The sequence below is a fragment of the Roseovarius tolerans genome (assembly GCF_900109855.1).
GTDB lineage: Bacteria > Pseudomonadota > Alphaproteobacteria > Rhodobacterales > Rhodobacteraceae > Roseovarius > Roseovarius tolerans.
Genome location: NZ_FOBO01000009.1, coordinates 1 through 54,099 on the forward strand (window position 1 = coordinate 1; position 54,099 = coordinate 54,099).

At 63.7% G+C, this 54,099-nt stretch carries 62 protein-coding genes and 1 pseudogene (1 of these 63 only partly in view); 27 read left to right on the forward strand and 36 right to left on the reverse strand.

From position 1 onward, the window contains the following. Nucleotides 1-91 precede the first annotated feature (91 nt). Nucleotides 92-955: pseudogene (locus tag BMX04_RS10130) on the forward strand (Mu transposase domain-containing protein); the annotation flags it as partial. Beyond that, nucleotides 945-1,736, forward strand: coding sequence for an IS21-like element helper ATPase IstB (gene istB, locus BMX04_RS10135; protein WP_074786129.1), 792 nt, complete (start codon nt 945-947; stop codon nt 1,734-1,736). The pseudogene BMX04_RS10130 and the gene istB, both read left to right, overlap by 11 nt. 389 nt (nt 1,737-2,125) lie before the next feature. On the opposite strand, the gene BMX04_RS10140 is transcribed toward istB, so the two are convergent. The 8 genes from BMX04_RS10140 to acs all read right to left on the reverse strand — a co-directional run bounded on the left by BMX04_RS10140 (nt 2,126) and on the right by acs (nt 11,845). After that, nucleotides 2,126-4,192 (reverse strand): 3'-5' exonuclease, encoded by a 2,067-nt coding sequence (locus tag BMX04_RS10140; protein ID WP_074786130.1) that lies wholly within the window; start codon nt 4,190-4,192, stop codon nt 2,126-2,128. Then, nucleotides 4,189-4,569 (reverse strand): response regulator transcription factor, encoded by a 381-nt coding sequence (locus BMX04_RS10145; protein ID WP_074786131.1) that lies wholly within the window; start codon nt 4,567-4,569, stop codon nt 4,189-4,191. Before BMX04_RS10145 ends, BMX04_RS10140 begins: the two co-directional genes overlap by 4 nt. 34 nt (nt 4,570-4,603) lie before the next feature. Further along, nucleotides 4,604-5,110 carry a hypothetical protein gene (locus BMX04_RS10150; RefSeq protein WP_050662580.1) on the reverse strand — a complete coding sequence of 169 codons (507 nt, stop codon included), beginning with the start codon at nt 5,108-5,110 and terminating at the stop codon, nt 4,604-4,606. A gap of 3 nt (nt 5,111-5,113) precedes the next feature. Continuing rightward, complete coding sequence (locus tag BMX04_RS10155; protein WP_074786132.1) at nt 5,114-6,955, reverse strand: DUF294 nucleotidyltransferase-like domain-containing protein; 1,842 nt, start codon at nt 6,953-6,955, stop codon at nt 5,114-5,116. A gap of 119 nt (nt 6,956-7,074) precedes the next feature. Continuing rightward, nucleotides 7,075-8,859, reverse strand: coding sequence for a sodium:solute symporter family protein (locus tag BMX04_RS10160; RefSeq protein WP_074786133.1), 1,785 nt, complete (start codon nt 8,857-8,859; stop codon nt 7,075-7,077). Between the two features lie 14 nt (nt 8,860-8,873). After that, the gene (locus BMX04_RS10165) at nt 8,874-9,134 is read right to left on the reverse strand and encodes a DUF4212 domain-containing protein (protein WP_050662583.1); all 261 of its coding nucleotides are present in this window, start codon (nt 9,132-9,134) and stop codon (nt 8,874-8,876) included. 69 nt (nt 9,135-9,203) lie between these two features. Further along, entirely contained in the window at nt 9,204-9,890 is a 687-nt protein-coding gene (locus BMX04_RS10170; protein WP_083398158.1) for an adenylate kinase, read from the reverse strand. Between the two features lie 14 nt (nt 9,891-9,904). Beyond that, nucleotides 9,905-11,845: an acetate--CoA ligase gene (gene acs / locus BMX04_RS10175; protein ID WP_074786135.1), complete on the reverse strand. Its 1,941-nt coding sequence runs from the start codon at nt 11,843-11,845 to the stop codon at nt 9,905-9,907. 414 nt (nt 11,846-12,259) lie between these two features. Between acs and uvrB the strand changes: the two genes are divergently transcribed. Then, nucleotides 12,260-14,458, forward strand: coding sequence for an excinuclease ABC subunit UvrB (uvrB, locus tag BMX04_RS10180; protein ID WP_074786136.1), 2,199 nt, complete (start codon nt 12,260-12,262; stop codon nt 14,456-14,458). A gap of 1 nt (nt 14,459) precedes the next feature. On the opposite strand, the gene BMX04_RS10185 is transcribed toward uvrB, so the two are convergent. Next, nucleotides 14,460-15,428, reverse strand: a complete 969-nt coding sequence (locus BMX04_RS10185) for a DUF2971 domain-containing protein (protein WP_074786137.1) — start codon at nt 15,426-15,428, stop codon at nt 14,460-14,462. A 233-nt stretch (nt 15,429-15,661) separates the two neighbouring features. Between BMX04_RS10185 and BMX04_RS10190 the strand changes: the two genes are divergently transcribed. Further along, nucleotides 15,662-15,961: an aspartate aminotransferase gene (locus BMX04_RS10190; RefSeq protein ID WP_074786138.1), complete on the forward strand. Its 300-nt coding sequence runs from the start codon at nt 15,662-15,664 to the stop codon at nt 15,959-15,961. A gap of 3 nt (nt 15,962-15,964) precedes the next feature. Here BMX04_RS10190 and BMX04_RS10195 read toward each other — a convergent pair whose 3' ends face one another. From BMX04_RS10195 to BMX04_RS10205, 3 genes are all read right to left on the reverse strand, one after another. Continuing rightward, nucleotides 15,965-16,303 (reverse strand): VanZ family protein, encoded by a 339-nt coding sequence (locus BMX04_RS10195; RefSeq protein ID WP_244888521.1) that lies wholly within the window; start codon nt 16,301-16,303, stop codon nt 15,965-15,967. A gap of 42 nt (nt 16,304-16,345) precedes the next feature. Beyond that, nucleotides 16,346-16,579 carry a TFIIB-type zinc ribbon-containing protein gene (locus BMX04_RS10200; protein WP_074786140.1) on the reverse strand — a complete coding sequence of 78 codons (234 nt, stop codon included), beginning with the start codon at nt 16,577-16,579 and terminating at the stop codon, nt 16,346-16,348. A gap of 87 nt (nt 16,580-16,666) precedes the next feature. Continuing rightward, nucleotides 16,667-17,074: a universal stress protein gene (locus BMX04_RS10205; protein ID WP_050662590.1), complete on the reverse strand. Its 408-nt coding sequence runs from the start codon at nt 17,072-17,074 to the stop codon at nt 16,667-16,669. 230 nt (nt 17,075-17,304) lie between these two features. Between BMX04_RS10205 and BMX04_RS10210 the strand changes: the two genes are divergently transcribed. Next, nucleotides 17,305-17,901 (forward strand): cytochrome P460 family protein, encoded by a 597-nt coding sequence (locus tag BMX04_RS10210; RefSeq protein WP_244888522.1) that lies wholly within the window; start codon nt 17,305-17,307, stop codon nt 17,899-17,901. A gap of 88 nt (nt 17,902-17,989) precedes the next feature. After that, nucleotides 17,990-18,694, forward strand: a complete 705-nt coding sequence (locus tag BMX04_RS10215) for a CDP-alcohol phosphatidyltransferase family protein (protein WP_074786142.1) — start codon at nt 17,990-17,992, stop codon at nt 18,692-18,694. Between the two features lie 48 nt (nt 18,695-18,742). On the opposite strand, the gene bfr is transcribed toward BMX04_RS10215, so the two are convergent. From bfr to hemP, 4 genes are read right to left on the reverse strand one after another with little or no spacing between them, the layout of a single operon-like run. Next, nucleotides 18,743-19,228 (reverse strand): bacterioferritin, encoded by a 486-nt coding sequence (gene bfr / locus BMX04_RS10220; RefSeq protein ID WP_074786143.1) that lies wholly within the window; start codon nt 19,226-19,228, stop codon nt 18,743-18,745. After that, the gene (locus BMX04_RS10225; RefSeq protein ID WP_074786144.1) at nt 19,176-19,469 is read right to left on the reverse strand and encodes a (2Fe-2S)-binding protein; all 294 of its coding nucleotides are present in this window, start codon (nt 19,467-19,469) and stop codon (nt 19,176-19,178) included. Before BMX04_RS10225 ends, bfr begins: the two co-directional genes overlap by 53 nt. A gap of 19 nt (nt 19,470-19,488) precedes the next feature. Continuing rightward, nucleotides 19,489-19,959, reverse strand: coding sequence for a hypothetical protein (locus BMX04_RS10230; RefSeq protein WP_074786146.1), 471 nt, complete (start codon nt 19,957-19,959; stop codon nt 19,489-19,491). Further along, nucleotides 19,956-20,120 (reverse strand): hemin uptake protein HemP, encoded by a 165-nt coding sequence (gene hemP, locus BMX04_RS10235; RefSeq protein ID WP_074786148.1) that lies wholly within the window; start codon nt 20,118-20,120, stop codon nt 19,956-19,958. Before hemP ends, BMX04_RS10230 begins: the two co-directional genes overlap by 4 nt. Nucleotides 20,121-20,375: 255 nt before the next feature. On the opposite strand from hemP, the gene BMX04_RS10240 reads away from it, so the two are divergent. From BMX04_RS10240 to BMX04_RS10250, 3 genes are all read left to right on the forward strand, one after another. Beyond that, nucleotides 20,376-20,852: an NUDIX hydrolase gene (locus BMX04_RS10240; protein ID WP_074786150.1), complete on the forward strand. Its 477-nt coding sequence runs from the start codon at nt 20,376-20,378 to the stop codon at nt 20,850-20,852. A gap of 71 nt (nt 20,853-20,923) precedes the next feature. Further along, nucleotides 20,924-21,346, forward strand: coding sequence for a DUF1178 family protein (locus BMX04_RS10245; protein WP_074786152.1), 423 nt, complete (start codon nt 20,924-20,926; stop codon nt 21,344-21,346). Nucleotides 21,347-21,365: 19 nt separating this feature from the next. After that, complete coding sequence (locus tag BMX04_RS10250) at nt 21,366-22,013, forward strand: SDR family NAD(P)-dependent oxidoreductase (RefSeq protein ID WP_074786154.1); 648 nt, start codon at nt 21,366-21,368, stop codon at nt 22,011-22,013. A gap of 29 nt (nt 22,014-22,042) precedes the next feature. On the opposite strand, the gene BMX04_RS10255 is transcribed toward BMX04_RS10250, so the two are convergent. From BMX04_RS10255 to BMX04_RS10275, 5 genes are read right to left on the reverse strand one after another with little or no spacing between them, the layout of a single operon-like run. Further along, on the reverse strand, nt 22,043-22,417 hold the full coding sequence (locus BMX04_RS10255; protein ID WP_074786156.1) for a hypothetical protein: 375 nt from the start codon (nt 22,415-22,417) through the stop codon (nt 22,043-22,045). Between the two features lie 28 nt (nt 22,418-22,445). Then, nucleotides 22,446-23,453, reverse strand: coding sequence for an endonuclease/exonuclease/phosphatase family protein (locus BMX04_RS10260; RefSeq protein ID WP_074786158.1), 1,008 nt, complete (start codon nt 23,451-23,453; stop codon nt 22,446-22,448). Continuing rightward, nucleotides 23,434-24,132: a molecular chaperone DjiA gene (locus BMX04_RS10265; protein WP_074786160.1), complete on the reverse strand. Its 699-nt coding sequence runs from the start codon at nt 24,130-24,132 to the stop codon at nt 23,434-23,436. Before BMX04_RS10265 ends, BMX04_RS10260 begins: the two co-directional genes overlap by 20 nt. Before the next feature lie 45 nt (nt 24,133-24,177). Continuing rightward, nucleotides 24,178-24,657, reverse strand: a complete 480-nt coding sequence (locus BMX04_RS10270) for a GNAT family N-acetyltransferase (RefSeq protein WP_074786162.1) — start codon at nt 24,655-24,657, stop codon at nt 24,178-24,180. Continuing rightward, a complete protein-coding gene (locus tag BMX04_RS10275) occupies nt 24,654-25,259 on the reverse strand; it encodes a VOC family protein (protein WP_074786164.1) in 606 nt (201 codons plus the stop codon). The genes BMX04_RS10270 and BMX04_RS10275 overlap by 4 nt, the downstream gene beginning before the upstream one ends. Nucleotides 25,260-25,845: 586 nt before the next feature. Between BMX04_RS10275 and urtA the strand changes: the two genes are divergently transcribed. From urtA to BMX04_RS10350, 15 genes are all read left to right on the forward strand, one after another. Beyond that, nucleotides 25,846-27,126: an urea ABC transporter substrate-binding protein gene (urtA, locus tag BMX04_RS10280; RefSeq protein WP_074786166.1), complete on the forward strand. Its 1,281-nt coding sequence runs from the start codon at nt 25,846-25,848 to the stop codon at nt 27,124-27,126. 72 nt (nt 27,127-27,198) lie between these two features. Next, a complete protein-coding gene (urtB, locus tag BMX04_RS10285) occupies nt 27,199-29,172 on the forward strand; it encodes an urea ABC transporter permease subunit UrtB (protein ID WP_074786168.1) in 1,974 nt (657 codons plus the stop codon). A gap of 3 nt (nt 29,173-29,175) precedes the next feature. Next, nucleotides 29,176-30,360, forward strand: coding sequence for an urea ABC transporter permease subunit UrtC (gene urtC / locus BMX04_RS10290; protein ID WP_074786170.1), 1,185 nt, complete (start codon nt 29,176-29,178; stop codon nt 30,358-30,360). Further along, on the forward strand, nt 30,357-31,097 hold the full coding sequence (urtD, locus tag BMX04_RS10295; protein ID WP_074786172.1) for an urea ABC transporter ATP-binding protein UrtD: 741 nt from the start codon (nt 30,357-30,359) through the stop codon (nt 31,095-31,097). Before urtC ends, urtD begins: the two co-directional genes overlap by 4 nt. 3 nt (nt 31,098-31,100) lie before the next feature. Continuing rightward, nucleotides 31,101-31,796: an urea ABC transporter ATP-binding subunit UrtE gene (urtE, locus tag BMX04_RS10300; protein WP_074786174.1), complete on the forward strand. Its 696-nt coding sequence runs from the start codon at nt 31,101-31,103 to the stop codon at nt 31,794-31,796. Nucleotides 31,797-31,926: 130 nt separating this feature from the next. After that, on the forward strand, nt 31,927-32,745 hold the full coding sequence (locus BMX04_RS10305) for an urease accessory protein UreD (protein WP_074786176.1): 819 nt from the start codon (nt 31,927-31,929) through the stop codon (nt 32,743-32,745). A 10-nt stretch (nt 32,746-32,755) separates the two neighbouring features. Next, nucleotides 32,756-33,058, forward strand: a complete 303-nt coding sequence (locus BMX04_RS10310; protein ID WP_074786178.1) for an urease subunit gamma — start codon at nt 32,756-32,758, stop codon at nt 33,056-33,058. Nucleotides 33,059-33,071: 13 nt separating this feature from the next. Continuing rightward, complete coding sequence (locus tag BMX04_RS10315) at nt 33,072-33,638, forward strand: HupE/UreJ family protein (RefSeq protein ID WP_074786180.1); 567 nt, start codon at nt 33,072-33,074, stop codon at nt 33,636-33,638. A 10-nt stretch (nt 33,639-33,648) separates the two neighbouring features. Then, complete coding sequence (locus tag BMX04_RS10320; protein WP_074786182.1) at nt 33,649-33,954, forward strand: urease subunit beta; 306 nt, start codon at nt 33,649-33,651, stop codon at nt 33,952-33,954. A 1-nt stretch (nt 33,955) separates the two neighbouring features. Next, nucleotides 33,956-35,665, forward strand: a complete 1,710-nt coding sequence (ureC, locus tag BMX04_RS10325) for an urease subunit alpha (protein ID WP_074786184.1) — start codon at nt 33,956-33,958, stop codon at nt 35,663-35,665. Nucleotides 35,666-35,674: 9 nt separating this feature from the next. Then, the gene (locus BMX04_RS10330) at nt 35,675-36,157 is read left to right on the forward strand and encodes an urease accessory protein UreE (protein ID WP_074786185.1); all 483 of its coding nucleotides are present in this window, start codon (nt 35,675-35,677) and stop codon (nt 36,155-36,157) included. After that, nucleotides 36,157-36,789: an urease accessory protein UreF gene (locus BMX04_RS10335; protein ID WP_074786187.1), complete on the forward strand. Its 633-nt coding sequence runs from the start codon at nt 36,157-36,159 to the stop codon at nt 36,787-36,789. Before BMX04_RS10330 ends, BMX04_RS10335 begins: the two co-directional genes overlap by 1 nt. Beyond that, nucleotides 36,786-37,415: an urease accessory protein UreG gene (gene ureG, locus BMX04_RS10340; RefSeq protein WP_082237554.1), complete on the forward strand. Its 630-nt coding sequence runs from the start codon at nt 36,786-36,788 to the stop codon at nt 37,413-37,415. Before BMX04_RS10335 ends, ureG begins: the two co-directional genes overlap by 4 nt. Before the next feature lie 84 nt (nt 37,416-37,499). Continuing rightward, nucleotides 37,500-38,414, forward strand: a complete 915-nt coding sequence (locus tag BMX04_RS10345; protein WP_074786189.1) for an MBL fold metallo-hydrolase — start codon at nt 37,500-37,502, stop codon at nt 38,412-38,414. A 4-nt stretch (nt 38,415-38,418) separates the two neighbouring features. Continuing rightward, entirely contained in the window at nt 38,419-39,363 is a 945-nt protein-coding gene (locus BMX04_RS10350) for an MBL fold metallo-hydrolase (protein ID WP_074786191.1), read from the forward strand. Between the two features lie 31 nt (nt 39,364-39,394). Here the strand turns inward: BMX04_RS10350 and serS are convergent, their stop codons facing one another. The 15 genes from serS to BMX04_RS10425 form a co-directional block, all read right to left on the reverse strand. Then, nucleotides 39,395-40,687, reverse strand: a complete 1,293-nt coding sequence (gene serS / locus BMX04_RS10355; RefSeq protein WP_074786193.1) for a serine--tRNA ligase — start codon at nt 40,685-40,687, stop codon at nt 39,395-39,397. Nucleotides 40,688-40,803: 116 nt separating this feature from the next. Next, complete coding sequence (locus BMX04_RS10360) at nt 40,804-41,421, reverse strand: MliC family protein (protein ID WP_074786195.1); 618 nt, start codon at nt 41,419-41,421, stop codon at nt 40,804-40,806. 12 nt (nt 41,422-41,433) lie between these two features. Continuing rightward, nucleotides 41,434-42,498, reverse strand: coding sequence for a YeeE/YedE family protein (locus tag BMX04_RS10365; protein ID WP_074786197.1), 1,065 nt, complete (start codon nt 42,496-42,498; stop codon nt 41,434-41,436). A 120-nt stretch (nt 42,499-42,618) separates the two neighbouring features. Next, entirely contained in the window at nt 42,619-43,047 is a 429-nt protein-coding gene (locus tag BMX04_RS10370) for a DUF302 domain-containing protein (RefSeq protein ID WP_074786199.1), read from the reverse strand. Nucleotides 43,048-43,086: 39 nt separating this feature from the next. Beyond that, nucleotides 43,087-44,355 carry an NAD(P)/FAD-dependent oxidoreductase gene (locus tag BMX04_RS10375; RefSeq protein WP_074786201.1) on the reverse strand — a complete coding sequence of 423 codons (1,269 nt, stop codon included), beginning with the start codon at nt 44,353-44,355 and terminating at the stop codon, nt 43,087-43,089. A gap of 28 nt (nt 44,356-44,383) precedes the next feature. Next, nucleotides 44,384-45,085 (reverse strand): c-type cytochrome, encoded by a 702-nt coding sequence (locus BMX04_RS10380; protein ID WP_074786203.1) that lies wholly within the window; start codon nt 45,083-45,085, stop codon nt 44,384-44,386. 4 nt (nt 45,086-45,089) lie between these two features. After that, nucleotides 45,090-46,142, reverse strand: coding sequence for a c-type cytochrome (locus tag BMX04_RS10385; protein WP_074786205.1), 1,053 nt, complete (start codon nt 46,140-46,142; stop codon nt 45,090-45,092). Then, on the reverse strand, nt 46,126-47,409 hold the full coding sequence (gene soxC / locus BMX04_RS10390; protein WP_074786206.1) for a sulfite dehydrogenase: 1,284 nt from the start codon (nt 47,407-47,409) through the stop codon (nt 46,126-46,128). The genes BMX04_RS10385 and soxC overlap by 17 nt, the downstream gene beginning before the upstream one ends. A gap of 26 nt (nt 47,410-47,435) precedes the next feature. After that, entirely contained in the window at nt 47,436-49,133 is a 1,698-nt protein-coding gene (gene soxB / locus BMX04_RS10395) for a thiosulfohydrolase SoxB (RefSeq protein WP_074786208.1), read from the reverse strand. Between the two features lie 99 nt (nt 49,134-49,232). After that, the gene (gene soxA / locus BMX04_RS10400; RefSeq protein ID WP_074786210.1) at nt 49,233-50,090 is read right to left on the reverse strand and encodes a sulfur oxidation c-type cytochrome SoxA; all 858 of its coding nucleotides are present in this window, start codon (nt 50,088-50,090) and stop codon (nt 49,233-49,235) included. 30 nt (nt 50,091-50,120) lie between these two features. Beyond that, entirely contained in the window at nt 50,121-50,450 is a 330-nt protein-coding gene (gene soxZ, locus BMX04_RS10405) for a thiosulfate oxidation carrier complex protein SoxZ (protein WP_074786212.1), read from the reverse strand. Between the two features lie 25 nt (nt 50,451-50,475). Further along, nucleotides 50,476-50,892 carry a thiosulfate oxidation carrier protein SoxY gene (soxY, locus tag BMX04_RS10410; RefSeq protein ID WP_074786214.1) on the reverse strand — a complete coding sequence of 139 codons (417 nt, stop codon included), beginning with the start codon at nt 50,890-50,892 and terminating at the stop codon, nt 50,476-50,478. 45 nt (nt 50,893-50,937) lie between these two features. Further along, nucleotides 50,938-51,408 carry a sulfur oxidation c-type cytochrome SoxX gene (gene soxX / locus BMX04_RS10415; RefSeq protein ID WP_050662629.1) on the reverse strand — a complete coding sequence of 157 codons (471 nt, stop codon included), beginning with the start codon at nt 51,406-51,408 and terminating at the stop codon, nt 50,938-50,940. 116 nt (nt 51,409-51,524) lie between these two features. Beyond that, the gene (locus tag BMX04_RS10420) at nt 51,525-52,094 is read right to left on the reverse strand and encodes a thioredoxin family protein (protein ID WP_074786216.1); all 570 of its coding nucleotides are present in this window, start codon (nt 52,092-52,094) and stop codon (nt 51,525-51,527) included. A 14-nt stretch (nt 52,095-52,108) separates the two neighbouring features. Then, the gene (locus tag BMX04_RS10425) at nt 52,109-52,846 is read right to left on the reverse strand and encodes a cytochrome c biogenesis CcdA family protein (protein ID WP_074786218.1); all 738 of its coding nucleotides are present in this window, start codon (nt 52,844-52,846) and stop codon (nt 52,109-52,111) included. Nucleotides 52,847-52,927: 81 nt separating this feature from the next. Here BMX04_RS10425 and BMX04_RS10430 point away from each other — a divergent pair, with 81 nt between their 5' ends. The 3 genes in view from BMX04_RS10430 to BMX04_RS10440 are tightly spaced (at most 42 nt apart) and all read left to right on the forward strand, a layout consistent with a single transcriptional unit that may run on beyond the window. Then, the gene (locus BMX04_RS10430) at nt 52,928-53,296 is read left to right on the forward strand and encodes a thioredoxin domain-containing protein (protein WP_074786220.1); all 369 of its coding nucleotides are present in this window, start codon (nt 52,928-52,930) and stop codon (nt 53,294-53,296) included. A gap of 33 nt (nt 53,297-53,329) precedes the next feature. Beyond that, complete coding sequence (locus tag BMX04_RS10435; protein WP_083398160.1) at nt 53,330-53,644, forward strand: ArsR/SmtB family transcription factor; 315 nt, start codon at nt 53,330-53,332, stop codon at nt 53,642-53,644. 42 nt (nt 53,645-53,686) lie between these two features. Beyond that, nucleotides 53,687-54,099: the beginning of a YeeE/YedE family protein gene (locus BMX04_RS10440; protein ID WP_074786224.1), read on the forward strand. 634 nt of this gene lie beyond the right edge of the window; the window shows 413 of its 1,047 coding nt (coding positions 1-413); it begins with the start codon at nt 53,687-53,689; its stop codon lies beyond the right edge, outside the window.

Below are 54,099 nucleotides of genomic sequence, written 5' to 3' on the forward strand. Positions count from 1 at the left end.
TGGCGCGCGCAAGCTGACCTAACAGGCGATCCAGGCGGAACTGGCTGCGCTCATGAACGCCTTTTTCTGGCAAAGGCTCGGCGACGGACGGGCACACTACGTCTTCGATCCCGAGTTCTGCAATCCGGCGGCGGGTTGGGAGAAGGGTCAGGTTGAGAAGAGCGTGCGTGATGCCCGACATCGCCTATGGCAGGTCGCTCCTGTCTTCCCAGACCTTGCTGCGCTGAATGAATGGCTGGAAGAGCGTTGCAAGCTGCTGTGGGCTGAGACGACACATGGCACACTGCCTGGCAGCATTGCTGATGTTTGGGAGGCCGAGAAGTCTGCCCTGATGCCCCTGCCCACAATGTTTGATGGCTTTGTCGAAGAGAGAAAGCGCGTATCACCTACCTGCCTGATCACCTTCGACCGCACCCGTTATTCCGTGCCCGCCAGCTTTGCGAACCGGCCGGTAAGCCTGCGCATCTACCCCGAACGGTTGGTGGTTGTCGCCGAAGGCCATGTCATCTGCACACATCAGCGGATCATCGATCGATCCCACCGCGAGCCAGGGCGCGTCATCTATGACTGGCGCCATTATCTGGCGGTCGTTCAGCGCAAGCCCGGGGCATTGCGCAATGGCGCGCCCTTCTTTGAGATGCCCGAACCCTTCCGCTTGCTGCAGGCCAAGATGCTGCGGCAGCCCGGCGGAGACCGTGAAATGGTCGATATCTTGTCACTGGTCTTGCATCACGATGAACAGGCGGTGCTCTGCGCAGTGGAATTGGCGTTGGAGGCCGGAGTGCCTACCAAAACCCATGTGCTGAATCTGCTCCACAGGCTGCTGGATGGTAAGCTGACTGACCAGCCAGACGTGAACCCTCCAGCGGCCTTGTCGCTGAGCAAGGAGCCCGAGGCCAATGTCGCGCGTTATGATGGGTTACGCGTCCAGAAAGGAGCGCGCGATGCGTCATGATCCCGCCGGCGCGGCCATCGTCATCATGTTGCGTAGCCTGAAAATGCCAGGCATGGCGCAGGCTGTGCAGGACCTGCATGAGCAAGGATCTCCCGCATTTGAAGCCGCCATGCCGATCCTGTCGCAACTGCTCAAGGCCGAAATTGCCGAACGCGAGGTGCGCTCGACAGCCTATCACATGAAAGCCGCCCGCTTTCCGGCCTACAAGGACCTCTCCGGCTTCGATTTTGCCACCAGCGAAATCCGTGAAGCCCTGGTCCGTCAACTCCATCGCTGTGAGTTCATGGATGGGGCCGAGAATGTGGTGCTGATCGGCGGTCCCGGCACGGGGAAAAGCCATGTTGCCACCGCCCTCGGCATCCAGGCCATCGAGCATCACCGCAAGCGTGTTCGCTTCTTCTCGACGGTTGAACTGGTCAATGCGCTGGAGCAGGAAAAGGCACTGGGCAAGGCGGGAAAGATCGCCGAGGCGCTGGTCAAGACCGATTTGGTGATCTTGGATGAACTAGGATATCTGCCGTTCAGCGCCTCTGGCGGCGCATTGCTCTTTCATCTTCTGAGCAAGCTGTATGAACGCACCAGCGTCATCATCACCACCAACCTGAGCTTCAGTGAATGGGCCAGCGTCTTTGGCGATGCCAAAATGACCACAGCACTGCTCGACCGTCTCACCCATCGCTGCCACATCCTCGAAACCGGCAATGACAGCTACCGCTTCAAGGCCAGCTCCGAAACAGCCAAGAAAAAGCGAAAGGAGGCAACAGCATTGACGCCATCATAGTGCATAGAACATAACAACTGCGTGGGTCAGATCTCGATGAAAATGCCGGGTCAGTTCTCAGTGACAATCAACACACCAATCCCTTGATCTCGGCATCCCAGTACTTGTCGGTGCCGGATCGCGCCTGAGGCAATTTCTTGGCAAAGGTCTCTGAGAGCTTGGGCATATTTTGTCGGCTTTTTGTCGGATCTGAACTGAATCGTGGTACACGTCAGTGCATCAGCATCCACAATAAAAGTCAACAAATAGAATAACTAAGAATGATCAGGAAGCTTCAGGAATAATATAGATTTTGTTTGGAAGGCTGAGGTCTTACCATTACACAACGCCCACTCAACGGCACCGTTGTTAGTGGAGCATGAGGCGAGGGTCAAGACGCCAAGCGGCGCTCAATAATTCTGCGCCTTGCGGATGCGGTTCATGCGCCCCTCTTCGGTGATCGCACCGCCAAGCGTGGTCACGCCCTTGGCCTGCAAGAGATCGAGCATGCGCACAAAGACCTCGGCCGTGGCCACCGTGTCGCCCATGGCGGTATGGCGCGCCTCGGGCGGGATGGTGATACCGAAGCGGTCGCAGAGCGCGTCGAGCGTGTGCTGACCGGTGTGATCGAAGAGCCCTGCCGACATCAACACGGTACAGAGCACCGGATTGTCGAAGCGCCGCCCGATCACCTGCTCCTTGAGCCGCAGAAAGGCCAGATCGAACGGCGCGTTATGAGCCACCAGCACCGCGCCCCGACAGAACTCGTGAAACCGCTGCCCGGCCTCGGAAATGTCCGGCGCGCCATCAACCATCGCGTCGGTGATGTGATGCACCCGGGTCGAGGCGGGCGGGATGGCGCGACCCGGATTGACCAATGTGTCAAAGGTCTCGCCGCGCAGGATGCGGCCATTGACGATGCGCAGACCGGCGATCTGCACGATCTCATCCCCGCCGCGGGGCGACAGGCCCGTGGTTTCGGTGTCAAAGACCACGAAACTCAGATCCGACAGCGGCGTTTCGGCCAGATCGGTGCCGGGGGCCTCGGGCAGGTTGAAATCATAGAATTCAGGCCGCGCATCGCCGGGGGCCAGCGGGGCTGCCGCAGACGCCAGAGGAAGCACGATGCGGTGGCCATCCGCACCCGTTTCGGCCCAGAGATCGGTCTGATGCGCGGCCAGCGCGTCGCGCCCGGAATAGTCGCCATAGGCCTCGGTGAGCGGCGCGCGCAGCCAGCCGGTCAATTGCCCGTCGGTCACCGCCTCGCCCTGCCAGCCGAGGATCAGCCGGGTCTCGCCTGCCTCAACCTCCGCCGAGAGGGTCAGCGCGTCACGCGTGCCGTCCTCGGTCAGGTGCCGCGACAGCCGCGCCAAAAGCGTGGTCACCGCAAAGCCGTCGCAGGCCAGCATCGCCTCGCTGCGGGTGATCCTGACATCCGTATTGGAATGCGCCCGCACCCCGTCGAACACATGGCTGACCGCGACCGGCGACATCGGCCAGCGGCGCGACTTGATCGCGGCATGACGGGTGCTGAAATCATCGAGACAGGAGAACAGCCGCGCCACCTCGTCCTCAATCCCCTGCCGCATCTTGGCGCGATCCTCGGGGGCGAGATCATCGACCGATTGCAGCACCTCCAGCAGCGCGCCGATGGTACCGGCGGGGCGGCGCACCCCCTCCATCAGGGCGGTGAAGAGGTGATCATGGGCGGCATGGGCGCTCAGATCCTCGGTGGCGTCGCGGAAGATCAGGACATGGCCCGACAGTTCCTCATCCGACAGGATCGGGCTGACGCGGCCCAACAGGAACCGCTGGCCATCGGCAGAGGCCGCGAGGAAGGTCTCGGCAGTAACCTCACCGCGCACGCGGGCCTTTTGCATCCGCGACAGCGCATCCATCACCGGCTCTGGCCGCAGGAAGGCCGAGAGCGGGCGATCGAGGCCGATTTCGCCCAAGAGGTCCTGCGCCATGCGGTTATACAGCATCACCCGGTTGTCGGGCGTGGCCACCACTGCGCCCTCACCCAGATCACGAAACAGCGCCTCGAAGAGCGCCTTTTCCCGGGCGATGCGAGCGGTCTCACGCTCGACCGCGCGTTGCCGCGCGGCGCGCGCCTCTGACAGCGCGGCGTTGATCGCGTTGGCGGCGGGGGCCAGCGTGCTGAGATGTTTGGCCTGCCCCTCGTCGATCTGCAAATCCACATCGGCGCGGGCGCGGGTGGTGAGTTCCGAGGCGAGCGCAAGGATCGGCTTGGCGACGTTTTCATCGAACAGCAGCCCGATCCAGGCCGCCAGCCCTAGCAGCCCGAGCGTCCCGATCAGCCCAGCGATCACGTAGCCATCGGGTGGCCCGCCCGCGCGGGAATAGCCAAAGATCAGCGCCCCCGCGATCAGCACAGCCCCGCCCAGCCCGAGGGCGGCAAAGAAGAGCGCAAAGCGCACACGCAGGCCAAGGCGCTTGGTCAGACGTTCGATCATGCTCCCTCCTCCGCCAGAAGCGCGTTGATCTGCGCAGTCAGATCCGCCGCCGCGAAAGGCTTGGTCATGAAGGCATCGGCCCCCACCGCCATGCCCTTGCGCCGCTCCACCTCGCCGCCGCCTGCGGTGATCATCAGCACCTTGATGCCCCTGAGGGCGGCGTCCCGGCGAATGAGCTGGCAAATCTCGTAGCCCGAACGCTCCGGCAGCATCACGTCGAGCACCACCAGATCGGGGCGCTCTTCGGCCAGCGCCTCAAGGGCTGCATTTCCGCTCGCCACCCGGCGCAGGGCATAGCCCGCCCGCCCGATCAGATGGGTGAGCGCCAGCGCGATATTATCCTCGTCCTCGACGAGCAGAACGGTTTTTTGCGACATTGCGGGCCTCCTCTCCCGGTCATGTCCGACGCACTCACGTCTGGCAGAGCGCCTCGCTCAGCGGATCGTCCTCGGCCATGCTCCTCCACGTGGCCTCGGACGGGTCGGCCAGCGCCGCGCCACTGACATCGGCGCGCGTAGCTTGCGCACAGTTCACAAGTTGCGGACGTTTTGCGGGCGGTGTCCAGCGTGCGAAAAAATAAAGGTCGGCCAACAAGATACCGGGGGCATCGGGATTGGTCTGCACGCTCTCACGATCGAGCGCCATGATCCGCGTGGTCTGCGGGACGACATAGGTCCACGGCTTCCAGAACCGGGTTTCCTCGACCGTGACCAGCACCTCCACCCCTTCGGGCAGCCCGTCGGTGGTGCGGCCGGCCCAGCTATATTCCGACCAGATCGCATAGCCCAGCATGGCGATCCCGGCCATGACCGGCGTGATCCATTTGGGCAGACGCCCGCCGCTCAGATGCCCCGCGATGAGGGCGAGACCGGCCGCGACCGCGCCTGCGGCGAATGTGGCGATGAGTTCAAAGAACATGGGTTATCCTCTTGCCCCGCGCGACTGCCCGAGGGCCGATTGCATTGTCTTGACCACCATGAAGGCATCGCGCAGGTGATTGCGCTCCAAATCCGACAGATCGGACGGGTTCATGAAATTATCCGGCACCTTGCCGCCCGCGATCTGCGCCGCCTGATGGCGCAGCCGTGTCTCGGCGATGAGGTCATAGGCATCAAGCAGATCATGCGCGCCGCTTTCCGAGATCACGCCACACGCACGCGCGCCCTCGATCCGGTCGCGGGTGCCCGCCTCTTCCAGTGATCCCAAGAGCGCGTAGATCCGCCCCAGATCGACCACCGGCACGACGCCGGAATGCTTGAGGTCGATGGTGTTCTTGTGCTCACCCGAGCGAATGAGCGCAAAGCCCCGCAAAAGGCCCAGCGGCACGGTGTGCGTGAGCGCATTGGAGATCATGTGCGCCACGAAAATCGAGTTCTTCTTGGCCTGCGCCAGCACCTCGGCCTGCAGGTTCTCGAAGAGCGCCGTCTCGCCCGCGATGGCGCGCAGGTCGAACATGACCGAGGCCAGCATCTGCGCCTCGTTGTCGGGCTGCGCGATCCAGCGCGAGAAATAATCCCGCCACACCCGGCGCGGTTGGCGCCAGCGCGGATTAGTCGCCATCATGTCGCCGGGGCAGTAGAAGAACCCGCAGGTATCCAGCCCGTCGCTGACGAACTTGGCGAGATCGGCGAAATAGGCGTCGTGGCGCGCGGGATCGAAGGCATCATCCAGGATCAGGCAATTGTCCTGATCGCTGACGCCGGTCTGCTCGCGCCGCCCCTGAGAACCGCAGGCGGCCCAGAGGTAAGGAACTGGGGCAGGCCCCAGCCGTGTCTCGGCCAGCCGCAAGAGCCGCCTTGTGATCGCATCGGTGATATCGGTGATCCGCCGAGTGATCGAGGCGGGCTTGACCCCAGCCTGCACCAGTTGCGCCAGAAGGCCCGGTACACGCTCCATCACATGGGCCATGTCATCGGGCGTATCGGCATGGGTGATATCGGCGACCATATGGCTCGCCGTGGCGGCCTGTTGGCGGAAAAGGTCGGTCTTGCCGATCATGCCCACCACACGGCCACCCTGCGCCACCGGCAGGTGATTGACCTTCAACTCCGACAGCAGCATCAGCGCGTCGAGGCCCAGACGGTTCGGCGCAATGGTCACCGGGTCGGGCGTCATCACCTGCGCCACCTTGATCTGCCCGTCCAGCCCCTCGGCCAAGACCTTGTTGGTCAGGTCATGGGCGGTGATGATGCCGGTCAACTGCCCCGCCTCCATCACCACGACCGAGGAAATCACATGATCGCGCATCAGCCGCGCGACATCAGTGATCGTCGCCTCGGGGCCACAAGTGACGGGATGTTTCGCCATCAGGTCCGAGACTTGAAGCGCGGTGAGGCCGGTCGCATAGGGGCCGGCATCCGAGGGGTCGGTGGGCCGCGCGCGGGCGAACCAGCGGGCGATCCCGTCGCATTCCTCCATCAGCGCCAGGAACTCTGACCCGGGAATGAGGATGAGGCGCGCAGGCTCGGACGCGCGGGCGGTCAGTTGCGCGGTGCCGTCCCGCAGCAAGCCGCGCTCGCCCATGATATCGCCGGGGCCGCGATGCGACACGAGGTCATTGGCCCCGGTCTGAATATCGAACGCGCCCGAAACGATCACGTAAAGCCCCTTGAGCGGCGCGCCCTTGGCAAAGAGCGTCTCGTCCTGCGCCACCTCGACCGCCGTCAGACCGGTGGCAAGCCGCGCGCGCATTGCATCGGTCAGCGCGTCAAAGGGGGCCTGCGCACACAGCGTGTCGATCAGGGCGGGGTCGGTCTCGGGCATCGCCGGGCCTTTCGTGGGGTGTTCGGGATCAATAACCTAAAAGCGCCCAGTCATGGCCGAAAATATCGGCGGGCGGAAAACACAGGGGCGGCGTTGTGCGCCGCCCCTGCCCGGTTTGCTTAGTGATCGGCCGCAGCCGCCGCAGCGCCCTTGGGCACGCGGACGCTTTCGACCAGGTCCTCGATCTCTTGCGGGATCGGGGCCGTCATCTTCGACACGGTGAACGCCACCGCGAAGTTGATCATCGCACCCACAGCCCCGAAGGAGGTCGACTTGATCGTGCCAAGCAGCGGATCAGCGTCGGTAAAGCTGTTGGTGTCAGGAATGAACAGCCAGCCCTTGTGCAGGAAGATGTAGATCAGCGTGACCGCAAGACCCGAGATCATGCCCGCCACGGCGCCCTTGTTGTTCACCTTGGTAAAGATGCCCATCATCAGCGCCGGGAAGATCGAGGCCGCCGCCAAACCAAAGGCCAGCGCCACGGTTTGCGCCGCAAAGCCCGGTGGGTTGAGGCCCAGATAGGTGGCCACCACGATCGCCGCCGCCATCGCGACACGCGCCGACAAAAGCTCGCCCTTTTCCGAGATCCCCGGATTGAGCTGACCCTTGATCAGGTCGTGGCTGACCGCCGAGGAGATCGCGAGCAGAAGACCGGCAGCCGTCGACAGAGCAGCCGCAAGGCCACCCGCCGCGACAAGACCGATCACCCAGCCCGGAAGGTTGGCGATTTCGGGGTTGGCAAGCACGAGGATGTCGCGGTTGAAGTTGGTCAGCTCATTGCCTTCCCAGCCTTCTTGCGCGGCCTTCTCCTGCATCTCGGCATTGGCGTCGTTGTAGTATTGGATACGCCCGTCGCCGTTCTTGTCTTCCCAGCCCAGAAGACCGGTTTTCTGCCAGGTGGCCATCCAGTCATACTTGGGATCGGTTTCGATCTGCTCGACGGAGACCGCCTGCGCATCGGTGCCGTTGGGCCACATCAGCTCGGTGATGTTGAGCCGTGCCATCGCACCCACAGCCGGGGCCGTGAGGTAAAGCAGCGCGATGAAGACCAGCGCCCAGCCCGCCGACCAGCGGGCATCGGCCACGCGGGGAACGGTGAAGAAGCGCATGATCACGTGCGGCAGACCGGCGGTGCCGATCATCAGCGACAGCGTGAACAGAACCATGTTGAACGTATCGCCATGATGGGCGGTGTATTCATTGAAGCCCAGTTCGCGCACGATCTGATCAAGCTTCGCCAGAAGCGGCTCGCCGCTCGCGACGTGATCGCCGAAAAGACCCAGTGCGGGGATCGGGTTGCCCGTCAGTTGCAGCGAGATGAAGATCGCCGGAATGGTGTAGGCCATGATCAACACGACATATTGCGCCACCTGCGTGTAGGTCACGCCCTTCATGCCGCCAAAGACCGCGTAGGCGAAAACCACACAGGCCCCGATCAGCAGACCGGCGGTGTTGGAGATCTCCAGGAAGCGGCCAAAGGCCACGCCGACGCCGGTCATCTGGCCGATCACATAAGTGAGCGATGCGACGATCAGACAGACCACCGCCACCATGCGCGCGGTCGGGCTATAGAACCGGTCACCGATGAACTCGGAGACGGTGAACTTGCCGAACTTGCGCAGGTAAGGTGCCAGCAGCAGCGCCAACAGCACATAGCCACCGGTCCAGCCCATCAGGAAGGTCGAGTTGTCATAGCCGGTAAAGGCGATGAGGCCCGCCATCGAGATGAACGAGGCAGCCGACATCCAGTCGGCGGCGGTCGCCATGCCGTTGGTCACGGGGTGAACCCCACGGCCCGCCGCATAGAATTCAGAGGTCGATCCGGCGCGTGCCCAGATCGCGATGCCGATATAGAGCGCGAAACTTGCGCCCACGAACAGCAGGTTGAGTGTAAACTGATCCATTGTCCCCGGCTCCCTTATTCTTCACCGACGCCGTGTTCGGCATCGAGTTTGTTCATCCGCCAGGCGTAGAAGAAGATCAGCGCCAGAAAGACCAGGATCGAGCCTTGCTGTGCGAACCAGAACCCAAGGTCGGTGCCGCCCACGGCGATCCCCGACAACATGGGGCGCAACAGAATGCCGAACCCGAACGAGACCAGAGCCCAGATCACCAGGCTCCAGAGAATGATGCGCACATTGGTTTTCCAATATGCCTTTGCGGCTTCCTTATCGGACAAAGCGTGTCCTCCCTTTTGTCAAAGGTTTCCTCCTGCCCGGGCCGGGACCATCCCGGCGCGGGCCTTCCCTTACGCGGTCGCCTGCTTGACGATCGTGTTCAGCTCTTGCGCCACGGTGCCGATCTCGGCCATGGCATCGACGCGGACGAGCACGCCCTTGCCGTCGTAATAGTCGATCAGCGGCGCGGTCTGCGCGTGATAGGCGCGCAGGCGGCTCTCCACCGTTTCGGCATTGTCATCGGCGCGGCGGGTCATTTGGGTGCCGCCGCATTTGTCGCAGGTGCCCTCTACAGCGGGGGTCTTGAACGTGTCGTGATACCCCTCGCCGCAGCCCGCGCAGGTGTAGCGCCCGGAAATCCGCGTCACCATCGCGGCGTCATCCACTTCGAGGCTGATCGCCGCGCGGATGCCCGCGCCAAGATCGGCCATCAGCCCATCCAGCGCCTCGGCCTGCACCGTGGTGCGCGGAAATCCGTCGAGAATGACACCCTGCGCACAGTCCGGCTCGGCGAGACGGTCGCGCAGGATCGCGATGACGATCTCGTCTGAGACCAGATCGCCAGCTTCCATCACCGCCTTGGCCTGTTGGCCCGCCTCGGTGCCCGCCGAGACGGCGGCGCGCAGCAGATCCCCGGTCGAGAGCTGTACCAGCCCGAATGCGTCTTCCAGCATCCGCGCCTGCGTGCCCTTGCCCGCACCCGGCGGCCCGAGCAGGACCAGATTGGCGGCGGTTTGCGCTGTCTTGGTTCCGTCCATTGTCATGCCCCCCCTCACGCGCCGGTGCGGTTGGTGATGAGATCATCCACCACCGAGGGATCGGCCAGCGTCGAGGTGTCGCCAAGGCTGTCAAAGTCGTTCTCGGCGATCTTGCGCAGGATGCGGCGCATGATCTTGCCCGAGCGTGTCTTGGGCAGGCCCGGCGCCCATTGAATGACATCCGGCTTGGCGATCGGGCCGATTTCCTGACGCACCCAGTTGGCCAGCTGCGTGCGCAACTCGTCCGTGGCCTCGACCCCGTCCATCAGCGTGACATAGCAATAGATGCCCTGCCCCTTGATATCATGCGGATAGCCCACGACCGCCGCCTCGCTGACGGTCGAATGCGCAACCAGCGCGCTCTCGACCTCGGCGGTGCCCATGCGGTGGCCCGAGACGTTGATGACGTCATCGACGCGCCCGGTGATCCAGTAATCGCCATCCGCGTCGCGGCGGCAGCCGTCACCCGAGAAATAGTAGCCTTTGAACATCTCGAAATAGGTCGAGACAAAGCGCTTGTGATCGCCCCAGACGGTGCGCATCTGACCGGGCCAGCTGTCCTTGATCGCCAGCACGCCCTCGACAGCACCCTCCAATTCATTGCCCTGATCGTCGAGCACCACAGGGGCCACGCCAAAGAACGGCTTGGTCGCCGAACCGGGCTTGGGGTTGGGCGTCACGCCGGGCAGCGGGGTGATCAGGATGCCGCCGGTTTCCGTCTGCCACCACGTATCCACGATGGGGCAGCGGCCCTTGCCGACATTCTCGTTATACCAGTTCCAGGCCTCGGGGTTGATCGGCTCACCGACCGAACCCAGCAAACGCAGGCTGCTGAGATCACTGCCCTCAACCGGCGCGGTGCCCTTGCCCATCAGCGCGCGGATGGCGGTGGGGGCGGTGTAGAACTGTGTCACCTTGTGGCGCTCGCAGACCTGCCAGAAGCGGCCCGCATCCGGGTAGGTCGGCACGCCCTCGAACATCACGGTCGTGGCCCCATTGGCCAGCGGCCCGTAGACGATATAGCTGTGCCCGGTGACCCAGCCCACATCGGCGGTGCACCAGTAGATATCGCCCTCGTGATAGTCGAAGATATATTCATGCGTCATCGACGCGTAGGTGAGATAGCCGCCGGTGGTATGCACCACACCCTTGGGCATGCCGGTGGAGCCAGAGGTGTAGAGAATGAACAGCGGATCTTCGGCGTTCATTTCCTCAGGGGCGCAGTCGGCACTGACCTTCTCGGCCTCTTCATGCCACCAGAAATCGAGACCATTGCGCCACGCCACCTGATCCCCGGTGCGCTGCACCACGAGGCATTTGACGTCATCGGTGTCATGCAACAGCGCCTGATTGACGTTGTCCTTGAGCTTGGTCTTGCGCCCGCCGCGCGGGGCGTGATCGGCGGTGATCACAACCTTGGCGTCACACCCGTTGATCCGCGCGCCCAAGGCATCGGGCGAAAAGCCTGCGAACACGATGGAATGGATGGCACCGATGCGGGCACAGGCCAGCATCGCATAAGCAGCCTCGGGGATCATCGGCAGGTAGATCACCACCCGGTCGCCCTTTTCGACACCGAGCGATTTCAGCACATTGGCCATCTTGCCGACCTGCGCGTGCAATTCGCGGTAGGTGATATGCAGCGCCTCGTCGGTGGGCTCATCCGGCTCCCAGATGATCGCGGTCTGATCGCCGCGTGTCGCCAGATGGCGGTCGACGCAGTTCGCGGCGACATTCAGAGTGCCATCCTCGAACCACTTTATCGACACGTCGTCATAGGCGAACGAAGTGTTCTTGACCTTGGTGTAGGGCTTGATCCAATCGAGCCGCTTGCCGTGCTCACCCCAGAACCCCTCGGGGTCCTGAATGGACTGCGCGTACATGCGGGCATACTCATCCGCGTTGATGTGATACCCGCGCGCCGTTGCGCCTGCAGCATTAATGACATCATCCATGGCTTTAATTCCTCCATCCCTGACACCATATGACAGCCGGTCATGCAGTGTTGTGCTCCATGGAATACTATACCCAGAAATGCGTAAAAAATTAACAGTTCAGCCATAAACATGACAAATTGTGTGAAAATCTCTAACTTTCTCTCGGGATTTTTTGTAAATTCTTTTACTATTTGACTTTTCCTGAGGTTTTTCGCACCCGGCGTCGCAATTTATACGCGTGAGCCATGTTGCGCTGCCGCATTCCGGCAACAAAAGCCCGGCATCAGCGCGACTGCGGCACTCTGCCGCAAGGCATTGAAATGACGTGGCGTCACATCCGCAGCCAACGATTCGCGGCGCAGGGCACCGACCGCAGGATTGGGCTTGCACCCGCCGCGAGACACGCCATCTTTGGCACAAAGGAGACCCGCGATGCCCTATGCCCATTCCGACAGCTCCGAAGCGGTCCTCGCCCACCCCGCGCCGGATGTGAAAACCCGGCAAAAGCTGGAAGGTGGCAAACGCTTCACAATGGCGACCACGTTCGAGCCTGCGGGCGACCAGCCCACCGCCATTGCCGAGCTGAGCGAGGGCTTGCGCGAGGGCGAGCGCGATCAGGTGCTCTTGGGCGCGACCGGCACCGGCAAGACCTTCACCATGGCCAAGATCATCGAGGAAACACAGCGCCCCGCGATCATCCTCGCGCCGAACAAAACGCTCGCCGCGCAACTCTACGGGGAATTCAAGGGGTTTTTCCCCGACAACGCCGTGGAATACTTCGTCAGCTATTACGACTATTACCAGCCCGAAGCCTATGTCGCCCGTTCCGACACCTATATCGAGAAGGAATCCCAGATCAACGAACAGATCGACCGGATGCGCCACTCGGCCACCCGCGCCCTTCTGGAACGCGACGACGTGATCATCGTGGCCTCGGTGTCGTGCATTTACGGCATCGGGAGCGTCGAGACCTACGGCGCGATGACCCAGGATCTGAAGACCGGCGAGAGCTATGATCAGCGCAAGATCATGGCCGATCTGGTGGCGCAGCAATACAAGCGCAACGATCAGGTCTTCCAGCGCGGCAGCTTCCGGGTGCGCGGCGACAGCCTGGAAATCTTTCCCGCCCACCTCGAAGACCGCGCCTGGCGGCTCAGCTTCTTCGGCGAGGAGTTGGAGAGCATCACCGAATTCGACCCGCTCACCGGCGAAAAGACCGACAACTTCGACCAGATCCGGGTCTATGCCAACAGCCACTACGTGACCCCCAAGCCGACGATGCAGCAGGCCATAATCGGCATCAAGAAAGAGCTGCGCCAACGCCTCGATCAACTGGTCGGCGACGGCAAGCTCTTGGAGGCGCAGCGGCTGGAGCAACGCACGCAGTTCGATCTGGAGATGCTGGAGGCGACCGGCGTCTGCAACGGCATCGAGAACTATTCGCGCTACCTGACGGGCCGCGCCCCCGGCGAGCCGCCCCCCACCCTTTTCGAGTTCATCCCCGACAGCGCCATCGTCTTCGCCGACGAATCCCACGTCTCGGTCCCGCAGATCGGCGGCATGTACAAGGGCGACTACCGGCGCAAGTTCACGCTGGCCGAACACGGCTTTCGCCTGCCGTCCTGCATGGACAACCGGCCCCTCAAGTTCGAGGAATGGGATGCGATGCGGCCGCAATCCGTGTTTGTCTCGGCCACCCCCGCCAAATGGGAGATCGAGCAGACCGGCGGCGTCTTTACCGAGCAGGTGATCCGGCCCACCGGGCTCTTGGATCCGCAAGTCGAAATCCGCCCCGTCGACACCCAGGTCGATGATCTGCTGGACGAGGTGCGCCGGGTGGCCGAGGCGGGCTATCGCACGCTCTGCACCACGCTGACCAAGCGCATGGCAGAGGACCTGACCGAGTACATGCACGAGCAAGGCATCCGCGTGCGCTACATGCATTCCGACATCGACACGATCGAGCGCATCGAGATCCTGCGCGACCTGCGCCTTGGCGCCTTCGACGTGCTCATTGGCATCAACCTGCTGCGCGAGGGGCTGGATATCCCCGAATGCGGGCTGGTGGCCATTCTCGATGCGGACAAGGAGGGCTTTCTGCGCTCGGAAACCTCTCTCATTCAGACCATTGGCCGCGCCGCACGCAACGCCGATGGCCGGGTGATCATGTATGCCGACCGCATCACCGGCTCGATGCAGCGCGCGTTGGACGAAACCGACCGCCGCCGCGCCAAGCAGATCGCCTATAACGAGGAACATGGCATCACCCCGGCCACGATCCGCAAGAATGTCGATGACATCCTGCAGGGGCTCTACAAGGGTGATGTGGACATGAACCGCGTCACCGCCAAGGTCGATAAGCCGATGGCCGGGGCGAATTTGCAGGCGGTGCTGGAAGGGCTGCGCACCGACATGCGCAAGGCCGCCGAAAACCTCGAATTCGAAGAGGCCGCGCGGCTGCGGGATGAGGTCAAACGGCTGGAGGCAGTAGACCTGGCCGTGGCGGATGATCCTTTGGCGCGGCAGCAGGCGGTGGAAAAGGCCAGCGACGCCGCTGTCGGGTCACGCGGGCGGTCAACGGCGGGGAGGCCGGGGCAACGTGGGGGGAATGTGAAGCGGCGGGGGAGGTAGGCTATGTGGCACGGAAAGGAATACTCGACATCCGCAACCTTTCGATCAGTTCGGGTTTGTTTCTTGCTGTCAACATGCGTTTGATTGATGCTTGAGTTAAAGGAGAAGAAGCGCTTGGACCGATAATAATAGAATGCACTACATCGGATAAGCGAAACTCATCGCTTATAACGCCCGGTATCGCACCCATTGGAAGCTTTAACTTGGGTTGAATACCGTCAGACCCGTTTAAGTAGCTAAAGTATGGATGCAAAGCGTTGCCAAGATCACGGTCCTTCAAATACACTAACCGCCATTCATTTTCCTCTTTAAATCCAATGTGCTTAGAAAACACCGCATACAAACAAATCCGCTGGAAGAGCGCTTGAGCCGTCGCATGTACATATTCCAACGGCACTCTGTTATTTTCCAGAAAGTGCGCAACTTCTTGAATTTTAACATCAAAACGTGCAATTCGATCTTCAACACTGGCATAGTGAACGGGTGCAAGAGCAAGCGGGCTATTCTCCATTGCTTTAACCTTCGATGTGTCGAAGACAACTGCTGCTCCCTTACCGTTCTGCCCATATCCCCGCCACATTGATAGTCGACCATCTTGATCATCATCTTCATGTATCGAGAAGCACATTACGTATAGGTCTAGGACATGCTCCCGAGCGTATTCATCATAACTTTCAGCGAAAGTGTTGAAAAATCGCTCTGCTCGTTCGTCTGAACCTAGCGCTGAACGGATTCCGTCATCTTTCATCACTAAGTCAAACCCAGTGTTGACACCGAACCTTACCTCTTCAAGGTCATTCATATACAAAGGATTTGATAGCCAAACTTCTTCGCCCGCTAGTATGTTTTCGAGATTCTGCATCGAAGTGTAGTGGCACAGAAGCGGAGATACTTCAGGGAATTCGTTTTCTTGCTCCAAATCCGAATAGAGCATTTTCCAGTAATCTTGCCAAATCGCTTCAAAATTCATTTGGGTCCTCTGAGCGTTATTCGGTGCAAGCAGATGACCTAAGCACGCCCGAAATTTCAATGAAACCCTGCCCAACTCGTTCATCAGCCGACCGCCTAGTCGGAAATCCAATCCTACAAAGCGTAGGGTGGATTTCCAACCCACCAATACTGGCCGTTTCATGAAATGGCGAGGCATCACCCACCCCACGTCCCTTAACCTCCCCTTAACCAACCGTCCCGCATGGTCACATCATGCAAAACCGCAACTCTCCGCTCTCGCCCGAGGTCTGGCTGCATGACCTGTTCACCTCCCGCGCGGTGCAACAGGGCACCGTGATCCGCCGAAAGAAACGCGATGTGGAGCGCTTCGCGGGGATGGACCGTTTCCTGCGTGAAATCCACCGGCGCGGGTTTCAGGTGGCGGAAAACTCGGGCCAGATCATCATCTTCTGCAACCGCGCGCCGGTCCGCTGGCTCACACCGACCCCGATTTCTTCAAAAGAAATCGGACCGAAATCTTTTCAAGATTTCGGCGCACACCATCAGCCGTGACCGTCACACCGCACGCCGCCCGCGCCCGATCCGTACCGCGCCCCACGCCCCAAGGAAGGCGCCAATCCCATCGGCCAGCAGATCCGCCCATTCGGCGCTGCGCCCCATATAGGGCTGCACGATCTCGATCAACCCGCCATAGGCCAGCACCGCCAGCGCCACTGCCCGCCAGTGCCGGGGATAGGCAAAGGCCAACGGCGCGGCGAGCGCGCCAAAGGCCAGAAAATGCGCCAGCTTGTCCAGCCCGGGAATACCCTGCGGCCCCGGGGAAGGGAGCAGGGTGAGCGTGGCGATGATCAGGGCAAGCGCCAGGGTCACGCAATGGATCATGAAACGGGTCATGCCCGCGCCATACGCCCGCGATCCGCTTCGATCAAGCGATGATCAGAAGTCGAACAGATCTTCGAGGAAGCCGCCCCGCTTCTTGCGCGGTTTGCCGCCGGAATAACCGCGATCATCCGAGCGCGGCGGTGCGACCGCCTCCGAGGCCGACCGGTCGATGATCTTGTCAAGCTCCCCCCGGTCCAGCCAGACGCCCCGGCATTGCGGGCAATAGTCAATCTCCACCCCGGCACGTTCGGCGATCACAAGCGCGGTTCCATCGATCGGGCATTGCATGGGCGGTCTCCTGTCAGCTGTTGAACACGACGTGACAGGTGGGGTCGCGCGCGTAGCCCCGCAAGGGCGCGCGCGTTCTGCCGCAGGTCAGCGGATCACATGCACCGCGCAGGTCGCGTGCCGCACCACCTTGGCCGCGGTCGAGCCCAGCAGCAGATCCTGCATCCCCGGACGATGGCTCGCGATCACGATGCAATCGGGACCCTGCGCCTCGGCCCAGTCCAGAATGGTGCGCCCCGAATGCCCCTCGACCACGAAGGAATCGGCATTGGGCAGGGCGGCGGCCATGCTCGACAGCTCGGCCTCGATCGCCTTGCGCGCCTCGGACTGGTAGCCCGATGGCAGGTAGGAAATGGCATAGCTCGGCACCTGCTCGATCACGTGCAGCAGGCTGATCTTGCCGCTGTCGCCCGCGAGCAGCTTTGCCGCCGCGAGGGCCCCTGCCCCGTCGCGCTCGTTGTCGAATGAAACCGGAACCAGAACGTGCTTATACATCGGATTTCCTTTCGCGTTGTCGATGGGCAATAGTCGCGCAGATCGGGCCCGCGCGCCTTGATCCAGATCACCAACGGATCATGACGGGCGCGCCGTACTGACGATCGCAACACACCCCCGCCCCGCGCGCAAGGGCACGGTTTCCTCACGCAATAGTTAGGTTCAATTACAATCGAATTATGCAACGCTCCGCCTCGGGTGACCTTTGCGTCCAATGACCGACATGGAGAATGAACATTATGAAACGCCAGCTTTTCGCCGCCGCCGCGACCTTTGCCGCCAGCCTGACGATGGCCCCGCTCGCACATGCGGCCTGTGCCGTCGACGTGACCGACCCGTTCGAGCTTGACGCCGCCGCGATCGACGAAATCTACACCTGCCTCAAGGACGAGATGGCCGAGAAATACGCCAAGGAAGGCGACGAGGTGGCCGCCGCCTATCGCGATTGGACCGTATCCTCGACCCGCCCCGCCGTTGCGGGCGCGCATGGCAATCGCCTGCTTCAGACCTTCGCCAATGACGTCGCCGCCGAGCAATACCTGAATTTCGCCGAAGAGGGCGTGGATATGCCCGCAGGCTCGGTGCTGGCCAAGGAAAGCATCTCGATCAGTTCCAAGAAGAAAGAGGCCCGCACCGGCCCGCTCTTCATCATGACCAAGGGCGAAGAGGGCAGCGCGCCCGACACGGCCGACTGGGTCTATGCGGGCGTGCAGCCCAACGGCAAGCCGATGAAGTTCAAGCAGAGCTTCTGCCATGATTGCCACGTCGCCTGGGAGGCGCAGGACATGCTCGCCTATCCGCTCGAAGAAGTCCGCGTCTCGAACTGAGGCATTCCACTCACGGCAACCGCCCGGTCCCTGCAAGGGGGCCGGGTTTTTCTTTGCAAATCCCGAATGGCTGCGCCATTAAACCCGCATGACACCACAGATCCGCGCCCTCCTCGTTCACCTTCTGACAGCCACCGGCGCGGTTTTCGCGATGCTTGCCATGCTCGCCGCGATCGACCGCGAGTGGGAGCTGATGTTCCTCTGGCTGGTGGTGGCCTTTGCCGTTGACGGAATCGACGGGCCGATGGCGCGCAAATATGACGTGCAGCAATACGCCCCCGAATTCGATGGGGTGCTGCTCGACCTGATCATCGATTACCTGACCTATGTGTTCATTCCCGCCTTCGCGCTCTTCAGCTCCGACCTCTTGCCGGGCTGGACGGGGTGGGTGGCGATCATCGTGATCACCTATGCCAGTGCTATGTATTTTGCCGACACACGGATGAAGACCACGGACAATTCCTTTTCCGGCTTTCCCGGCTGCTGGAACATGATGGTGATCGTGATGTTCGCGATCAAGCCGTCGTTCTGGATTATCCTCGCGCTGGTGGTGATCCTCTCGGTGGCGATGTTCCTGCCGCTCAAGTTCGTACATCCGGTGCGCACGCAGCGCTGGCGCTGGCTGACCCTGCCGATGGCGCTGGCCTGGACGTTCTTCGCGGGCTGGGCGGCCTGGGTGCATTTCGACCCGCAAAGCTGGGCGCATTGGGGGCTGGTGGTGACCAGCGTCTACCTCGTCTTTGCAGGCATCGCGCAGCAACTCATCCCCGAAAGGGCAGCCAGAAACGACTAAGGCCGCCGCGGATCATCGCGACGGCCCCGGTTTGGTGCTTGCCGAGGTTTATTCGCCCGAATCCGCCGGGCTCGCGTTGAGCAGCCCGTAGCGTTCGGCCCCGAGATCGTCGAACAGGTCGATCTGCGTCTCCAGAAAGTCGATATGACCTTCCTCGTCGGCGATCAGCGTCTCGAAAAGGTTCTTCGAGACGTAATCGGCCACGCTCTCGCAATGGTCGCGCGCCTCGATATAGAGCGTGCGCGCGTCATGCTCTGCCGCGAGGTCTGATTCGAGCGTTTCGCGCAGGGTCTGCCCGATGCGCAGCGGGTCGAGTTTCTGCAGGTTCGGATGCCCGCCCAGAAAGATGATCCGCTCGATCAGCTTGTCGGCATGATGCATCTCCTCGATGCTTTCCTCGCGCGACTTGGCGGCGATGCGGCCATAGCCCCAGTCTTCCTGCAGGCGGTGATGCAGCCAGTACTGGCTGACGGCGGTCAACTCACTCCTGAGCGCCTGATTGAGATAGTCGATTACCTTGGCGTCGCCCTTCATGTGCGTCTCCCTGTGTGGTGGCGCGGCGAAGTCCGCGCAATTGCATAGGTATCCCAAGGCTATCTGCCTTGCGCATGGTGTCAACGAAGAGCGGCAGACACCCGCCGCAATCGGCGCGCTTGCCCAGCGCGCGGTAAATCTTGCCGGGGGTGATCAGCGTGTCGGGATCCGACGCACGCATCCAGTCCATGGCGCGATGAATATCACCATCGGTGATGGCCATGCAGTGACAGATCATCATCGGGGGGTGCTCCTGTGCCTTAATGTCGTGTCTGGTTTGCCGGGTCAGGAAACCCCTGCGTGCGCTGCTGCAATACAGCACGATGCAGGGTCAGGCCAAGCCGATGGGCCGCATCGGCCAGCGGCATGATGCCGCGCGGCGCGACCAGAAGGCTCGCCAGCATCAGCGCCTCTTCGCGCTCGCCTAGCGCCGCCTCTTCGACGAACCGGGCAAAGGCCGCCTCGTCCAGCCCCACGCATTGGCACTGTGGCGCATGACAGCGCAGCGGGCGGCGGATATGCGGGCCCAGCACATCGGTCAGGTCCTGCAACGCCTCGAAACTGGCGCAAGCCGTCGCCTCGGACATATGCGCGCGCAGCAGACCAAGGGCGGCCGCGGCACCGCCGCGGTTCCAGTGGCGCAGACAGGCGATGACGATGCCGGGCAGGCCGGTCATGTCGTCCATCTGCGCCACCGGCGCGTCGGGAGTGATGGTGCGCGCGTGCTTCATTTCGTGAGGATCAGCTTGCCCGCGCGGGTGATGCGCAGGGTATAGACCTGCCCATCCAGCACGATGAGCGCGGTATTGGCACCCTCGGTCAGGGTGCGGGCGTCGTGACAGGCGGCCTCGGCCACCAGATCGGGTTCGGTTCTGGTTTGCGCGCGGATCATGCCCCTGCCCTCGCACGTTCGGTCAACGGATTTGCCATGCCGGTGATTCCCTTTGGTTGCTGTTACGCCGGGCTGGCCTCGGGTCTGGACTGGCTTGGCTTTTCAATTCTGATCATTCTTGTAGGGAATGTCAATTCTGATATTTTCAGTCAGAATTAAAAAGATAAATTCCCGCTGGCCTGACGCAGGGTTCACGCGTTATCGTTTTCGTGTACCCCTTGGGGTTCGAGCAGCGATAACGGGCCGGATGTGCCGATGACCCTTCAGACGATCAAGCAGATGCCGCTCAGCCTTCCGGCGGCCCCCAAGACCGAAGTGCGCACGCAGTTCGGCGGGCTATGCTATCGGATGCGCGACGGCGAGCCGGATATCCTGCTGGTGACCAGTCGCGGATCGGGGCGCTGGATCATACCCAAGGGCTGGCCGATGCCGGGGCTCACCCCGACAGAGATGGTTCTGAAAGAAGCCTGGGAAGAGGCGGGCGTGCGCGGCATCGCGCACAGCATGGCCCTCGGGCTCTATTCCTATACCAAGGAGGTCGAGCCGGATCGTGGCCTGCCCTGTCTGGTGATGATTTACCCAGTTCTGGTCAAATCGCTGGCCGAGGACTTTCCCGAAGCCGGACAGCGCCGCAGCAAGTGGATGCGCCGCAAGAAGGCCGCCAAACGGGTGGACGAGTCCGAACTGGCGCATATCATCCGCAGTTTCGACCCCCGCAAGCTGGGTCTCTGAGCCGCGCCGAACACGCTTGATCTTGTCCCGGCGCGGCGTAATTATGCGTGGATGATCAAACGGATCGCAACATGATTCACTTCAGCCTCAGATGCGAGGCCGACCATCGCTTTGACAGTTGGTTTCAATCGGCCGCCGCCTTCGACAAGCTGCTCGGCGCAGGCATGGTCAGCTGCGCCGTCTGCGGCTCGACCCACGTGGAAAAGGCGCTGATGGCCCCGCGCCTCCAATCCGGCGGCCCCGCTCCGAGCACGGCCCCCGAAACAGAGGTCACCCCGCGCGAGAAGGCCCTGGCCGCACTGCGCCAAAAGGTCGAGGGCACCGCCGATTACGTCGGCGTTAACTTCGCCCGCGAGGCCCGCGACATGCATGACGGCCTCACCCCCGAGCGCAGCATCTATGGCGAGGCCAAACCCGAAGAGGCGCGCAAGCTGATCGAAGACGGCGTGCCGGTGGCCCCCCTGCCCTTCGTGCCGCGCCGCAAGTCGAACTGATCCAGAGGAGCCCGCCGCCATGCATATCGTCATCACAGGTGCCAATCGCGGCATCGGCCACGCCATGGCAGACCGCTACCGCGCCGCAGGCCATCAGGTCACCGGCACTGCGCGGGTGCCCGTCGATGATCTGCTGGCCCTCGACGTGACCGACCCGGTGTCCTGCGCCAACCTCGCAGAACATCTGGCCGATCGCCCCGTCGATCTGCTGATCTGCAATGCGGGCATCTATCCCGACAAGGGCCAGCCGCTCGATACCGGCTATCCGGCGGCGATGTGGGCCGAAACCTTCGCCACCAACGTCACCGGCGTGTTCCTCAGCATCCAGAGCCTGCTGCCCAACCTGCGCGCCGCGCAGGGTGCCAAGATCGCCATCATCTCCAGCCAGATGGCCAGCCATACCCGCGCGCCCGGCGGCAGCTATATCTACCGTGCCTCCAAGGCTGCGGCCCTCAACCTGGGGCGCAACCTTGCTGCGGATCTGGCCCCCGAGGGGATCGCCGTGGGCATCTATCACCCCGGTTGGGTCCGCACCGACATGGGCGGCGACGCGGCAGAGATTTCGGTGGATCAGGCGGCCGACGGCCTGCTCGATCGCTTCGCCGCGCTCGACATGACCGCCACGGGCTGTTTCCAGACATGGGATGGGCACGACCACGCCTACTGAGCGCAAGCCTTGCCCGTCTGCCGCCTCGTTTACAGTTCTATTTCGCCATCCGGCGCGGGCGCGTCCTGCAATTCCTGCGGGGTCTTGCGCCGGATGATGATATCGCCATTGGGTAGAACCTCGGGCGCGTGATAGGCGCTCAGATCGCCGACCTCATCCATCAGGCCACGCAGCGCCGGGCCCATCTCCTCGACAAACTCGCGCAACGCCGGCTCCATCTCCTGCGCGCGGTCCTGAAACTCCTCAAGCGCCGGGCCCATCTCGCGGCGGATGCCTTCCCAGAACAGACGCGCGCCCTCTTCCATGAGCGAACGGCCCTCGTCTTCGGTCTCCTGCGCGAAGGCGGGAGCGGAGAGGGCAAGAGCGAGGGCAAGGATCAGTGGCCGGTATGTCATGCGTTCCATATAACACCCCCCGATGACGATTTTAAGATCACAACTCGATATCCAGCGTCAGCGGGAAATGATCCGACGCCGTCAGCAGCGCATCGCGCATCAGCGGCTTGACCCAGCATTCGGGGTCGTCGAACGGATGCCAGATACGCCAGACCGGACGCCGCGCCATCAGATCGGGTGAAATCAGGATGTAATCCAGCAGCGCCTGCATATAGCGTTTCTGATCGCGCAGGTAGAACCGCGAGGTGCTGTGCCCCGCCCCGATCCGCTGCGTCAGCGCCGCACGCGCATGCGGATCATAGAGGGATTGCGCCGCGTCGTTGCCCTCGCCCGCGATGATCTCGACCGAGGAGCGGCCGAAGAGATGTTCGTATTCATCGAGCCCCGGACCGTCATTGAGATCGCCCATCACCATCAGCGCATCGCCCGCCGCCAGGTGCGCCTCGATCCGCTGCCGCAACCAGACCGCCTGCGCCAGTTGCTTGCGGCGGTTGGCGATGCCGATGCGCATCGCCTCGTCGCGGTTTTTGGCCCCGTGCGGCGCCTTGGATTTGAGATGGGTGCCGATGAGCCGCAGCGTGCGGCCCGACGCCAGGCTCACCGCCACCTCCAGCGGCGGCTTGGAAAAGCTGACCCGGTCGGCGCGATCGTCGATATCGAGGTCGATCCGGAACTGCCCGTCAAAGCGTGGCACGTCATCCTCTTGCGGGTCATGAACGGCGCTCATCACGTCCGGATCATAAAGCAGTGCAATCTCCTGCTGCGTGTCGTTGGCAAACCCGATCAGCGCCCGCCGCGCCCTGAGCGCGGCCCAGTCCGCGAACCCTTCCAGCGCCGTCACGGTGCTGCGTCGCCCGTTATGGTCGGGGGCCTCGATCACCATCACCGCATCGGCATCGAGCGCCGAGAACACCACCCGAAGTGCAGCCAGCTGATCGGCCCGCGTCACGTCGTAGCGCGCCGACCACTCCGCATCCTCCAGCATCCGCCCGGCATCGTCGAACAGCGCGTTGAACCATTCGACGTTATAGGTGGCGATCCGCATCGGCACGGGCCTCGCTGATCTCCTCCCAGGCGCGGTTGATATCCACCAGCCGCTTTTCGGCCAGCTTCACCGCCTCTTTCGGCACGCCGCGCGCCTGCATCCGGTCGGGATGGCAATCGCGCACCATCTGCCGCCAGACTTTGCGAATGTCATCCAGCGGCATGTCCGCCGTCACCCCCAGCACCGACCACGGATCAGGATGCTCGCCTTCGACAAAGCGCGACCGCAACCGGCGGAACCGCGCCTCCTCCAGCCCGAAAATCTCGGACACGCGCGCAAGAAACGCATCTTCCTTGGGGTGATAGATCCCGTCGGCGAGCGCGATATGAAACAGCCCCTCCATCAGATCGCTCAGCGTATCGGGAGCCTCCTGAAACATCCGCGCGATGCGGCGCGCATAATCCTCGTATCCCGCCACGTCCTGCCGCGCGAGGTTGAAGACCCGCGCGGCATTGTCCTCTTCCTCCTGCGCGATCTGGAACACCTCGCGAAACGCCGTCACCTCGTCGCGCGTCACAAGACCATCGGCCTTGGCCATCTTGGCCGACAGCGCGATCACCGCGATGGTAAAGGCGACGCTGCGCTCGGGCGGGCTGCGCAGGCGGTCGAAAACAGCCGTCAGGCTCTCGCCATTGGCCAGCGCCTGCACCGCCTCTGATATGCGGGTCCAAATTGACATGGGCCGGAGCCTAGCGCCAATCGCGACCGGTGTCAGCGCAAACCGTCACAGCCGCTTGTGCAAAAGCACCAGATCCATCCAGCGGTCGAATTTTCGCCCGACCTCGGGCAGGCGCGCGCCTTGGGTGAAGCCGATGGCGCGGTGAAAGGCGATGGCACCCTCATTTTCCCCGCTCACCCCGGCGATCAGCACATGTATCCCTTTGGCTTGGGCGTGATCCTCCAGCCGCGCCATCAGCGCGCGGCCCACGCCGCGCCCGCGCGCATCGCCTGCGAGGATCACGCTATGCTCGGCGGTGTGGGCATAACCCGGCCCACCGCGAAACCCGCCATATGTGGCAAAGCCCAGGATTTGACGCGCCGTCTCGGCCACGAAAAAGGCATCGCCGCGCGCGGCCAGATCATCGGCCAGCCCCTGCGCCGTCTTTTCCACTGTGGTGAAGGTCACAGAAGTGTCGCGAATAAGCGGGTTCCATATGTCGAGGATCGCGGGAATATCCCCCGTCTCCGCCCGCCGGATGATCATTCCAGCACCCTCATCCCGTTAGGCGTGGCAATTTCAGCGCGCAGGCCCGGCGCGCCCTGCTCGAACACCACGCGCGGGTCACTCAACTCACTCAACTCCGCGCGCAACGCGTCCGCCTCGGGATGCGCCACGACCAGCCGCTCCAGCCGCGCGCCCGACCCCGCCAGCCGCGCCGAGGGATGCCCGCCTGCCTGCCATTCGATCAGCGCCGGAAAGCGGTTGTCATAGGGCAGCACGCCACCCTCCGGCACCGCCATCCGCCAGCGCAGATCGCCGCGCGCCAGATCGACCGCCACGCCCGCCTCCGGGGAACGCGTCATCGCGGCCTCCAGATCATCGACTGCGCAAATCCAGTTCGACAGGCGCGGCGCGCCATGGAACCGGTCCAGATCGAACCAGCGCGGATAGCCCGGCACAGGCGCCTCGGGATCGACCGCGATCACCTCCAGATAAAGACCATCCGCCAGCCCCATCAACAGATTATGCGTGCCGAAATGCGCGTGCCGCCCACCGGGCTGCAAGGTCAGGCCCAGCGCCTCCTCGACCACGGCGCGGCCCTCGTCCAGGCTTTCCGCCGCCACTGCCAGATGATCCAGCCGCATGCCCTGTCCTTCATCTTGCTGCAAGTATCCCGGGGGAGTCGCGCGCAGGCGCGACGGGGGCAGCGCCCCTTAATCCAACACATCCACGGCGCGCGCGCCACCAATTTGACATTAGGCCGTCCAGCTGCGGCGCGATGCTGAGTTCCACAGGCTCCAGCCATCGTGCGGAACGAGATCGGCCCTGCGCGTGTGGGGGCGGCGATGGTGCCGTGCTTGTCGGCAACCGACAGATGGTCGCTGATCGAGACCATGATCGAGGACAGGAAATGCCGCGGTGCAGCGAATTTGCCGTGCGGCACTGCGAAACAAATAGGCAGGTTGCACCAAAACCGCCCAAAAAAGCGGCTGCGCGCTGCATATAACGCGCCACCAAGCGCCAATCATTGGCGCAGCCTCATCTTGCGATGTTGGATGACGCTGCCCGATAGGGCGAAAATACCGACCAGCGGCCCCGGTCCGGGCAGACTAGAAACCGCTGGACGGCAACAACACACAAGATGCTGCCGCGCAAGCCTAGCAGCGGGAAATCGGCTTGGAAAGCCGCCCCGTGCCGCCCGCGCAGCCCTGACATGGGAGTTTCCGAGAGATGAAAACCAAGACCCTGATGGCGAGCCTCGCCACGACAACTGCACTCTTTACCGCGCCCGCACTGGCGCAGGACTGCCCTGTGAAGGTGGGTGTGCTGCACTCGCTTTCGGGCACGATGGCAATCTCCGAGACCACGCTCAAGGATACCGTCCTGATGCTGGTCGAACAGCAGAACGCAAAGGGCGGTCTTCTGGGCTGCGAGATCGAGGCGGTGGTGGTCGACCCCGCCTCAGACTGGCCGCTTTTTGCCGAAAAGGCGCGCGAATTGCTGACCGTGAGCGAGGTCGATGTGATCTTCGGCTCCTGGACCTCTGTGAGCCGCAAATCGGCGCTGCCGGTGCTGGAGGAACTCAACGGGCTGATGTTCTATCCCGTCCAGTACGAGGGCGAGGAAAGCTCGAAGAACGTCTTTTACACCGGGGCCGCGCCCAATCAGCAGGCGATCCCGGCGGTGGATTATTTCCTCGAGGAACTGGGCGTCGAGAGCTTCGCGCTTCTGGGCACCGACTATGTCTATCCCCGTACGACCAACAACATCCTCGACGCCTACCTCAAGTCCAAGGGCATCGCGGATGAGGATATCTTCGTCAACTACACCCCGTTCGGCCATTCCGACTGGGCCACCATCGTCTCGGACGTGGTCGCCCTCGGGGCATCGGGCAAGCAGGTGGGCGTGATCTCGACCATCAACGGCGATGCCAATGTCGGCTTCTACAAGGAACTGGCCGCACAAGGCGTCGATGCCGCCGATATCCCCGTGGTGGCCTTTTCGGTCGGTGAAGAAGAGCTTTCGGGCCTCGATACCGCGCCGCTCGTCGGGCATCTCGCGGCGTGGAATTACTTCCAATCCGCCGATACCGAGATCAACGCCGAATTCGTCGAGGCATGGAAGGCCTATGCCGGCGATGAGCGCGTCACCAACGACCCGATGGAGGCGCATTACATCGGCTTCAACATGTGGGTGAATGCCGTGACCGAGGCGGGCACCACCGATGTGGACGCGGTGCGCGAGGCGATGTGGGGGCAGGAATACCCCAACCTCACCGGCGGCACGGCGGTGATGAACGCCAATCACCACCTCTCCAAGCCGGTGCTGATCGGCGAGATTCGCGATGATGGTCAGTTCGACATCATCAGCCAGACTGCGGAAGTGCCGGGCGATGCCTGGACCGACCACCTGCCCGAGAGCGCGCCGCTCAAGAGCGACTGGAAGGAGCTGGGCTGCGGCATGTACAACACCGAGACCGGCACCTGCGTGCAGATGACGTCGAACTACTAAGCTGCCGGGCCGCGCGGACGACACCCGCGCGGCCCCCTTTTCGCAGTTTTCCCGCTCAGGACCGAACCGACCATGCGTTTCACCGCCCTCCTTGCCCGCGCCGTGGCGCTGCTGATCATCGTCGCCTGCGCTTTGGTCTTGCGCCCGGATGAGGCAAGGGCGCAGGCCACGTTGCAACCGCTCCTGCAAGAGCACCAGGCCGATCTCGCCAAGCCCTCGCGCCAGACCATTGGCCCGGTGATCGCGGATCTGCTTGCGTCGGATCACTCCGGCATGGCCGATTTCCTGCGCAAATGGGAGGCGCGCGAGGTCTATCTGCGCCCCGAGGACGGCCTGTTCTTCTATGCCGAGGAGGCGGGCGGCAGCCTGCGCCTCATCGACATCGACAGCGGCGCGGCGGTGGCCGAAGTGGGCAGCCGCGACGTCGACCAGATCCGCCCCAATGCGGGCGTGCGCCGCGAACTCGCCGCCGCCCTCGTACCATATGAGTTGAACGCCCCCGACCCCGCCCGCCGGGCAGAGGCACTGGAAGCCATCACGCGCAGCGCGGATGCCAGCCAGATCGCGCCGCTGGCAGGTAGCATCGAGAGCGAGACCGACCCCACGCTCAAGACCCGCAAAGAGCGCCTGCTCACCCTGCTCGTCGCGCAATTCGGGGCGACCAAATCCGAGCGTCTCGACGCCATCGCCGGGCTTGGCGGCGATACCAGTATCGAGGCGCGCAGCGTGCTCAACCAACTCACCGCCACCCGCGACGGCGTGGCCGAGACCCTGCCGGACGACATCAACCTCGCCCGCGTGCTGGAGGTCGGCACCGACCTCACCGAGGCCGAGGCGCATGACCGACTGGTCGCCGCAGACCTCGCCCCGCCGCGCCAGACCGCGACCGACCTGCGCGACGTGCTGGCGCAACATATCGTGGATGGCAGCGTCGGCGGGGTGCCGCTGCACCAACTCGACACCACCGCCGCCCGCGCCCGCGCCTACGAGGCGCTGGAACAGGCAGGCACGGTGCCGCCCCGCGCCGCCCCCGACGAAGTGGCGCAGGCCGTCGCCGCCCATGCGTTCTACGCCGAATACCTGCAACCCGACCCGCAGATCACGCAGGCCGCCGAGGACGCGCTCGCCGCCACCTCGCGCACCCTCGGCCTTTACCAGACCGCCGATCTTGTGCTCGACGGACTGTCGCTCGCCTCGATCTTCTTTCTCGCGGCCATCGGCCTCGCGATCACCTTCGGCGTCATGGGCGTGATCAACATGGCGCATGGCGAGTTCATCATGATGGGGGCCTACACGGGTTATGTCGTTCAGCTTTTCATCCCCGATTACACCGTCAGCCTGCTCATCGCCCTGCCCTTGGCCTTCGCCGTCACCTTCGGCGCGGGCGTCGCGATGGAGCGGCTGGTGATCCGCCATCTCTACACAAGGCCACTTGAGACGCTGCTTGCCACCTTCGGCATCTCCATCGCCCTGCAACAACTGGCCAAGAACATCTTCGGCACGCAGGCGCGGCCCCTCACCGCCCCCGACTGGCTGGGCGGGGCGATCACCCTCAACGATATCGTCAGCATCTCGACCATCCGCGTGGCGATCTTCGTCCTCGCCCTCATCTTCCTCGCGCTGCTGCTCTACATTCTCAAACGCACGCGGCTGGGGCTGGAGGTGCGGGCAGTCACGCAAAACCCCGGGATGGCCGCCTCGATGGGGATCAACCCCGACCGCATCAACATGCTGACCTTCGGCCTCGGCTCCGGCATCGCGGGGATCGCGGGCGTGGCCATCGGGCTCTATGCGCAGGTCACCTCGGAAATGGGCGCCAACTACATCGTGCAAAGCTTCATGACGGTGGTGGTGGGCGGCGTCGGCAATGTCTGGGGCACGCTCGCAGGGGCCTCGCTGATCGGGTTCCTGCAAAAGGGGATCGAGTGGTTCAACCCGTCGAACACGCTGGCGGCGCAGACCTACATGGTGCTGTTCGTCATCCTCTTCATCCAGTTCCGGCCCAAGGGCATCGTTGCCCTCAAGGGCCGCGCGGCGGGGGACTGAGCCATGAGGAAACCTGACATCACCCCGCGTCGCAGCTTTCTGGCCGAGAATCCGTCGGTCATGTGGTTCCTCGGTCTTCTCGGCCTCTTCACCCTCGGCGTCACCGTGCTGGCCGAAGGGTTCGGCATGGCGCTCCTCTCGACCTCGATGGTCAAGATCCTCGGGATGACGCTCTGCCTGTGCCTCATTGCCGTGGCGATGGACGTGGTCTGGGGCTATTGCGGCATCCTCAGCCTGGGGCATTTCGCCTTTTTCGGGCTGGGTGGTTACGCGATCGGCATGTGGCTGATGTATGCCCGCACCGAAGGCATCGTGGTGGACTCGCTCGCAAACGCCCCCATCCCACCCACGCAAGAGGAGATCAACGACGCCATCGCCACGCAGATTTTCGGCGTGGTGGGCAGCAACGAGTTGCCGCTGAGCTGGGCGTTCGCCGACAGCCTTTTCATACAGCTTCTGTTGGTGGTGCTGGTGCCGGGCCTGCTGGCGCTGGTCTTTGGCTGGCTGGCGTTCCGCAGCCGCGTCACTGGCGTCTATCTCTCGATCCTCACACAGGCGATGACGCTGGCGCTGTCGCTCTACCTCTTTCAGAACGACACCGGGCTGCGCGGCAACAATGGGCTCTCGGGCCTGCAAAACATCCCGGGCCTCCTGCACCTGCCGCAATCCACCATCGCGCTCTGGTTCTTCTGGGCCTCGGCCGCAGCCCTTGGCCTGGGCTATCTCTTCTTCGCCTGGCTCATATCGGGCAAGTTCGGCTCGGTCATTCGCGGCATCCGCGACAATGAGAACCGCGTGCGCTTTCTCGGCTACCATGTCGAAAGCTACAAGCTGGTGATCTTCACCCTCACCGCAATCGTCTCGGGCCTTGCCGGTGCGCTCTATTACCCGCAGGCGGGCATCATCAACCCCGCCGAAATCGCGCCCATCGCGTCGATTTACCTCGCCGTCTGGGTCGCCATCGGCGGGCGCGGGCGGCTTTATGGCGCGGTGATCGGGGCAGCGGTCGTCAGCCTCGCCTCAAGCTGGTTCACCGGCGGCGGCGCGCCCGATATCGACCTCGGCTTCTACACGATCAACTGGACCGACTGGTGGTTGGTGCTTCTGGGCCTCGGCTTCGTCGCCGTCACGCTGTTCTTCCCGCGCGGCATCGGCGGGCTCTTTGACATGCTGGTGAGGAAATCATGACCACCCTTCTCGAAGTCTCCGGCGTCTCGGTCACCTTCGACGGCTTCCGCGCCATCAACAACCTCTCGATTCAGGTGGCAGAGCCGGAACTGCGCGCGGTGATCGGCCCCAATGGCGCGGGCAAGACGACCTTCATGGATATCGTCACCGGCAAGACGCGGCCTGACGAGGGCCGGGTGATCTGGGGCGAGAAAAACATCTCACTTCTGGGAATGAGCGAAAGCGCAATCGCGCGGGCGGGCATCGGTCGCAAGTTCCAGAAACCCACCGTGTTCGAGGAACAGACCGTGCGCGAAAACCTCGCCATGGCGCTCAAGAACAAGCGCGGGCCGTTTGACGTGCTGCTCTATCGTCGTTCGTCAAAGGGGGCCGCACGCATCGCGGAATTGGCCCAGGAAATCGGTCTCGCGGACGACCTGCCCCGCCGCGCCGGGGACCTCAGCCACGGGCAAAAGCAATGGCTGGAGATCGGCATGCTGCTGGCGCAGGATCCGCGCCTTTTGCTGGTCGATGAGCCCGCCGCCGGGATGACCCCCGCCGAACGCGGGCACACCACCGATATCCTCAAGCGCGCGGCGCAGACCCGCGCCGTGGTGGTGATTGAGCATGACATGGAATTCGTCCGCCGTCTCGATTGCAAGGTGACGGTGCTGCATGAGGGGTCGGTTCTGGCCGAAGGCAGCCTCGATCACGTCACGCAAAACCGCGAGGTCATTGATGTTTATCTCGGGAGATAATCCATGCTGAGCGTCGACAGCCTCACCCTGCACTATGGCGCCTCGCAGATCCTCTATGGCGTCAGCCTCACCGCCCGGCCTGGCGCGGTGACGGCGGTGATGGGCACCAATGGCGTCGGCAAGACCAGCCTGTTGAAGGCCATCGCCGGGCGGCATCCCTACTCAGACGGGCGGATCAGCCTCGACGGGCGCGACTTGCCCCATCTATCCGCCGCGCAGGCCGCGCAATCGGGCATCGCCTATGTTCCGCAGGGACGCGAGATCTTTCCGCTGCTGACGGTCACCGAGAACCTGCAAACCGGCTTTGCCTGCCTGCCGAAATCCGATCACACGATTCCGGCGCGCATCTATGAACTGTTCCCGGTGCTGGAGCAGATGCGCGACCGGCGCGGCGGTGATCTGTCGGGCGGGCAGCAGCAGCAACTGGCCATCGCCCGCGCCCTCATCGCACGCCCCCGCGTGCTGTTGCTCGACGAGCCCACCGAGGGCATCCAGCCCAATATCATCAAGCAGATCGGCGCGGTGATCGGCCTTTTGCGCGACGAGGGCGAGATCGCCATCGTGCTGGTCGAGCAGTTCTTCGATTTCGCCTATGATCTGGCTGACGACCTGGTGGTGCTCAATCGCGGCGAGGTGCGGCTCTCGGAGCCTGCCGCGATGGTGGAGCGTGAGCGGCTGTTGCGCGAAGTGTCCATTTGATGGGCGATTTGCCTGCTATTTGGGCATATGGGCATCGAGGATGCGTGCAGCACATGCAAGTCCACGGCCCACCGCTGGCGGTCCCGCGCGAGGGCGGTAGCCTCGGGCGGACCTTAGTACGAGACTCTGCATGACCGCCTGCCCCGTCCCCTCCCCGACACAGGAACGCAGCTTTGGTGCCGCGCATGTGACGCTGTTGCCGGGGCCGAATGGCGGGCGGCTTGATCGCCTGCATCAAAAGGGATCGGCCAAGGCATTCCTGCATCCCGGCCCCTCCGGCCCCGAAATCGTACTGCTCAACACCTCGGGTGGGCTGACAGGCGGTGACGTTCTTTCCTACAGGGTCGATCTGGCGGCGGGATGTCGCGCCACCGGCACCACGCAGACCGCCGAGCGCGCCTATCGCAGCACTGGCGAGGCAGCGCGGGTCACGGTGCATCACCGGGTCGCGTCTGGCGCGCATCTCGACTGGCTGCCGCAAGAGACGATCCTGTTCGACGGCAGCCATCTGGCCCGCGAGACGACAATCGACCTGGCAAAGGATGCATCCTGCCTGATCCTCGAGTCGATTGTCCTTGGCCGCGCCGCCATGGGCGAAACCGTGACGCGCACCACCCTGCGCGACACCCGCCGCATCATGCGCGAAGGGCAGCCGGTTCTGGTCGAGCCGCTCCACCTCGCCACCGAGGCGCTAACCGCTGGCCCCGCCGTCCTGAACGGCGCGCGCGCCTTCGCCACGCTGGCGCTTGTGGCGCAAGGGGCCGAGGACGCCGCGTCTCGCGTGCGGGACTTGCTGGATGAACCCGGCGTCACCGGCGGTGCGTCGGGCTTTGACGGCAAGCTGGTGATCCGCCTGATGGCCGGTGACGGCTGGCCGCTGCGCCGTCAGATCATGCGGCTGGTCAGCGCCCTGCGCCCTGGCCCCCTGCCCCGCGTCTGGCAGAATTAGGAGACACGCGATGAACCTCACCCCCCGCGAAAAGGACAAGCTGCTGATCAGCCTCGCCGCCATGGTCGCGCGCGGCAGGCTCGCGCGCGGCGTCCGGCTCAACCATCCCGAGGCGGTGGCGCTGATCACCGATTTCGTGGTCGAGGGCGCGCGCGAGGGCCGCAGCGTGGCCGACCTGATGGAAGCGGGCGCGCATGTCATTGCGTCCGAGCACTGCATGGAGGGCATTCCAGAAATGCTGCATTCCGTGCAGGTCGAGGCGACATTCCCCGACGGCACCAAGCTGGTGACCGTCCATAACCCCATACGCTGAAAGGATAATTCTGATGCGCTACATCCTCGCCGTTCTGCTGCTGACACCTTCACTGGCCTCTGCGCATCTCGATCCTGCGGCGCATGGCTCTTTCGCTGCCGGGGCGACGCATCCGCTCTTCGGGGCGGATCACGTGCTTGCCATGCTGGCTGTCGGGCTGTGGGCCGCAGTGCTTTCGGGGCGCGCGATCTGGCTCTTGCCGGTGGGTTTCGTCACGGCGATGGCGGTTGGATTTGGCGGCGCGCTGCTCGGGCTGACCCTCCCGGCGGTGGAGCCGCTGATCCTTGCCTCGGTGCTGATCCTGGGGCTGCTGGTGGCTCTCGCCGTGCGGCTGCCGGCGGTTTGGGCTGTCGGTATCGTGTCGGTATTCGGTCTGTTTCACGGCGGCGCCCATGGCGCCGAGATCGGGGCGGCAACGGCGTTGGACTATTTCGCGGGCTTTGCCATAGCAACAATGGGTCTGCATCTCGCGGGCCTTGCTCTGGGGCTGCTTGTCATGCGTCTTGGCTCGCAAAGCGTGGTGCGCGGGGGCGGCGGGCTGGTCGCGGCGCTCGGCGCGTGGCTTGTGGCCGCAGGATGAGGCGTAGATCATGATCCCCGGAGAACTCATTCCCGCCGAGGGCGAGATCACCCTCAACGATGGTGCGGAGGTCACCGTGCTGGAGGTCGCCAATACCGGCGACCGGCCGGTGCAGGTGGGCAGCCACTACCATTTCGCCGAGGCCAATGCCGGGCTTTCGTTTGACCGCGCCGCCGCGCGCGGGCAGCGCCTGGACATTCCCGCAGGCACCGCCGTCCGCTTCGAGCCGGGGCAGAGACGCGAGGTGCGGCTTATTCCCTATGGCGGCGCGCGGCGGGTGTTCGGGTTCAATCAAAAGGTGATGGGAGACCTCTGACATGGCCACAACCATCCCCCGCGCCGCCTATGCCGCCATGTATGGCTCCACCACGGGCGACCGGCTGCGGCTTGGCGATACCAACCTGATCATCGAGGTCGAGCGGGATCTCACCACCTATGGCGAAGAGGTGAAATTCGGCGGCGGCAAGGTGATCCGTGACGGCATGGGGCAGAGCCAGATCCCCCGCGCGGGCGGGTCGATGGATACCGTCATCACCAATGCGCTGATCGTCGATCATCAGGGGATTACCAAGGCCGATGTCGGCCTGCGCGACGGGCTAATCGCGGCCATCGGCAAGGCGGGCAATCCCGATACGCAATCGGGTGTCGAGATCGTCATCGGACCCGGCACCGAGGTGATCGCGGGCGAGGGTCGCATCCTCACCCCCGGCGGGTTCGACGCGCATATCCATTTCATCTGCCCGCAACAGATCGAGGACGCGCTGCATTCGGGCATCACCACCTTGCTCGGCGGCGGCACCGGGCCCGCGCATGGCACGCTCGCCACCACCTGCACGCCGGGGGCGTGGCATATCGGGCGGATGCTGCAATCGCTGGATGCCTTTCCGATGAATTTCGGCCTGTCGTCCAAGGGCAATGCGAGCCAGCCCGAGGCTTTGGTCGAAATGGTCCGCGCCGGGGCCTGCGCGATGAAGCTGCACGAGGATTGGGGCACGACGCCTGCCGCCATCGACTGTTGTCTCAGCGTGGCCGACGACATGGATGTGCAGGTGATGATCCACACCGACACGCTGAACGAGAGCGGCTTTGTCGAGAACACCCTCGCTGCCATGAAAGGCCGCACGATCCACGCCTTTCACACCGAGGGCGCGGGCGGTGGGCATGCCCCCGACATCATGAAGGTGGTGGGGTATGAGCATGTGCTGCCGTCCTCGACCAACCCGACGATGCCCTATACCGTCAACACGATCGAGGAACATCTCGACATGCTGATGGTCTGTCACCACCTCGACAAGGCGATCCCCGAGGATGTGGCCTTTGCCGAGAGCCGCATCCGCCGCGAGACGATTGCCGCAGAGGATATCCTGCACGACATGGGCGCGTTCTCGGTCATGGCCTCGGACAGTCAGGCCATGGGCCGCGTGGGCGAGGTGATCATACGCACCTGGCAGACCGCCGACAAGATGCGCAAGCAGCGCGGGCGGCTGGCGGAAGAGACCGGCGACAACGACAATGCGCGGGTGAAACGCTATATCGCGAAATACACCATCAACCCGGCGATCGTGCACGGAATGAGCGCCCATATTGGCAGCATTGAGCCGGGCAAGCGCGCCGATCTGGTGCTGTGGAGCCCGGCGTTCTTTGGCGCGAAGCCCGAGATGGTGCTGATGGGCGGCACAATCGTGCTGGCGCAGATGGGCGATCCCAATGCCTCGATCCCGACGCCGCAGCCGGTCTATTCGCGACCGATGTTCGGGGCCTATGGGCGGTCGCTCGAACGGTCCTCGGTGCTGTTCGTCTCGGAGGCCGCGCAAGCGGACGGGATCGGCGCAGCGCTTGGACTGGCCAAGGAGACGGTGGCGGTCTCGAACACCCGCACCATCACCAAGCGCGACATGATCCACAACAACCTGACGCCCGAGGTCGAGGTCGATCCCGAAACCTACGAGGTGCGGGCGGATGGCGAATTGCTCACCTGCGAGCCTGCCTCTGAGCTGCCGCTCGCGCAACGCTATTTCCTGTTCTGAGGCCATGCCATGACCGACCTGCCCGTTGCCCGCCACCTGCTGCCGCACGCCCCTGACCGGATCGCCGATACGGTCGTGCTCGACTATGACGCGCGGCTGATGCGGCGCAAGCGGCTGGTGGGCAAGGCCGGGCTGACCTTTCTGGTCGATCTGGCGGAGGTGACCAATCTGGACGATCACTGGGGCTTCGCACTCGACGATGGCCGGGCGGTGGCGGTGGAACCGGCCCCCGAAGACCTGATCGAGGTGCGCGGTGATCTGGCGCGGCTGGCCTGGCATATCGGCAACCGGCACACGCCCTGCCAGATCGGCGCGGATCATCTGTGCATCCGCCGCGATCATGTGATCGAGGCGATGCTGGGGCATCTGGGCGCGGATATGACCCCCGTCACGGGACCGTTCCGGCCCGAGGGCGGGGCCTATGGCAAGGGTCGCACGATGGGGCATGATCATGGGGGACATGACCACGGCCACACCCATCCCCACGCCTGATGCTCACGCCCGCACATCTTACTCTCACCCAATGGCTCTCCCCGGCCTTTCCGACCGGGGCCTTCGCCTATTCGCACGGGCTGGAGCATGAGATCGCGACGAGGGTGGTCAGGGACGCAGCCAGCCTTGCGGCATGGCTGGAGAACATCCTGCGGTTTGGTGCGGGCTGGCAGGATGCGGTGCTGCTCAGCCACGCGCTGGAGGGCGGGTGCGACGCGCTCGACGATCTGGCCCGCGCCCTCGCGCCCTGCGCCGAGCGGCTGCAAGAGGGGCTGGAACAGGGGGCCGCATTCGCCCGAACCGTCAAAGGCATCACCGGGCGCGCGCGGCCACCCAGGATGCTGCCCGTGGCGGTGGGGGAGGCCGCCGCGCCGCTCTGTCTGGCCCGCGAGGACGTGATCGCGCTCTATCTGCAAGGCTTTGCCGGGAACCTCGTCACCATCGGTATCCGCCACGTGCCGCTTGGTCAGACCGAGGGGCAGGCCGTCCTCTCATGCCTTGCGCCGCTGATCCACGATTTGGCACATCGCGCCGCCTGCGCGCCGCTCGACACGCTCGGCACATGCGCTCTTGCGGGCGACCTCGCGGCGCTGCAACATGAGGGGATGGATGTGAGGATTTTCAGGACATGAGCGCACATCGCATGAATGGCCCCCTGCGGGTGGGCATTGGTGGCCCGGTCGGGGCCGGAAAAACCACGCTGACCGAGGGGCTGGCGCGGGCGCTGGCCCATCGCTGCTCGATGGCGGTGATCACCAACGACATCTATACCCGCGAGGATGCCGAGGCACTGGTGCGTGCGCAGGTCCTGCCCGCCGACCGTATTCGGGGGGTGGAAACCGGCGGCTGCCCGCACACGGCGATCCGCGAGGATGCTTCGATCAATCTCGCCGCCGTGACCGACCTCAACACCGCGTTTCCCGATCTCGACCTGGTGCTGATCGAGTCGGGGGGCGACAACCTCGCCGCCACGTTCAGCCCGGAACTGGCCGATCTGACAATCTATGTGATCGACACCGCCGCCGGGCAGGATATCCCGCGCAAGCGTGGCCCCGGACTGACGAAATCCGACCTGCTGGTGGTCAACAAGACCGACCTCGCGCCGCATGTCGGCGTTGATCTGGTGCAGCTTGAGGCCGATACGGCGAGCGCACGCGGATCGCGGCCCTATGTGCTTGCGCAGTTGCGCAGCGGCGCGGGGCTCGATCAGGTGATCCGCTTCATCGAGGACGAAGGCGGCGTTCCGCTCGCCCCCTGATCTCGGCCCGCGCATTCTCGGACTTGTATTTACTCTCTGATCCGCCCATCATATTCATAAATTCGAATTTTAAGGGAGGATATCATGACATTCACCAGACGCCGGATGCTGGGGGCGATGGGCGCAGGCGCGCTCTGCGGCTTGCCTCGCGGGGGCTTTGCCGCGACCGAAACCACCCTTGGGCAGGCCACGATCACCACGCTCAGCGACGGGCATCTCGTGCTGCCGCGCGATTTTCTGCTGGGCGAGCTCGACCCGGCCAAGGCCGCGCCGGTGCTGGCCGAATTCGGCATCACCGGCGACACGATCGAGCCGCCCTGCAACCTGACCCTCTACCGCGACGGCACGAACACGGTGCTGTTCGACGCGGGCTCCGGCCATGCCTTCATGCCGAGCGCAGGGGAATTGCTCGACGCGCTCGACGCCGTGGACGTTACGCCGGATGACATGACCCATGTCATCTTCACCCATGCCCATCCCGATCACCTTTGGGGCGTGCTTGACGATTTCGACGATCCGGTCTTCACCAACGCGGCCCACATGATCGGACAGGCCGAATGGGACTACTGGACCGACCCTGCCACCGTCGACAGCATCGGCACGGCGCGCGCCAGCTTTGCCGTGGGCGCGGCCCGCCGTCTGGCCGCCATCGAGGACCGGCTGGACTTCATCAGCGGGGGGCAAGAAGTGCTGCCTGGCATCATGGCCCATGACACGCCCGGCCACACGCCCGGCCACATGGCGTTTGAGCTGCGTCAGGGGTCAGAGGCCGTGATGGTGGTGGGCGATGCCATCGGCAACGGGCATCTTGCCCTTGCGCGCCCCGGTTGGGCCAGCGGCTCGGATCAGGACGCCGATCAGGGGATCGCAACACGCGTGCGCCTGCTCGACCAACTGGCCACCGACCAGATGGCGATGGTCGGCTTTCACCTGCCCGAGGGCGGTCTTGGCCGGGTGGAGCGCAACGGCGACGCCTACCGCTTTGTGGCGGAGGTCTGAGCCGATGCGCAGCCTCCTCATAGCCGCCCTTTTCGCTGCCGCCCCCGCGCTTGCCAGCGAGGACATCGCCGATCAATACCCCGACTCGTTGCTCTATTCCAAACCGGTGGAATTCATCCCCGGCGTCTGGTCCGCGATCGGCGCCACCGCCCCCCCCACCTACGAAAATGCGGGCCATAACAACAACCTAAGCTTCATCGTCACCGGCGCGGGCGTCGTGGTGATCAACGGCGGGGCCTCGTATGGCCTCGCCCGTGCCCTGCACGAAGAGATAAAGACGATCACAGATCAGCCCGTCACCCATGTGTTCAACGAAAACGGCCAGGGTCATGCCATGCTGGGCAATTCCTACTGGGTGGAACAGGGCGTGCCGGTGATCGCACATGAGGACGCGTTGCACGAGATAGAGCAATACGGCGGAACCGATCTGGAGACCGCCCGCCGTGTCACCAAGGAGCGCGCCGAGGGCACCGAGGTGGTGCCGCCGACCGAGACGTTCTCGGAGGACTACACGCTCGACATGGGCGACACCCGCATCGAGGCGCGGTATCTTGGCCCGGCCCACAGCCCCGGCGATATCGTGATCTGGCTGCCCAAGCAGAGCCTCGTGATCTCCGGCGACATGGCGTTTCACGAACGCATGCTGCCGATCTTTCCGGAGACGATCACCCGCGACTGGCTGGAGACATGGGATGCGGAGTTCGAGGCGCTCGGGGCGACCTATGTGATCCCTGGTCACGGCCACCCCACCAACATGGATCAGGTGCGGCGCTACACCAAGGGCTACCTCGAATATCTGCGCGCGCGCATCGCCGAGCATATCGACGCGGGCGGCGACCTTGCGGATGCCTATTACGTCGATCAGTCGCCCTACACCCATCTCGACACGTTCGAGGAACTGGCGACCAAGAACGCGGGCCGGGTCTATGAGCAGATGGAGTGGGAGTGAGCGCGCAGCCCGCCGGGCTGACCCTTCCGGGTCAGCTCAGCACGCCATCGGCGCCCAGCACGCTCCGGCCGCGCAGGTAGGGGTGCAGGACCTCGGGCAGGCGCACCGACCCGTCCGCCTGCTGGCCGTTTTCCAGCACCGCGATCAGCGCGCGCCCCACGGCCAGCCCTGAGCCATTCAGCGTATGCACGAATTCCGGCTTGCCGCCGCCTGCAGGCTTGAAGCGGGCGGTCATCCGCCGGGCCTGAAAATCGCCGCAGACCGAGACCGATGAAATCTCGCGATACATGTTCTGTCCGGGCAGCCAGACCTCGATATCGTGGGTGCGCCGCGCGCCGAATCCCATGTCACCGGTGCAGAGCGCCACGGTGCGATAAGGCAGGCCAAGCCGTTCGAGAATACCCTCGGCGCAGCCGGTCATCCGGTCCAGCTCGTCGCGGCTGGCCTCGGGATGGGTGATCGAGACCATCTCGACCTTCTCGAACTGATGCTGGCGCAGCATGCCTGCGGTATCGCGTCCGGCCGATCCGGCCTCTGAACGGAAACATTGCGTATGCGCCACCATCCGGCGCGGCAGGCTGGTCTCGTCCACCGTCTCGCCATGCACGAGGTTGGTCAGCGTCACCTCGGCGGTGGGCACCAGCCACCAGCCATTGGTGGTGCGATAGCTGTCCTCGCCGAATTTCGGCAATTGCCCGGTGCCGCGCATCATCTCGTCGCGCACCAGAACGGGCGTCCACGTCTCGGTCAGGCCGTTCTCCTCGACATGCGTGTCGATCATGAACTGTGCGAGGGCGCGGTGAATGCGCGCCACCGACCCCGAGAGCACGACAAAGCGGCTACCCGAGAGTTTGGCCGCGCTCTCGAAATCCATGCCCGGCTTGACGCCGGCGATCTCGTAATGCTCGCGCGCCTCGAAATCGAGCACGGGCGGCGTGCCCCAGCGGCGCAACTCGACATTGTCGGCCTCGTCCGCGCCATCGGGCACGTCGTCCTGTGGCAGGTTGGGCATCCCCATCAGCATCTCGGTCAGCTGCGCGTCGAGATCCTTGGCCTCGGCCTGCATCGCCGCCACCTCGGCCTTTTTCTCGCCGACCAGCACCCGCAGCCGGGCAAACTCGGCCTCATCGCCGCGCGCCTTGGCGGCACCGACTTCCTTGGAGGCGCGGTTCTGATCGGCCTGCGCGGTCTCTGCCGCTAGGATCCTGGCGCGCCGCGCCTCGTCCAGGGCCAGAACGGGGCCTGACGCGTTCTGCACCCCCCGCCGCGCCATGGCGGCGTCAAACGCTGCGGGGTTTTCACGGATCGCGCGGATATCGTGCATCGGTCTGTCCTCGAACTGCCTGAGTCGTTTGAGCGCGTGATAAACCGGTTTTGCGGCCATGTGTAGGGCGGGTTGACGCGAGACACGTTCCGAACCGCGGCAGACGCAGCTTTACCTCACAACGTGCGCGCGAGTGTGCAGTCGTAACTTTGCCCGTCGGGGTCTGGCTCGCGATAGGTGGCGCTCTCGCCCTTGATCCAGATCGAGCGGCCAAAACTGCCCTCATAGCGACTTCCGGATGCGGTCGGGACAAGCACGCCCGTGTCGATCTGGTCGCCGCGCTCAAAACGGACGCTCGGCAGCTCGGTGTCGAAGAAATACGTAACGACCTCGTTGGCCGGATTGCCGTCGCAGGCCCAGATCACCGCCGAGGCGGGTGGCTCAAGCATCCATTGCGCCACCAGTTGGCCCTGACGGCGCAAATAGGAGGCTTCGACACAATCGCGCAGCGCGTCGCCCGCTTTCCAGCACTCGTCGCGGCCCTTGATCCAGCCGCGCTGATAGGCGCGCAACTCGCGCTCGCCCGCCTCGGCCCCGGCATCCGCCGCCCGGATCACCGCAACCGCCTCGTCGAACCGGCGCGCCACCAGCCGGTCGAGCCGTGCAAGCTCCGCATCGTCACAGACAAGTTTTTCCGCCGAACTCTCGGCCTTGGCGCAGTCAAACGACGGGCCTTGTTGTGCCGTGGCACCGGTGGCCACCAGCAAAAGCAGTCCGGACAGGATGTATCGCATGATCGTCTCCCTTCAGGTCGTCGGCACCATCACGGCCCCCCGGCCCAGCATCAGATGCGTGGCCATCGCGCCGATCCACATGCATCCTACGGCAACCCAGGCCGTCAGCGCAAAGATCGCGCCGCCCGACATGCCCGCGCCCACGGCGCAGCCGCCCGCGAGCATCGAGCCAAAGCCCATCAGCGCCGCGCCGATCAGATAGCGCTCCATCGGCGTGTCGGGGCCGAAGCGTTCGATCTTCCATTCACGGGTGAGCAGTGCCATCGTGGCCGCACCTGCGAAGACCCCCGGCACCAGGCCCACGCCGAACCCAAGGGGCAGCGAGGTGCTGTTCACGAGCCCCATCAGCGTGTCGGTCGAGGGGCCGGTGAAGGTGACCGAGGAAATCGAGATCACCTCGAACGAGGTCTGCGCGATCATGTAGGTCACCAGCCAGCCCAGCCCCACGGCCAGCCCGACAGCCATTCCGGCAATCGCATGGCTCAGCCGCACGTGCCGCGCGAGCGCCAGCGCAAAGCCCGCGATCAGCACCAGCGCGGCGATGCCCGCTGCGACCAGAGGGCTCATGCCAAGCTGCGACAGGATGCTGCGCGCCTCGCCGCCCGGCACCAGCCAGAGCGTTGCAAGCCCCTCGCGCGCGGGCGACAGCGCCCCGCGCAATGCCGATTGCGCCACGATGGTCAGCACCAGCCCGGTGACAAGCGCGCGCAGGTTGCCGGTGGCCGACAGCACCAGCAAACGGCTCGCGCAGCCGCGCGCGAGGATCATGCCCGCGCCGAACATCAGCCCGCCGATGATCGCGCCCGACATGCTGCCGGTGGCGGCCAGTGGCCGCGCCTCGCTCACGTCGAGAAAACCTGCGGCGATGGCCCCCTGCACCGTCAGAACGCCGGCGGAGAACGCGATGATCCAGATCGACAGGCGCGGGCCCAGCCCGCGCTCGGCCACCTCGATGGTCGCGGCCCGCAGGCAAAACCGCGAATGCTGCGCCGCCGCCCCGAAGATCACGCCAACGAGCGCGCCCGCCATCGCGAGCACGGCCCCGTCGCCGTAGGTGTCGATGAGTGTTTCCAGCATGGCAGGGTTCCATCGTGACGTTATGCTGCCAGCATACACATTCACGGGCGCGCATGTCTTGACTTGGGTCAATCAGGGGGGGCAATCCGGGCCGCGTGGGGGCGGCCCGGCACCGGTGCTTTATTCCAGCGCGTCCTGCACGATCTCGTCCAGAAGCGCCTGCACCTTCTGCATCTCGCCCTCTGGGTAGGTGCGATGGCCCACCATCACCTCGCCCTCGCGCTCGGCGACGAACACGCCGTAAGGGCAATGCGCGATGTTCATCGGATCGGCCTCCATCACCTCGCGCGACAGGGTGGCGGAGCAAAAGAGGAAGATATCCGCCTCTTCGAATATCTTGACGTCACTGCCCACATCCGCGCCGGTGCGGTTGAGCATCTCGCCCACATGGCTGGTCAGATCAATCACCAGCCCCCGGTCGAGGATGGCACTTTCGACCGCGAAGGTCGCATCGCCGAAGGTGCCGTTGAACGGGTAGGTCACCGCCTCCTGCGCCATAGCGGGCAGCGCCATGAGGCCGAAAACTCCGGCCAGAATTGTCCGTTTCATTGCCTTTACTCCTTTGTCAGACAGGCGTTCGCGCGCCGATCAATCGAACATGTCCGTGGTGATGCCCGCATACCAACCGACTGATTCCTCGTAGGTGGCCTTGCGGGTCGCCGCATCCTCGCCGGTCTGCGAGATGAAGCCGTCGACCTTGGCGATCTTTTCCTCGGTCGCCTCGTAAGTCGCGCCCACCTTGACGCCATCGTCCTCGGCAATCAGCGACCAGCAGGTATTGGTGAACTTGGCCGGGAACACCTTGGACCCGGTCAGCGCGCCGCGCACCGCCATCGCGCAGACCTTGGCCTGTGAATTGGCGGCAAAGCCGGATTTCGGCATGTCACCTTGTGCGGCGGCGTCGCCCAACACATGCACATCCGGGTCCACCTTCGACGACATGTCGGCGGCATTCACCGGCGCCCAGTTGCCCTCGGTGACGCCTGCCATGTCGGCGATGCGGCCCGCCTTCTGCGCCGGGATCACGTTGCAGATATCCACATTCTCGACCATGCCGTCGATGTCGATGGTCATCGCCTCGGTGTCGACGCTCACGTTCTCACCGCCGAAATCGGGGCCGATGCGCTCCACCATGCCGCCGTAGTGACGCTGCCAGCCTTCCTCGAAGAGCGCCTGCTTGGAAAACTTCGGCTTGGGATCGGCCACGAGGATCTTGGCGGTCGGGTTCATTTGCTTGAGCACATGCGCCACCATCGAGATCCGCTCATAGGGGCCAGGGGGGCAGCGATACGGGTTGGGCGGAGCCACCATGGCAAAGCGCCCGCCCTCGGGCATCGCCATGATCTGCGCCTTCAGGAGCTCGCTCTGCGATCCGGCCTTGTAGGCGTGGGGCATCTTGTTTTGTGCGGCCACCGACCAGCCCGGAACGGCATCCTCGACAAAATCAATGCCGGGGCTGAGAATGAGCTTGTCATAGGGCAGCACCGCGCCACCGGCGAGGCTGACGGTTTTGCTGTCGCGGTCAACGTCCACCGCCCAGTCATGCACCACGTTGATGCCGTATTTCGCGGCCAGCGTGCCGTAGGTGTGGCTGATATCCTCAAGGTCGGTGAAACCGCCGATATAGAGGTTGGAGAAATAGCAGGTGAAATAGCTGCGCGACGGCTCGACGAGGGTCACATTGATCGCACCCTTGCTGTCCTTGGCGATATAGCGCGCGGCAGTGGCCCCGCCCGAGCCGCCGCCGATCACGACAACGCGCGGCTTGCCATGCCCGTCAGCCAGCACCGCGGGTGCCGAAAGCGTGGCAGCCGCAGCGGTTCCCACGGCAATGAATTTGCGTCGGTTGAAAGTCATGGTGTCTCCTCCCAGAAACGGACCGCGTTTAGTCGAGGTCCTTGAAATAGGCCGCCAGCGCTGCGATCTCCTCGTTCGACAGGCGTCCGGCCATCATCTGCATCACCGGATGGGGACGCAGTCTATCCTTGTAGGCGTGCATTGCGATCACGAAATCCTCTTCCGGCCAGCGGGTAATCGAGGGGATGCCGAGGGCCGAGCCATCAGCCTGATGGCAGCTCACGCATTCGCTGCTGAGGTATTCGCCGTATTCCGGATCGCCCTGAATCGCGAGAATATCGGGATCGACCGAATGATCTGTGCCGATCGCCGTCGGCGCGGCCTCGGGGATGTTGGCGGGATTGTCCGAGAAGGTCCGCAGATAGGTCAGAAGGTCCGCCCGCGCCTGCTCGTTCTTCAAGCCGGGGTAGCTCATCCGGGTCTTGGAGACGAGCGCGCGCGGATTTTCGATATAAGCGTCGAGCGTCTCCAGCGTCCATGTCAGGCCATCAACGCCCGCCCGCTCCATTGACGCGGAATAGGCATAGCCGTCATGCGCCGCTGCGCGCCGCCCGAAGATGCCGTTGAGATGGGGGCCGATCCGGTCCTCGGCCCCCTGCCCGATCTGATGACAGCCCTTGCAGGCGTTGAAGGCCTGCGCGCCCGCCTCGGCATCGCCGATCAGCTCTGCCCGCGCGCCACCCGCCGCCAGAAGCGCGGCGAGCGTCAGCGCGGGCAGGAGCGGGCGCACCGTGTTATTCTCCGAAAGTCGAGAGATAGGCGGCGATGGCCGCGATATCCTCGTCGGATCTGAGCCCGGCAAAGGCCATGCGTGTCCCCTTCATGAAGCCGCGCGGATCAGCCAGAAACGCGGCGAGGCTTTCATTGTCCCAGACCAGCCCGTCACCGGCCATGCCTTCGAGGGCCGAGGAATACTTGAACCCGTCCACGGCACCGGCGGCACGCCCCACCACACCGTTGAGCTGCGGGCCTACGCGATTCTTGGCACCCTCGCCCACCTGGTGGCAAGCCTTACATTTGCGAAACACCTTTTCGCCGGCGGCGACAAGTTCCGGATCGGGGCCGACTGCGGGCTCCGGTGAAGTCTCGGTGGCGGCCGCCTCGACCGGCTCTGCCTCGGCGGCGGGCGCTGCGGCCTCGGTCTCGGTGCCTTCCTCGTCGGGGGTCACGTCGAGAACGGCGGCGCGCATCGTGATCTCGACGCTGTCCTTGCAGTTCTCCATGCACGGCTCGCCATGCCAGATCGCGTATTCCGTCTCGGCCCGGTCATCGACGATGAAGCCGTCGGCATTGGGCATCTCGAACTCGGCGAAGTTTTCGTGGCTCAGGACGAAGTCGTCCTCCACGAGGTTGTTGGAGTAGAGGATATAGGCGGTGATCGCGTAGACATCGTCGGGCGTCAGGCTCTGTGCGTTGCCGAAGGGCATCGAGCGGTTGACGTAATCCCACACCGTCGACAGGTGCGGCCAATACGATCCCACGGTCTTGAGCGGGTCCTTGCGGTCGAGCGTGCCCTGCCCGCCCGCCAGCTTTGGCCAGTTGCCGATACCCTCGGCGAAATCACCGTGGCAGACGGCGCAATGTTCGGCAAAGACCTCGTCGCCGGTCCACACATCGCCCGACCCTTCCGGCAGACCGCGCCCGTCGGGCATGATCTTGACGTCCCAGGCGGCGATCTCTTCGGGCAGCGCCTCGCGCCCCAGCCCGTATTCGCCCGACCAGACAGCAGTGGCGGTGGCGCTGACGGCAATGCCTGCGACCAGCGTGAACTTAAGAAACTTCGACATTCTCTGCCTCCCCGTTGGGCCGCACCCACCATGTCTGAATACAGTTGTTGTGATAGATCGAGTTTTCGCCGCGCACCTCGCGCAGCTGCGCCTTGGTGGGCTGGATATAGCCGGTGTCATCCATCGCGCGGCTTTGCAGCAGCATTTCCTCGCCGTCCCATGTGGTGTCGAGATAGAACCGGGTGAGCGCCTTGGCCTCGCCTTCCTTGGCGAGGCGCGCGATCTCCCACGTCTTGCCGCCATCCTTTGAGACATCAACGCGGGTGATCGCGCCGTGGCCCGACCATGCAAGCCCGGTGATCACCAGCGGCCCCTTGCCATGGGTGATCGGCGATTGCGGGCTGGGCGAGGTGACGACCGATTTCGCGTCCATCACCCAGGTCCATTTGCGGCTGGTGCCGTCGGCCAGCGTGTCGGTGTATTTGCTGGTCTCTTCGCGGCTTTCAACCGGGCCGTCCGTCACTTCGATACGGCGGATCCACTTGACCCACATGTTGCCTTCCCAGCCCGGCACGACGAGGCGGACAGGATAGCCATGCTCCTTGCGCAGCGCCTCGCCATTGGCCTTGAAGGCCACCAGACAATCGCCAAGCGCCTTGCCCATCGGGATCGAGCGGCCGTTGGAGGACGCATCGGCCCCCTCGACATAGACCCACTTGTCCTTGAGATCGCCCGCCACGTCGAGCCCGGCCTCTTCGATCAGGGTGCGCAGCGGCACGCCGGTATATTCCATGTTATGGATCATGCCATGGGTGAACTGCGCGCCGTTGAGTTGCGCCCCCGCCCATTCCATGCCCGTATTGGCCGCGCATTCGCAGAAATAGACATGGTTCTCACGCGGGAAGCGTTCGAGATCGGCATAGGTGAAGACCAGCGGCTTATCCACCAGCCCGTTGATCATCAGCCGGTAATCTTCCTTCTTGAGGTCGATCGCACCGGAATGGTGCCGCTCGAAGGCGCAGCCCTGTGGCGTGATCGTGCCGTCAAGCGCGTGGATCGGCGTGAAATTGATCGAGGAAATCGTGTCAGCGGTCAGCCATTCGACATTGCGGCGGACCACGTCCGATTCGTATTCGATGGGCAAGCCGTAGGGCGAGGCATCGACCCCATCGCCAAGGCCGGTGGCCCAGGGCTGCACATCCGTGATCAACGGATCAGGCGTGCCCGCTTGTGCCGCGCCCGCCGTGACGGCCCCGGCTGCAGCGGCCACGCTGCCGCGCAGGAACGCGCGCCGCGAGGTGGATTTTCCCTTGAAAAGCTCAGACATCTCGAATGCCTCCTCTCGACTGGATCTCATGCGCCAATCACCTTGACGCTGTCATTGGGTGCGACACGCACGGTGCCCTGCTTGGCGATATGGTTCTCGACCACGTCCCAGATCTGCGGGCCCTCGGTGCCCTCGTTGACCGATGCCCAACCGGCGACCACGTAATTCTTCTCGGGATCAATCGCCTCGCCGGTCTTGAGCAGCGTCATGTCGCTGATCCGGCTGCCCTGCGGCTGGTTGATGTCGATCCGGTAGCCCATGCCCCCGATACGCACCATGTCACCGCCCTGCTGGTAATAGGGGTCCGGGTTGAAGATGTTGTCGGCCACGTCCTCGAGAATGACCTTGATGAACTCGCCGGTCATCTCGGAGCGATAGGCCTTGCCATAGGTCATCGACGTGACGTTGAAGATATCCTCGCGGGTGATGTCCTGCCCGGGGATGAGGCTCGGCCCCCAGCGCACGCCGGGCGACATGGCGATATCCGCCTCGCGCTCTTCGATCAGCGCGTCGCAAATGAGATCATCCCACGAGCCGTTGAAGTTGCCGCGCCGGTACAGCAGGCTCTCGGTCTGGCCGATCACCTCTTCAAGCTCGGACTTGAACGGCGCGCGCTGCTCATCAATGAGCGCGGCCACCTCCTTGTCCGGCTCGATCACATCGCTGAAAATCGGGATCAGCTTGTGGCGAAAGCCCATCATCCGGCCATCGCGCACATCCAGATCGACGCGGCTGACGAATTTGCCGTTGCTGCCCGACGCGATGAGGATCGTCTCGCCCACCAGAACAGGCTCGGGCAGCGCGTCGTGGGTGTGGCCCGTCAGGATGACGTCGATGCCCGAAACGATGCCCGCCATCTTCTTGTCCACGTCAAAGCCGTTATGGCTCAGCACGACCACGAGGTCCGCCCCCTGCCCCCGCACTTCATCGACCATCGCCTGCATGTTCTCGTCGCGGATACCGAAAGAGTATTCGGGGAACATCCAGCCCGGATTGGCAATCGGCATATATGGGAAGGCCTGACCGATCACGGCGATTTTGGCACCGCCGCGTTCAAAGAACTGGTAGGGCGGGAAAAGCTCTGCGGGCTCGTCCCACTCGGCGTCGAAAATGTTCTGGCCGAGGGCGGCAAAAGGCAGGCCCTCGACGATCTCGTGAACCCGGTCAGAGCCGAGCGTGAATTCCCAGTGAAAAGTCATCGCGTCGGGCTTGAGCGCGTTCATCACGTTAACCATGTCCTGACCTTCGGTCTTGTAGCAGGTGTAAGAGCCGTGCCAGGTGTCGCCGCCATCGAGCAGGATCGCATCGGGGCGGTCGGCGCGGATCGCGTTGATCACGGTCGCCATGCGGTCCAGCCCGCCGACCTTGCCATAGCCCTGCGCCAGCGCGCTGAAATCGCCCGAGGACAGCGCGTAATGCGACGGGCTGCCATCGTCGATGCCGTATAGCTTGCGGAAATCCGCGCCGGTGACATGCGGCACGGCACCCTTGTTGTCGCCCACGCCGATATTGATCGACGGTTCGCGGAAATAGATCGGCTTGAGCTGCGCGTGAATGTCGGTGATGTGGATTAGGCTCACATTGCCGAACGTGTCGAACTGCAAGAGCTGGTCCTGCGTCAGCGCCTGTTGCGCCGCCAGTTTGGCCCAGTTGCCGAAGGACGACGCCCCAAGGATGGCCGAAGCCGCCATGCTCGTTTGAAGAAAATCGCGACGCGAGATCATGTCTGACCTTTCCACTACCGCAGGGATCACATGCGGAATTTTGAATGTTTTTAGTCAAGAAAAACCCCGCCCGGCCCATGGCCAAGCGGGGGTCTTCACTCAGTTGCGGACCGACGGCCCTTCGACCGACAGACCATTGCCGCGGCTCGCGACATAAAGCTCCAGCGCCACGAATTCGGGGCTGCCGGGGCTGAACGTCTCGGCGCGGGTGTCGCGCACGCAGCCCTTGAAGCGGGCATGCACCGAGTTGAGCTTGGTGTTTTTCAGCCTGTAGACCGGAAAGCCGTTGATCTGGCCCTGGCTCAGGTGGTCGGCGCGGATCATGCGGCCGTAATTGTCCTCGTGACAATTGGCGCAGCTCAGCTCCAACTGGCCGGTGCGGGTATAGTAGAGTTCCTTGCCCGCCTCCCAGGTCTCGGCCACGGGACCATCGGTCGCCACGTTGATCGGCATGCCGCGCGACACCGACGAGATCAGCGCCAGCATGCTGGTCATATCGGTGCCGGTGTATTTCAGCGGCTCGGCCTTCATGTTCTCGGTGCGGCAGGCATTCACCTGCATCTCCAGCGTGCGAACCTCGCCCGCGTCCTCGTTCCACTTGGGATAGACCGCGCGCACGCCCTTCATGCTCTCTCCGGCATCGCCATGGCAGCTTGCACAGGACTTGCCCGCCTCACCCTCGACCGTGTCCCAGGCATCCATCGCCTGCTCGACAAAGATCATGCCGGGATTGTCGAAATCGTCGGCCTGCATGGCGCGGGTCTCGGTGCCGCGGAAATGCCAGCCCGAGATCACCTCGGGCAGCGCGCCCTCGACCGCTGCCGGGGCGTCGGTCCAGGTGGTGAGTTCGGTCTCTTCGTTGATGATCAGCGTATCCTCGACGGGTTCGGCCCATGCCGCCCCCGCCGTGATTGCACTCGCTCCCAGAAGCGCTGTTATCAGTGCTGTTTTTTTCATTGTCGTCCCTCCCTGACGGTGATGCCTCAATCAGCCCAGCGCGATGTTCTTGGTCTCTTCGTAGACTGAGCCATCGTCGTCGTACCAGGTGAACTTCATGTCACCGGCGTCAGGAATGACGGCCTCGAACTCGAAATACGGATTGGTCGAGATCGCGGGCTCCATGGTCACGTCGACCACCATCTCACCGTTGAATTCGCAGGTGAAGCGGTTGATGATCGAACGCGGGATGGTGTTGCCATCGGCGTCCTTGCGCTGACCGGATTCCATCGGGTGGCTGATCAGGGTCTTGATCGTGACCGTCTCGCCGGCACGTGCCTTGCGCGGCGCTTTCACGCGGGGTTTCACATTGTCTGCCATTGTCGGATTCTCCTAAATTCCTGCCTCAGCCGCCGCAGCCGCCGATGGTGACCTTGACGTTGCTCGATGCCTTGACGAAAGAGCCGTCCTTCATCTTGGCGATCGCGACCACGTCCTGCGTGCCAGCGAGGCGGATGCGGGTCGAGGCGCTGTGCGAACCGGCCAGCGGGCCGAACTTGAACTCGGCCACGCCGGGCGTCGGGTTGCCCATCGCCAACACGAGGATCGCCTCGGCGCCGGGTGCGTCGACCTCGATCGGCACGGTGTTGCCGTTCTCGGCAATCTCGGGCGCGGTCAGGGTCAGACCCTCGCTGCCCATATCCGCCCCACCGGTGAATGCGGCGATGGCGTCCTCGCCTGCGGCGCTCGCGCGCATCGGCAGTCCAAAGGCCACCAAAGCGCCCGCGCCCATCACCATCACGCCACGTCTCGTCATTGTCATTGTGCTGAACTCCTGTTCAAAGCCGACCCGGTGCAGGGGCGGCGGTCAGTATTTGAGGGTGGCGAGATAGGCCACCACGTCCTCGATCTGCTGCGCGGTGAGAAGCGGGCCGAAACTGTCATCCGCCGCCTCGCCGGTATAGGCGTTGCCGGGACGGGTGAAGCCATCCACGCGGTAGAAGGACGGCATCATCGAGTCCGGGAACATCATCTTGGCATTGGCCACGATTCCGCGCAACTCCGCCTCGCTCCAGCGCTCTCCCGCGCCGTCGAGCATCGGGCCGATCTCACCATGAAACGGAATGTCGCTCATGTCGGAATTGGCGTGGCAGGCCACGCAATTGCCGAGCGATTTGTTGCCCACCACCTCGCGGCCACGGGCAGGATCACCGGGCGCTCCGGTCAGCGATACGGTGACGGCACCATCCTCGAAGGGAACCTCACCCGGGGCAATCTCGGCAGCTGCGGCACCTGTTGCGGCACCGATCAGCGCGATCGTCATCAGTGTTCGTTTCATGCGTCCTCCCTAACACATTCACATTTTTGTATATCATAGGACACAATGACGAGATCGCACAACAATAAATTCTGATTTTTGAATTTAATGTAGTCCGGCACACGCCTTATCCCGTCTCAGTTTGCGGCGCGTTCCTGAATGCGCCTTGCGTGATAACGCTGGAAATCTTCATCCGTATCAAGCGCATACCGCTTTTCGTTCACCCATGTCAGCATATCGAGCGTTGTCCCCGCCTCGAACGCGCCGGGCATCAGCGCCACCGCTGCCTGCGCCGCCGTCTGGCCCTCGGGCACCTCTTCAGGCAGGAACAGAATCGACGGCGTGAAAAGCAGACCCCATTTGCGGGTCGCGGCCTTCTCGCTCAGTGATTCCCCATCGAAATCGGTCACCTCGATGTCGCCATGCAGGTTAAGCTGCACGACAAAGAAATTCTCGCGGATATAGTCGGCGATCTCGGGCCGTGGGAATACGTGCTCATGCATCCGCGTGCAGTAGATGCAGCCGCGTTGCTCGACCATGATCATCAGCCGCTTGCCCTCGGCATTCGCCTCGTCAAGATCCTCGCGCAGGTCCTTGAACGTGTCGCGCATCCAGTCGGTCTTGTGCAGCCCGTCATCGCCCACCTCGGCGGCGGCAACCGGCAGCGCCAGCAGACAGGCCGCCAGCAGGCTCAGAAAACGTGTCATGATCTCCTCCTCTCCTAGATATTTTGAAACGCCGGGAACGTCTCCAGCATCCATTGCGCGATGTGGTTGACGCTGTCGGTGGCAATCAGCGCGGCAAACACGATCAGCAGCAGCCCCATCGCCTTTTCCACCTTGGGCAGGTGGCGGCGGAATTTCGACGCGAACCGCAGGAACGGCCCGATGAAAAGCGACGCCACCATGAACGGCGTGGTCATCGCAAAGCCAAAGACCAGCAGCAGCCCCAGTCCCTCCATCGCCGTGGATTCGGTGCTCGCGGTAAAGACGACAGCGGTCAGCACGCCGCCGACGCAGGGCGTCCACCCGGCGGCAAAGGCAAAGCCCACAACGTAAGCTCCCAAAACCGACATGTTCTTGGTATCGCCCGCCTCCATCTGGAAAACGCGGTTGAGAAAGCCGATGCGCAGCACGCCCAGAAAATGCAGCCCGAGGATCAACACTACCAGCGCGGCGAAAAGGCGAAACTCGGTCTGAAACCCGCGAAACGCCTGGCTGAGCCCGAAGGCCGCAGCCCCCAACAGCACGAACACCGTGATGATTCCCGCCGAGAACATCACCGACGCGGCAAAGGCGCGGCGCCGCACGCCGGGGGCCAGCCGCCCCTCGGCGCTGATTTCCGACATCGAGGCTCCGGCCATGTAGCTGAGATAGAACGGCACGATCGGCAGCACGCAGGGTGAGAAAAAGACGATCAGCCCGCCGATGAACGCGCTGAGCAGGGAGACATCGAACATTACGCAGCCTTACATGGGTTGATCCGGAAACACATTCAAACTATTATATGTTTTATTGCCTCCGTCAATCGGAACCAAAGAATGCGTATACTCGCCGCCGTTCTGGTCAGCCTCGGGCTGACGCTTGGCCTCACCGGCCCGCTTCGGGCGGCAGAGTTGATCATGGTTGAGCAACACGGCTGTCACTGGTGCGAACAGTGGAACGCCGAGATCGCCCCGGCCTACCCCAACACCGAGGAAGGCGCGCGCGCGCCGCTGCGCCGCGTGCTGATCAGTGATCTGCCCGAGGATGTGGAGTTCACCTCGCGCCCGGTCTTCACCCCCACTTTCGTGCTGGTCCACGAAGGGCATGAGCTGGGCCGGATGGAGGGCTATGCCGGCGACGAGTTTTTCTGGTTCCTGCTGGCGCAGTTGCTCAACGCGCATCCCGACGCCACGGCGCTGCGGTAACCGGCCATGCTGCGCAAAGCCCCTCCGCCGAACATGGACATCACATCAGAGAGCCTCGACACGATGCTGGGCCATGCCCATGACGCCGCCGAGTTTCTGAAGGCGATCAGCCACGAGGGGCGGTTGATGATCCTGTGCCACCTCGCCACCGGCGAAAAGACCGTGACCGAGCTTGAAGAGCTGCTCTCGGCGCGGCAGGCGGCGGTCTCGCAACAGCTCTCGCGGCTGCGGACAGAGCAGCTTGTCACACCCAGACGTGAAGGCAAGGCGATCTATTACCGTTTGACAGACCGCCGCGCGATCACGATGCTCGAAGTGGTCTACGATCTCTTTTGCAAGCAGCCTTGACGGAGGAGCCGGGGCCTTGCCAGCGACACATGGAGGAGACACATGCCCGGCGGCATTCCGGAACCTTTGCTGATTGCGCTGTTCGGGTTCGGCGGTGGGCTGATCCTTGGCCTCGCGGCGCGCTTGGGGCGGTTCTGCACCCTTGGTGCGATCGAGGATTATCTCTATCAGCACAGCGACACGCGCCTGCGGATGTGGGGGCTGGCGATTGGCGTGGCGGGGCTGTCGGCCTTTGCCGCCGTGGCGCTCGGCGGGTTCGATATCGCGATGAACGCCTATTGGATCACGCCCTGGTCGCCGTTTGCGTCCATTTTGGGCGGGCTGCTCTTCGGGTATGGCATGTCGCTGGCCGGGAATTGCGGCTTTGGCGCGCTGGCGCGATTCGGCGGCGGTGATCTGCGGTCTTTCGTGATCGTGCTGGTGATGGGAATTGCCGCCTATGCGATGATGTCGGG

Excerpts from the sequence above, each read along its gene's own strand:
- istB (WP_074786129.1), top strand. The coding sequence starts at position 945 with ATGCGTCATGATCCCGCCGGCGCGGCCATCGTCATCATGTTGCGTAGC.
- BMX04_RS10140 (WP_074786130.1), bottom strand. The coding sequence starts at position 4,192 with ATGATCGAACGTCTGACCAAGCGCCTTGGCCTGCGTGTGCGCTTTGCG.
- BMX04_RS10145 (WP_074786131.1), bottom strand. The coding sequence starts at position 4,569 with ATGTCGCAAAAAACCGTTCTGCTCGTCGAGGACGAGGATAATATCGCG.
- BMX04_RS10150 (WP_050662580.1), bottom strand. The coding sequence starts at position 5,110 with ATGTTCTTTGAACTCATCGCCACATTCGCCGCAGGCGCGGTCGCGGCC.
- BMX04_RS10155 (WP_074786132.1), bottom strand. The coding sequence starts at position 6,955 with ATGCCCGAGACCGACCCCGCCCTGATCGACACGCTGTGTGCGCAGGCC.
- BMX04_RS10160 (WP_074786133.1), bottom strand. The coding sequence starts at position 8,859 with ATGGATCAGTTTACACTCAACCTGCTGTTCGTGGGCGCAAGTTTCGCG.
- BMX04_RS10170 (WP_083398158.1), bottom strand. The coding sequence starts at position 9,890 with ATGGACGGAACCAAGACAGCGCAAACCGCCGCCAATCTGGTCCTGCTC.
- acs (WP_074786135.1), bottom strand. The coding sequence starts at position 11,845 with ATGGATGATGTCATTAATGCTGCAGGCGCAACGGCGCGCGGGTATCAC.
- uvrB (WP_074786136.1), top strand. The coding sequence starts at position 12,260 with ATGCCCTATGCCCATTCCGACAGCTCCGAAGCGGTCCTCGCCCACCCC.
- BMX04_RS10185 (WP_074786137.1), bottom strand. The coding sequence starts at position 15,428 with ATGAATTTTGAAGCGATTTGGCAAGATTACTGGAAAATGCTCTATTCG.
- BMX04_RS10190 (WP_074786138.1), top strand. The coding sequence starts at position 15,662 with ATGCAAAACCGCAACTCTCCGCTCTCGCCCGAGGTCTGGCTGCATGAC.
- BMX04_RS10195 (WP_244888521.1), bottom strand. The coding sequence starts at position 16,303 with ATGACCCGTTTCATGATCCATTGCGTGACCCTGGCGCTTGCCCTGATC.
- BMX04_RS10200 (WP_074786140.1), bottom strand. The coding sequence starts at position 16,579 with ATGCAATGCCCGATCGATGGAACCGCGCTTGTGATCGCCGAACGTGCC.
- BMX04_RS10205 (WP_050662590.1), bottom strand. The coding sequence starts at position 17,074 with ATGTATAAGCACGTTCTGGTTCCGGTTTCATTCGACAACGAGCGCGAC.
- BMX04_RS10210 (WP_244888522.1), top strand. The coding sequence starts at position 17,305 with ATGAACATTATGAAACGCCAGCTTTTCGCCGCCGCCGCGACCTTTGCC.
- BMX04_RS10215 (WP_074786142.1), top strand. The coding sequence starts at position 17,990 with ATGACACCACAGATCCGCGCCCTCCTCGTTCACCTTCTGACAGCCACC.
- bfr (WP_074786143.1), bottom strand. The coding sequence starts at position 19,228 with ATGAAGGGCGACGCCAAGGTAATCGACTATCTCAATCAGGCGCTCAGG.
- BMX04_RS10225 (WP_074786144.1), bottom strand. The coding sequence starts at position 19,469 with ATGATGATCTGTCACTGCATGGCCATCACCGATGGTGATATTCATCGC.
- BMX04_RS10230 (WP_074786146.1), bottom strand. The coding sequence starts at position 19,959 with ATGAAGCACGCGCGCACCATCACTCCCGACGCGCCGGTGGCGCAGATG.
- hemP (WP_074786148.1), bottom strand. The coding sequence starts at position 20,120 with ATGATCCGCGCGCAAACCAGAACCGAACCCGATCTGGTGGCCGAGGCC.
- BMX04_RS10240 (WP_074786150.1), top strand. The coding sequence starts at position 20,376 with ATGACCCTTCAGACGATCAAGCAGATGCCGCTCAGCCTTCCGGCGGCC.
- BMX04_RS10245 (WP_074786152.1), top strand. The coding sequence starts at position 20,924 with ATGATTCACTTCAGCCTCAGATGCGAGGCCGACCATCGCTTTGACAGT.
- BMX04_RS10250 (WP_074786154.1), top strand. The coding sequence starts at position 21,366 with ATGCATATCGTCATCACAGGTGCCAATCGCGGCATCGGCCACGCCATG.
- BMX04_RS10255 (WP_074786156.1), bottom strand. The coding sequence starts at position 22,417 with ATGGAACGCATGACATACCGGCCACTGATCCTTGCCCTCGCTCTTGCC.
- BMX04_RS10260 (WP_074786158.1), bottom strand. The coding sequence starts at position 23,453 with ATGCGGATCGCCACCTATAACGTCGAATGGTTCAACGCGCTGTTCGAC.
- BMX04_RS10265 (WP_074786160.1), bottom strand. The coding sequence starts at position 24,132 with ATGTCAATTTGGACCCGCATATCAGAGGCGGTGCAGGCGCTGGCCAAT.
- BMX04_RS10270 (WP_074786162.1), bottom strand. The coding sequence starts at position 24,657 with ATGATCATCCGGCGGGCGGAGACGGGGGATATTCCCGCGATCCTCGAC.
- BMX04_RS10275 (WP_074786164.1), bottom strand. The coding sequence starts at position 25,259 with ATGCGGCTGGATCATCTGGCAGTGGCGGCGGAAAGCCTGGACGAGGGC.
- urtA (WP_074786166.1), top strand. The coding sequence starts at position 25,846 with ATGAAAACCAAGACCCTGATGGCGAGCCTCGCCACGACAACTGCACTC.
- urtB (WP_074786168.1), top strand. The coding sequence starts at position 27,199 with ATGCGTTTCACCGCCCTCCTTGCCCGCGCCGTGGCGCTGCTGATCATC.
- urtC (WP_074786170.1), top strand. The coding sequence starts at position 29,176 with ATGAGGAAACCTGACATCACCCCGCGTCGCAGCTTTCTGGCCGAGAAT.
- urtD (WP_074786172.1), top strand. The coding sequence starts at position 30,357 with ATGACCACCCTTCTCGAAGTCTCCGGCGTCTCGGTCACCTTCGACGGC.
- urtE (WP_074786174.1), top strand. The coding sequence starts at position 31,101 with ATGCTGAGCGTCGACAGCCTCACCCTGCACTATGGCGCCTCGCAGATC.
- BMX04_RS10305 (WP_074786176.1), top strand. The coding sequence starts at position 31,927 with ATGACCGCCTGCCCCGTCCCCTCCCCGACACAGGAACGCAGCTTTGGT.
- BMX04_RS10310 (WP_074786178.1), top strand. The coding sequence starts at position 32,756 with ATGAACCTCACCCCCCGCGAAAAGGACAAGCTGCTGATCAGCCTCGCC.
- BMX04_RS10315 (WP_074786180.1), top strand. The coding sequence starts at position 33,072 with ATGCGCTACATCCTCGCCGTTCTGCTGCTGACACCTTCACTGGCCTCT.
- BMX04_RS10320 (WP_074786182.1), top strand. The coding sequence starts at position 33,649 with ATGATCCCCGGAGAACTCATTCCCGCCGAGGGCGAGATCACCCTCAAC.
- ureC (WP_074786184.1), top strand. The coding sequence starts at position 33,956 with ATGGCCACAACCATCCCCCGCGCCGCCTATGCCGCCATGTATGGCTCC.
- BMX04_RS10330 (WP_074786185.1), top strand. The coding sequence starts at position 35,675 with ATGACCGACCTGCCCGTTGCCCGCCACCTGCTGCCGCACGCCCCTGAC.
- BMX04_RS10335 (WP_074786187.1), top strand. The coding sequence starts at position 36,157 with ATGCTCACGCCCGCACATCTTACTCTCACCCAATGGCTCTCCCCGGCC.
- ureG (WP_082237554.1), top strand. The coding sequence starts at position 36,786 with ATGAGCGCACATCGCATGAATGGCCCCCTGCGGGTGGGCATTGGTGGC.
- BMX04_RS10345 (WP_074786189.1), top strand. The coding sequence starts at position 37,500 with ATGACATTCACCAGACGCCGGATGCTGGGGGCGATGGGCGCAGGCGCG.
- BMX04_RS10350 (WP_074786191.1), top strand. The coding sequence starts at position 38,419 with ATGCGCAGCCTCCTCATAGCCGCCCTTTTCGCTGCCGCCCCCGCGCTT.
- serS (WP_074786193.1), bottom strand. The coding sequence starts at position 40,687 with ATGCACGATATCCGCGCGATCCGTGAAAACCCCGCAGCGTTTGACGCC.
- BMX04_RS10360 (WP_074786195.1), bottom strand. The coding sequence starts at position 41,421 with ATGCGATACATCCTGTCCGGACTGCTTTTGCTGGTGGCCACCGGTGCC.
- BMX04_RS10365 (WP_074786197.1), bottom strand. The coding sequence starts at position 42,498 with ATGCTGGAAACACTCATCGACACCTACGGCGACGGGGCCGTGCTCGCG.
- BMX04_RS10370 (WP_074786199.1), bottom strand. The coding sequence starts at position 43,047 with ATGAAACGGACAATTCTGGCCGGAGTTTTCGGCCTCATGGCGCTGCCC.
- BMX04_RS10375 (WP_074786201.1), bottom strand. The coding sequence starts at position 44,355 with ATGACTTTCAACCGACGCAAATTCATTGCCGTGGGAACCGCTGCGGCT.
- BMX04_RS10385 (WP_074786205.1), bottom strand. The coding sequence starts at position 46,142 with ATGTCGAAGTTTCTTAAGTTCACGCTGGTCGCAGGCATTGCCGTCAGC.
- soxC (WP_074786206.1), bottom strand. The coding sequence starts at position 47,409 with ATGTCTGAGCTTTTCAAGGGAAAATCCACCTCGCGGCGCGCGTTCCTG.
- soxB (WP_074786208.1), bottom strand. The coding sequence starts at position 49,133 with ATGATCTCGCGTCGCGATTTTCTTCAAACGAGCATGGCGGCTTCGGCC.
- soxA (WP_074786210.1), bottom strand. The coding sequence starts at position 50,090 with ATGAAAAAAACAGCACTGATAACAGCGCTTCTGGGAGCGAGTGCAATC.
- soxZ (WP_074786212.1), bottom strand. The coding sequence starts at position 50,450 with ATGGCAGACAATGTGAAACCCCGCGTGAAAGCGCCGCGCAAGGCACGT.
- soxY (WP_074786214.1), bottom strand. The coding sequence starts at position 50,892 with ATGACAATGACGAGACGTGGCGTGATGGTGATGGGCGCGGGCGCTTTG.
- soxX (WP_050662629.1), bottom strand. The coding sequence starts at position 51,408 with ATGAAACGAACACTGATGACGATCGCGCTGATCGGTGCCGCAACAGGT.
- BMX04_RS10420 (WP_074786216.1), bottom strand. The coding sequence starts at position 52,094 with ATGACACGTTTTCTGAGCCTGCTGGCGGCCTGTCTGCTGGCGCTGCCG.
- BMX04_RS10425 (WP_074786218.1), bottom strand. The coding sequence starts at position 52,846 with ATGTTCGATGTCTCCCTGCTCAGCGCGTTCATCGGCGGGCTGATCGTC.
- BMX04_RS10430 (WP_074786220.1), top strand. The coding sequence starts at position 52,928 with ATGCGTATACTCGCCGCCGTTCTGGTCAGCCTCGGGCTGACGCTTGGC.
- BMX04_RS10435 (WP_083398160.1), top strand. The coding sequence starts at position 53,330 with ATGGACATCACATCAGAGAGCCTCGACACGATGCTGGGCCATGCCCAT.